At 36.3% G+C, this 49,273-nt stretch carries 52 protein-coding genes and 1 pseudogene; 28 read left to right on the top strand and 25 right to left on the bottom strand.

All coding sequences use genetic code 11. From position 1 onward, the window contains the following. A partial coding sequence (ruvX, locus tag WFK35_RS01315; RefSeq protein WP_336731019.1) for a Holliday junction resolvase RuvX occupies positions 1 to 304 on the bottom strand: 304 nt, incomplete at its 3' end. Between the two features lie 114 nt (positions 305 to 418). Between ruvX and WFK35_RS01310 the strand changes: the two genes are divergently transcribed. Then, positions 419 to 895 carry a SixA phosphatase family protein gene (locus WFK35_RS01310; protein WP_214588554.1) on the top strand — a complete coding sequence of 159 codons (477 nt, stop codon included), beginning with the start codon at positions 419 to 421 and terminating at the stop codon, positions 893 to 895. Positions 896 to 1,283: 388 nt separating this feature from the next. Here WFK35_RS01310 and WFK35_RS01305 read toward each other — a convergent pair whose 3' ends face one another. Then, positions 1,284 to 2,828: a serine hydrolase gene (locus tag WFK35_RS01305; protein ID WP_336731018.1), complete on the bottom strand. Its 1,545-nt coding sequence runs from the start codon at positions 2,826 to 2,828 to the stop codon at positions 1,284 to 1,286. A 533-nt stretch (positions 2,829 to 3,361) separates the two neighbouring features. Here WFK35_RS01305 and WFK35_RS01300 point away from each other — a divergent pair. From WFK35_RS01300 to WFK35_RS01285, 4 genes are all read left to right on the top strand, one after another. Then, positions 3,362 to 3,859: a metallophosphoesterase family protein gene (locus WFK35_RS01300; RefSeq protein WP_336731017.1), complete on the top strand. Its 498-nt coding sequence runs from the start codon at positions 3,362 to 3,364 to the stop codon at positions 3,857 to 3,859. An 81-nt stretch (positions 3,860 to 3,940) separates the two neighbouring features. Beyond that, entirely contained in the window at positions 3,941 to 4,435 is a 495-nt protein-coding gene (locus WFK35_RS01295; protein ID WP_076393067.1) for a Smr/MutS family protein, read from the top strand. A gap of 18 nt (positions 4,436 to 4,453) precedes the next feature. Further along, the gene (locus WFK35_RS01290; RefSeq protein WP_087705790.1) at positions 4,454 to 5,170 is read left to right on the top strand and encodes a DUF3822 family protein; all 717 of its coding nucleotides are present in this window, start codon (positions 4,454 to 4,456) and stop codon (positions 5,168 to 5,170) included. A 71-nt stretch (positions 5,171 to 5,241) separates the two neighbouring features. Further along, positions 5,242 to 5,805 carry an RsmD family RNA methyltransferase gene (locus WFK35_RS01285; RefSeq protein WP_268052865.1) on the top strand — a complete coding sequence of 188 codons (564 nt, stop codon included), beginning with the start codon at positions 5,242 to 5,244 and terminating at the stop codon, positions 5,803 to 5,805. A gap of 375 nt (positions 5,806 to 6,180) precedes the next feature. Here WFK35_RS01285 and WFK35_RS01280 read toward each other — a convergent pair whose 3' ends face one another. After that, entirely contained in the window at positions 6,181 to 6,531 is a 351-nt protein-coding gene (locus WFK35_RS01280; RefSeq protein ID WP_076393147.1) for a winged helix-turn-helix transcriptional regulator, read from the bottom strand. Positions 6,532 to 6,618: 87 nt separating this feature from the next. Between WFK35_RS01280 and WFK35_RS01275 the strand changes: the two genes are divergently transcribed. After that, positions 6,619 to 7,218, top strand: coding sequence for a nitroreductase family protein (locus tag WFK35_RS01275; protein ID WP_336731016.1), 600 nt, complete (start codon positions 6,619 to 6,621; stop codon positions 7,216 to 7,218). A 209-nt stretch (positions 7,219 to 7,427) separates the two neighbouring features. Here WFK35_RS01275 and murI read toward each other — a convergent pair whose 3' ends face one another. From murI to WFK35_RS01250, 5 genes are all read right to left on the bottom strand, one after another. Beyond that, positions 7,428 to 8,258 carry a glutamate racemase gene (murI, locus tag WFK35_RS01270; RefSeq protein WP_108411039.1) on the bottom strand — a complete coding sequence of 277 codons (831 nt, stop codon included), beginning with the start codon at positions 8,256 to 8,258 and terminating at the stop codon, positions 7,428 to 7,430. A gap of 109 nt (positions 8,259 to 8,367) precedes the next feature. Continuing rightward, positions 8,368 to 9,492: a radical SAM family heme chaperone HemW gene (gene hemW / locus WFK35_RS01265; RefSeq protein ID WP_336731014.1), complete on the bottom strand. Its 1,125-nt coding sequence runs from the start codon at positions 9,490 to 9,492 to the stop codon at positions 8,368 to 8,370. 51 nt (positions 9,493 to 9,543) lie between these two features. Next, positions 9,544 to 10,494 carry a PorP/SprF family type IX secretion system membrane protein gene (locus WFK35_RS01260; RefSeq protein WP_214588545.1) on the bottom strand — a complete coding sequence of 317 codons (951 nt, stop codon included), beginning with the start codon at positions 10,492 to 10,494 and terminating at the stop codon, positions 9,544 to 9,546. A 51-nt stretch (positions 10,495 to 10,545) separates the two neighbouring features. Continuing rightward, entirely contained in the window at positions 10,546 to 11,619 is a 1,074-nt protein-coding gene (locus WFK35_RS01255; RefSeq protein ID WP_336731012.1) for an RluA family pseudouridine synthase, read from the bottom strand. A gap of 72 nt (positions 11,620 to 11,691) precedes the next feature. Then, positions 11,692 to 12,801, bottom strand: coding sequence for a PASTA domain-containing protein (locus WFK35_RS01250; RefSeq protein ID WP_336731010.1), 1,110 nt, complete (start codon positions 12,799 to 12,801; stop codon positions 11,692 to 11,694). A gap of 155 nt (positions 12,802 to 12,956) precedes the next feature. Between WFK35_RS01250 and WFK35_RS01245 the strand changes: the two genes are divergently transcribed. The 5 genes from WFK35_RS01245 (at position 12,957) to WFK35_RS01225 (ending at position 16,097) form a co-directional block, all read left to right on the top strand. Then, a complete protein-coding gene (locus tag WFK35_RS01245) occupies positions 12,957 to 13,943 on the top strand; it encodes a D-alanine--D-alanine ligase (protein ID WP_336731008.1) in 987 nt (328 codons plus the stop codon). A gap of 91 nt (positions 13,944 to 14,034) precedes the next feature. Continuing rightward, entirely contained in the window at positions 14,035 to 14,499 is a 465-nt protein-coding gene (coaD, locus tag WFK35_RS01240; protein WP_076393087.1) for a pantetheine-phosphate adenylyltransferase, read from the top strand. Between the two features lie 29 nt (positions 14,500 to 14,528). Beyond that, a complete protein-coding gene (locus tag WFK35_RS01235; RefSeq protein WP_336731006.1) occupies positions 14,529 to 14,891 on the top strand; it encodes a four helix bundle protein in 363 nt (120 codons plus the stop codon). Between the two features lie 39 nt (positions 14,892 to 14,930). Next, complete coding sequence (locus WFK35_RS01230) at positions 14,931 to 15,563, top strand: trimeric intracellular cation channel family protein (protein WP_076393091.1); 633 nt, start codon at positions 14,931 to 14,933, stop codon at positions 15,561 to 15,563. 294 nt (positions 15,564 to 15,857) lie between these two features. Beyond that, a complete protein-coding gene (locus tag WFK35_RS01225; protein ID WP_336731004.1) occupies positions 15,858 to 16,097 on the top strand; it encodes a hypothetical protein in 240 nt (79 codons plus the stop codon). A gap of 49 nt (positions 16,098 to 16,146) precedes the next feature. Here WFK35_RS01225 and WFK35_RS01220 read toward each other — a convergent pair whose 3' ends face one another. Beyond that, a complete protein-coding gene (locus tag WFK35_RS01220) occupies positions 16,147 to 16,716 on the bottom strand; it encodes a DUF2892 domain-containing protein (RefSeq protein WP_336731003.1) in 570 nt (189 codons plus the stop codon). 101 nt (positions 16,717 to 16,817) lie between these two features. Next, complete coding sequence (locus WFK35_RS01215; protein WP_336731002.1) at positions 16,818 to 17,303, bottom strand: dihydrofolate reductase; 486 nt, start codon at positions 17,301 to 17,303, stop codon at positions 16,818 to 16,820. Between the two features lie 76 nt (positions 17,304 to 17,379). Here WFK35_RS01215 and WFK35_RS01210 point away from each other — a divergent pair, with 76 nt between their 5' ends. From WFK35_RS01210 to WFK35_RS01190, 5 genes are all read left to right on the top strand, one after another. Further along, positions 17,380 to 17,988, top strand: a complete 609-nt coding sequence (locus WFK35_RS01210; protein ID WP_235132858.1) for a LemA family protein — start codon at positions 17,380 to 17,382, stop codon at positions 17,986 to 17,988. Beyond that, positions 17,988 to 18,419 (top strand): TPM domain-containing protein, encoded by a 432-nt coding sequence (locus WFK35_RS01205; RefSeq protein WP_336731001.1) that lies wholly within the window; start codon positions 17,988 to 17,990, stop codon positions 18,417 to 18,419. The genes WFK35_RS01210 and WFK35_RS01205 overlap by 1 nt, the downstream gene beginning before the upstream one ends. Continuing rightward, positions 18,400 to 19,218, top strand: coding sequence for a TPM domain-containing protein (locus WFK35_RS01200; RefSeq protein WP_336731000.1), 819 nt, complete (start codon positions 18,400 to 18,402; stop codon positions 19,216 to 19,218). The genes WFK35_RS01205 and WFK35_RS01200 overlap by 20 nt, the downstream gene beginning before the upstream one ends. Before the next feature lie 246 nt (positions 19,219 to 19,464). Continuing rightward, complete coding sequence (locus WFK35_RS01195) at positions 19,465 to 19,986, top strand: NAD(P)H-dependent oxidoreductase (RefSeq protein ID WP_214588535.1); 522 nt, start codon at positions 19,465 to 19,467, stop codon at positions 19,984 to 19,986. Positions 19,987 to 19,992: 6 nt separating this feature from the next. Then, positions 19,993 to 21,870, top strand: coding sequence for a monovalent cation:proton antiporter-2 (CPA2) family protein (locus WFK35_RS01190; protein ID WP_336730998.1), 1,878 nt, complete (start codon positions 19,993 to 19,995; stop codon positions 21,868 to 21,870). Positions 21,871 to 21,987: 117 nt separating this feature from the next. Here the strand turns inward: WFK35_RS01190 and WFK35_RS01185 are convergent, their stop codons facing one another. Continuing rightward, positions 21,988 to 22,806: a head GIN domain-containing protein gene (locus tag WFK35_RS01185; RefSeq protein ID WP_336730996.1), complete on the bottom strand. Its 819-nt coding sequence runs from the start codon at positions 22,804 to 22,806 to the stop codon at positions 21,988 to 21,990. Positions 22,807 to 22,865: 59 nt separating this feature from the next. Between WFK35_RS01185 and WFK35_RS01180 the strand changes: the two genes are divergently transcribed. Further along, on the top strand, positions 22,866 to 25,007 hold the full coding sequence (locus tag WFK35_RS01180) for a M3 family metallopeptidase (protein WP_336730994.1): 2,142 nt from the start codon (positions 22,866 to 22,868) through the stop codon (positions 25,005 to 25,007). 184 nt (positions 25,008 to 25,191) lie between these two features. After that, positions 25,192 to 25,569, top strand: a complete 378-nt coding sequence (locus WFK35_RS01175) for a YchJ family protein (RefSeq protein ID WP_336689813.1) — start codon at positions 25,192 to 25,194, stop codon at positions 25,567 to 25,569. Between the two features lie 329 nt (positions 25,570 to 25,898). Here WFK35_RS01175 and WFK35_RS01170 read toward each other — a convergent pair whose 3' ends face one another. Continuing rightward, positions 25,899 to 26,399 (bottom strand): FKBP-type peptidyl-prolyl cis-trans isomerase, encoded by a 501-nt coding sequence (locus WFK35_RS01170; protein ID WP_087711621.1) that lies wholly within the window; start codon positions 26,397 to 26,399, stop codon positions 25,899 to 25,901. Positions 26,400 to 26,479: 80 nt separating this feature from the next. After that, positions 26,480 to 26,731 (bottom strand): VF530 family DNA-binding protein, encoded by a 252-nt coding sequence (locus tag WFK35_RS01165; RefSeq protein ID WP_235132865.1) that lies wholly within the window; start codon positions 26,729 to 26,731, stop codon positions 26,480 to 26,482. Between the two features lie 121 nt (positions 26,732 to 26,852). On the opposite strand from WFK35_RS01165, the gene WFK35_RS01160 reads away from it, so the two are divergent. From WFK35_RS01160 to WFK35_RS01135, 6 genes are all read left to right on the top strand, one after another. Continuing rightward, positions 26,853 to 27,947: a sensor histidine kinase gene (locus WFK35_RS01160; protein ID WP_336730993.1), complete on the top strand. Its 1,095-nt coding sequence runs from the start codon at positions 26,853 to 26,855 to the stop codon at positions 27,945 to 27,947. Between the two features lie 6 nt (positions 27,948 to 27,953). Further along, the gene (locus tag WFK35_RS01155; RefSeq protein WP_336730991.1) at positions 27,954 to 28,628 is read left to right on the top strand and encodes a LytR/AlgR family response regulator transcription factor; all 675 of its coding nucleotides are present in this window, start codon (positions 27,954 to 27,956) and stop codon (positions 28,626 to 28,628) included. A 260-nt stretch (positions 28,629 to 28,888) separates the two neighbouring features. Next, the gene (locus WFK35_RS01150; protein WP_336730990.1) at positions 28,889 to 29,641 is read left to right on the top strand and encodes a dioxygenase family protein; all 753 of its coding nucleotides are present in this window, start codon (positions 28,889 to 28,891) and stop codon (positions 29,639 to 29,641) included. A gap of 129 nt (positions 29,642 to 29,770) precedes the next feature. Beyond that, positions 29,771 to 30,412: a pirin family protein gene (locus WFK35_RS01145; RefSeq protein WP_235132869.1), complete on the top strand. Its 642-nt coding sequence runs from the start codon at positions 29,771 to 29,773 to the stop codon at positions 30,410 to 30,412. A gap of 21 nt (positions 30,413 to 30,433) precedes the next feature. Then, positions 30,434 to 31,468: a T9SS type A sorting domain-containing protein gene (locus WFK35_RS01140; protein ID WP_336730988.1), complete on the top strand. Its 1,035-nt coding sequence runs from the start codon at positions 30,434 to 30,436 to the stop codon at positions 31,466 to 31,468. A 93-nt stretch (positions 31,469 to 31,561) separates the two neighbouring features. Next, the gene (locus WFK35_RS01135) at positions 31,562 to 32,062 is read left to right on the top strand and encodes a hypothetical protein (protein WP_336730987.1); all 501 of its coding nucleotides are present in this window, start codon (positions 31,562 to 31,564) and stop codon (positions 32,060 to 32,062) included. A 101-nt stretch (positions 32,063 to 32,163) separates the two neighbouring features. On the opposite strand, the gene WFK35_RS01130 is transcribed toward WFK35_RS01135, so the two are convergent. The 3 genes from WFK35_RS01130 to WFK35_RS01120 all read right to left on the bottom strand — a co-directional run bounded on the left by WFK35_RS01130 (position 32,164) and on the right by WFK35_RS01120 (position 36,509). Continuing rightward, complete coding sequence (locus WFK35_RS01130; protein ID WP_336730985.1) at positions 32,164 to 33,189, bottom strand: LLM class flavin-dependent oxidoreductase; 1,026 nt, start codon at positions 33,187 to 33,189, stop codon at positions 32,164 to 32,166. A 79-nt stretch (positions 33,190 to 33,268) separates the two neighbouring features. Then, positions 33,269 to 34,351 carry an acyltransferase family protein gene (locus WFK35_RS01125; protein ID WP_336730984.1) on the bottom strand — a complete coding sequence of 361 codons (1,083 nt, stop codon included), beginning with the start codon at positions 34,349 to 34,351 and terminating at the stop codon, positions 33,269 to 33,271. Positions 34,352 to 34,367: 16 nt separating this feature from the next. Further along, entirely contained in the window at positions 34,368 to 36,509 is a 2,142-nt protein-coding gene (locus WFK35_RS01120) for a S9 family peptidase (RefSeq protein WP_336730983.1), read from the bottom strand. A 944-nt stretch (positions 36,510 to 37,453) separates the two neighbouring features. On the opposite strand from WFK35_RS01120, the gene WFK35_RS01115 reads away from it, so the two are divergent. Beyond that, a complete protein-coding gene (locus tag WFK35_RS01115; RefSeq protein ID WP_214588522.1) occupies positions 37,454 to 37,966 on the top strand; it encodes a YceI family protein in 513 nt (170 codons plus the stop codon). A gap of 77 nt (positions 37,967 to 38,043) precedes the next feature. After that, a complete protein-coding gene (ygiD, locus tag WFK35_RS01110; RefSeq protein ID WP_336730981.1) occupies positions 38,044 to 38,871 on the top strand; it encodes a 4,5-DOPA dioxygenase extradiol in 828 nt (275 codons plus the stop codon). A gap of 57 nt (positions 38,872 to 38,928) precedes the next feature. Here ygiD and WFK35_RS01105 read toward each other — a convergent pair whose 3' ends face one another. The 6 genes and pseudogenes from WFK35_RS01105 to hutH all read right to left on the bottom strand — a co-directional run bounded on the left by WFK35_RS01105 (position 38,929) and on the right by hutH (position 43,616). Next, positions 38,929 to 39,195, bottom strand: a complete 267-nt coding sequence (locus tag WFK35_RS01105) for a hypothetical protein (protein ID WP_336730979.1) — start codon at positions 39,193 to 39,195, stop codon at positions 38,929 to 38,931. A 257-nt stretch (positions 39,196 to 39,452) separates the two neighbouring features. Next, on the bottom strand, positions 39,453 to 40,949 hold the full coding sequence (locus WFK35_RS01100; RefSeq protein WP_336730978.1) for a S8 family peptidase: 1,497 nt from the start codon (positions 40,947 to 40,949) through the stop codon (positions 39,453 to 39,455). A 105-nt stretch (positions 40,950 to 41,054) separates the two neighbouring features. Then, a pseudogene (locus WFK35_RS01095) lies at positions 41,055 to 41,258 on the bottom strand (GNAT family N-acetyltransferase); the annotation flags it as partial. A 15-nt stretch (positions 41,259 to 41,273) separates the two neighbouring features. After that, positions 41,274 to 41,501, bottom strand: coding sequence for a hypothetical protein (locus tag WFK35_RS01090; RefSeq protein ID WP_336730977.1), 228 nt, complete (start codon positions 41,499 to 41,501; stop codon positions 41,274 to 41,276). A gap of 165 nt (positions 41,502 to 41,666) precedes the next feature. After that, positions 41,667 to 42,122, bottom strand: a complete 456-nt coding sequence (locus WFK35_RS01085; protein ID WP_336730976.1) for a DUF2059 domain-containing protein — start codon at positions 42,120 to 42,122, stop codon at positions 41,667 to 41,669. A gap of 6 nt (positions 42,123 to 42,128) precedes the next feature. Further along, positions 42,129 to 43,616, bottom strand: a complete 1,488-nt coding sequence (gene hutH, locus WFK35_RS01080; RefSeq protein ID WP_336730975.1) for a histidine ammonia-lyase — start codon at positions 43,614 to 43,616, stop codon at positions 42,129 to 42,131. A 133-nt stretch (positions 43,617 to 43,749) separates the two neighbouring features. Between hutH and WFK35_RS01075 the strand changes: the two genes are divergently transcribed. Next, complete coding sequence (locus WFK35_RS01075; RefSeq protein WP_336730974.1) at positions 43,750 to 44,478, top strand: hypothetical protein; 729 nt, start codon at positions 43,750 to 43,752, stop codon at positions 44,476 to 44,478. A gap of 161 nt (positions 44,479 to 44,639) precedes the next feature. Beyond that, positions 44,640 to 46,430, top strand: coding sequence for an excinuclease ABC subunit UvrC (uvrC, locus tag WFK35_RS01070; RefSeq protein WP_336730973.1), 1,791 nt, complete (start codon positions 44,640 to 44,642; stop codon positions 46,428 to 46,430). Positions 46,431 to 46,619: 189 nt separating this feature from the next. Here the strand turns inward: uvrC and WFK35_RS01065 are convergent, their stop codons facing one another. The 3 genes from WFK35_RS01065 to WFK35_RS01055 all read right to left on the bottom strand — a co-directional run. Further along, positions 46,620 to 47,372: a hypothetical protein gene (locus WFK35_RS01065; RefSeq protein ID WP_336730972.1), complete on the bottom strand. Its 753-nt coding sequence runs from the start codon at positions 47,370 to 47,372 to the stop codon at positions 46,620 to 46,622. Positions 47,373 to 47,384: 12 nt separating this feature from the next. Further along, the gene (locus WFK35_RS01060) at positions 47,385 to 48,467 is read right to left on the bottom strand and encodes a PorV/PorQ family protein (RefSeq protein WP_076396673.1); all 1,083 of its coding nucleotides are present in this window, start codon (positions 48,465 to 48,467) and stop codon (positions 47,385 to 47,387) included. Between the two features lie 12 nt (positions 48,468 to 48,479). Beyond that, positions 48,480 to 49,273: DMT family transporter (locus WFK35_RS01055; protein ID WP_442891976.1), on the bottom strand; the 794-nt coding region annotated here is incomplete at its 5' end.

The following is a 49,273-nucleotide window of genomic DNA, read 5'->3' as shown; positions in this document are numbered from 1 at the left end:
ACGAAGCCATTTTGGAGGTAAATCTCTCATCGAAGCGGTGTACTTTTATCATCGGAAATTCTTTCTGAAAAACTTCAATGAATTTTAAAATATCTGCTTCCACTTCGGATACATTCCCCTTTAAATCTGTCGGAAGACCGATTACCACTTCATCCACCCGATTTTCACCGAAATATTTCGTCAGAAAATCAATAATTAATGAAGTCTGCACCGTCTCCAGACCGCTCGCAATAATCTGCATATCATCCGTTGCAGCAATGCCGCAACGAGCTTTTCCGTAGTCTATTGCAAGGATTTGTCCCATAGGTTTGCAAATTTAGTAAATTTTAATGATTTTATTCCAAACACAGTTTTTTTTATAAATCAATGTTTTAATCCGCTAATTTTTTTATAATTTTAATTATTCAAAAACAAAATTATGAAGAAACTCATCCTCGTAAGACATGCGAAAAGCGACTGGCCGGAAGAAACGGAAGACTTTGACAGACCATTGGCAGACAAGGGTTTAGAAGAAGCAATGCATATGTCCCGATTCATGAAAAACAATAACGTAGCGATCGATTACTTTGTATCGAGCCCCGCAGTACGCGCACTGAATACGTGCAAAATTTTCAACCAGGCTTACCAGATCAGCATCAATACGAATGAGAAACTTTATAATCCTTCCGAAAGCAATTTCGAATCCGTAATCTACGATCTGGACGACAGCCACGAATCGGTTGCCTTTTTCTCTCACAACAACGGAATTTCCAATTTTGCGAATTCCATCTCAGAAGATATTTTCCATTTTCCGACCTGCGGTGTTGCCGGTTTCGAGATCGACTGCAATTCGTGGTCGGAATTCGACGGAGCCAAAAAGAAACTGCTGTTTTTCTATTCTCCCGGAAAAATTTAATTAATAGTCTGTAAAAATTCCCCTCCTTTGGAGGGGTGGCGAAAATTCGAAAGAATTTTTGACGGGGTGGTTTTAGAATATAGTGAATTTGTGAATGGTAATTTTAACCACAAAAGGTCGCAAAAGATTTTAAAGCGTTATTAGAATATGTAAAGTTCTCAAAAGAATAAAAAATCAAAGATTTTAAAAACTAATGTGTTCTAAAATATTCGCAAAGCTTGATTAATCTCATGTGACTTATGTGTTAAAAAACTTTCTTAACCTTTATAAAAAGCCTAAATAAACTTAATCAATAATTTTGGCTAAAGCCTTTTTGCTATCCTCCGAAACAAAAAGACGGGCTAAAGCCCGTCCCTATTGATAATCATATTGAATGATTTTTTCTGAATTATTTTCTTTTCAGATCCAGATCATCAAAATCAAAACTGAAATCTGTAACGTCTGAAATGGGTTTTAATCTTGCGGATTGAGCTTTTCCGGTTTCATCATAATCAAAAATGATATACGCATCGGCATCGTAGCTTCTGTCGTCCCATTTGATGATGAATGAATTATTGGAATACGGAAGAAGTTCCCCTTTTAAACGTGGAGAACTTTTGCATGAGATTCTGTAGATACTTCCCTGCTGCGCAATTTCCACATCACCAAACCATTGATCGTTGTACATTCCTACAAACTGCTCCGGTTTTGGCTGTAAATTTTTATCTTTTTTAAATGTTTCAGATTTTGCAAAAGCCTCTTTTTTCTGCTTATCAAAACTTTCTTCCATTTTTTTCATCCGGTCGCCGTAGGTTTTCAGCCAGTTGCGGTCTGCAATTCCCAGATAAGAATCTTTCACGGTATTGGTAATCGTGTTGAAAGCCGCTCCCGATTGCTGGTTCGTTAAAACAACAATTCCCAGCTTCATATCCGGAATCAGCGTAAACTGCGTTACCGTTCCGATCAGTCCTCCTGTATGCTGAACCTGTTTATGACCTTTCACATCACTTAAAAACCAACCCATTCCGTATCCGTAGAAACTGGTATCATAAGGGTTTTTCGCTGCCACTCCACTCGGAATCTGTAAACTCCACAACTGCTGAACGTTTTTATCTGAAACTAATTTTTTGCCGTCTTTCGTTGTGAAATTATTCAGCAAAAATTCTGCCCAGGTTGTCATGTCTTTAATATTACTCATAATTCCTCCGGCTGCGTTGGCTGTCTCGTTCCAGTCGTGAGGAACGGCAATGGCTTTTCCGTCTACCGGTGCATGAGCGTCAATTTTGTTGGCAACGGCTTTAGCTCTGTTATAGCTTCCGAAACTGGATGTCATTCCTACAGGTTTCATAATGCGCTGTTCGATAAATTCTGCCCAGCTTAATCCCGAAACTCTGTGGATTACTTCTCCGGCTACGATAAACATGATGTTATTGTAGTCTAAAGTTGTTCTGAAAGGATTTTCAGGCTTTAAATATCTTACGTTGTGAACGATATCGTTTACCGTTAAATTTCCGCCTTCCGGAAAGAACATCAAATCTCCCTGTCCCAAACCTAATCCTGCTCTGTGTGTTACCAGATCTTTAATGGTAACATTCTGCGAAACATACGGATCGTACATCTGAAATTCAGGAATGTATTTTGAAACTTTATCGTCCCAGTTCAGTTTTCCCTCGTCTGCTAAAATGGCAAGTGCAGTACAGGTAAAACCTTTGGAATTGGAGGCAATCCCAACCAATGTAGTATCATCCATCGGTTGTTTGGAAGTTAAAGAACGTACCCCAAAACCTTTGGAATAAATTACTTTCCCATCTTTGATTACACCAACCGACATTCCCGGAACGTCGAAAGTTTTTAAAGTATTCTGGACCAATTCATCCAGTTTTTTCTCTTCAACCTGCGCATTCGCAATCCCAACCGATAAAAGAAGAAGGAAAAAAGAAAGTTTCTGCTTCATTTTTAATTTTTTTCAAATGTAGTAAATAAAGCGGTTTAAACTTTTCATATTTTATCCGATAACAAAAAGTCTGTTTAAACTTTTATTTAACCGCAAAAGCTACAAAAGATGAACTAAACTTTGATTTAAAGCTTTAATTATTGCTTTGTATTGATTCTTCGAAACAAAATACTGAAATTAAAAAGAACTTATCTGCAAAAGATTCTTCATTTCATAATGCTTCGCAAAATTCCATTCTGAATGACAGTTCTGAAACTAAAATTATAAGTTGGTTTAAACTAATTTTAAAATCCAGCAAAGAGAAAAAATCTTTGATTTTTTTTAACTTATGTGCTCTCTTTTTCCATTTAAGTAGTAAACTTAAACAACTAAAGTGTTAAATCTTTTGCATCTTTTGTGGTAAAAAAGCTTAAACAAGTTTATATTAATGAATGTCATTACAAACCTCAAATAATAACAATTAACATTAAAGATGTTTGTAAATCTTAAGAAAAAATAATTTCAAATCTTATCTTTGCAGAGAATTTTAAATAATGACGAAAATCCTGCTTCTTTCCGACTCTCATTCATATATCGACGACCGTATTTTAGTATATGCAGGTCAGGCGGATGAAATCTGGCATGGCGGAGATTTCGGAAGTATGGATGTAATTGAGCAGCTTGAAAAGATAAAACCGCTGAAAGGAGTTTACGGAAATATCGACAATGCTAAAATCCGTTCTGAATTTCCGGAAGTGAGTCGTTTTATGTGCGAAAAAGTAGAAGTTCTGATGATCCACATCGGCGGTTATCCGGGAAAATACACACCGTTGGCAAAGCAGGAGATTGCTGAAAAAGCTCCGAAACTTTTTATTTCGGGACATTCGCATATTCTGAAGGCGATGTTTGATGAAAAAAACAATCTTCTCCACCTAAATCCCGGAGCGTGCGGAAAACAGGGATGGCATAAAATGCGAACGATGATGCGTTTTGTAATCGATGATACGGAAATAAAGGATTTGGAGGTTATTGAATTGGGACCAAAGTTTTAAAATAATTTTTAAACCATTAAGAAAAAAATTGAGGAGTTAAGAATAATAAGAGATTGCTTGGTTCCTCGCAATGACAGTACTATGAAAATTGGCGATAAAGTTTCTGTGGTAGATGAAGATTTGAGCGGGGTGGTTACTTCCGTGAAAGGAAATATCGTGGTTTTTAAAGATGAGTACGGTTTTACGCATCAATATCCGAAGGAGAAACTTGTTCCGAAAATTTCGGATTTTTATGAAAATACACCCATCATAAAAAAAGCGGAGCCGAAAAAGGTAATTTCCAAAGCACATCAGAAAAATCATTTGGTTCTTGATCTTCATTTTCATAATTTAGTTAAAAATCCAAATGATTATACCAGTTTTGAAAGACTTTTCATCCAAAAAGAAAGACTGGTGGAAACCATCAACTTTTGCAGAAAACACAATCTGAAAAGGCTGGAAATCGTACACGGAATCGGAGACGGAGTTTTGCAGAAAATGGTTTTCGATACATTGGAAAGCCAGACAAATGTGGATTTTTATAATAAGGAAATACTTCATCATCAATCGGGTGCGGTAATGGTAGAATTTCACTAAATTTGCAGGAATCAAATTATGAATATACTTAATTTACTTTTTACCAAAGACGGGTTAATCTACCAGATTGCTAAAAATAAAAGCATTGTGGAAGAGAAATCGTATTTCGTGGATGAAGAATCTCCGGAAAACTTTATTTCGGATATGCTGGATAAAGTTCTTCTTCTGCAGAGATTTGATGAGATCCATGTGATTTCCGCACTCAATCATTTCACGCTGATGCCGGAAGGTTTTTCGGAGCATGAAGCCGGATTCGATCTTATCGCTTTTAACGCTCCTGTGGATAAAGAAAAAGAAGAACTGATGCTTTCGATTAATGAAAAGTTTAAAATTCAGTTTTATTATACATTCCCAAAGCATTTTTACAAAAAGATTAAAGAACTCGCGCTGCCTGTTCAGTTTAATTTTTCCGGTGAAAAGTTTTTAAATTCTATCAATAACAAAAACAGCAAAGAAATTCACATCAACCTGTATCATAACCAATGTGAGTTTTTCGCGATAGACAACAAAAAAATTATTTTATACAACAATCTGGACGTTAATTCTGAAGTAGATTTTCTTTATTTCGTGATGTTTACGTTAAGCAAGATCGGTTTCGGAATCAATGAAACCAATTTCTACGCGTACGGAGAAACTACTGAGAATGAAACATTTATTTCAGAGCTTCAGAAATTCGTAAAGAATCTGAAAATTGTATTTGATAATATTCCTTCTAAAAATTTTATATTAAATTAGGTTGCAGAAGATCAGATAGCAGGTTTTAGTTTATCTGCAATCTTTTACCTCCAATCTAAAACCTATCAATTATGTACAGAATCATATCCGGCAAATGGAAAGCCAAAAAAATCGCCGCTCCGAAGAATTTTGATGTAAGACCGACCACGGATTTTGCCAAAGAAGCACTTTTCAGTATTCTGGAAAACACCTACGATATGCAGTCGGTTTCCGTACTGGATCTTTTTGCGGGAATCGGTTCTATTTCGTTTGAATTTGCATCAAGAGGATGTCAGGATATTACGTCCGTAGAAATGAATCCGAAACATACGTCTTTTCTTAATTCTACCGCTTCTGAACTTGGATTCAGTCTGCAGGTGAATGTTCAGCGGGGTGATGTTTTCGACTGGCTGAAGAAATTCAGAAACAAAAAATCTTTTGAAATTGTTTTCTCCGATGCTCCTTTCGAAATGGAAGAAAAAAAGTATCAGGAAATTATTTCTCTGGTTTTAAACAATAAATACCTGAAGGAAAACGGAATTCTAGTGATAGAACACCAAAGCCGAATGAAATTTGATCATCCGAATTTAATCGACACCCGAAAATACGGCAATGTAAGCTTCAGCTTTTTTGAACCGAATAAGGATGAAGCCTGATTCCGTGGCTTTTATAATTGGGCTTCTATTTATACCTTTTTTATTTTTATTTTTCAGAAGCCTTTTTTTCAAATTCACATCTTATAAGATAATCTTTAGAATTTGTATTGCTTTATCAATTTTAGGGATAATAGCTTTAGTAATAACAGATACACCGCAGAATAAGCCAAACTTTTATCTATTCTTATTCTGCCCTATATATCAATTTGCTCTTTTGCATTTTAGTTTAAATATTTTTAGAAAATACAACGAAAGAGATCCAATTGATGCTCCCAGATTTTCTTCATTTGATTATGATAATGACAGGCTTTTTTACTTTACCTATATAATGTTGAGCTTATGTTTGCCAATAGCTGTATTAGCTTATTTTTTTCATTAGTTCACAATTTCTACTTTGCTGGAATTTTGTACCGCACTTTCGCCCCATTTTGCAATTTCTTTTAAAAGAGGAAGCAACGTTTTCCCGAAATCCGTTAAGGTGTATTCTACCATTAAAGGCGGTTTCTCTGTGTATACTTTCCTGTCGATAATATGATCTTCTTCAAGCTGTTTTAGCTGTAAACTTAACGTTCTTTCTGTAATTGTGGGAATTAATTTTCTTAGTTCGTTGTATCTTTTTGCCCCATCAATCAGATAAAACAAAATCACCGCTTTCCATTTTCCGCCGATAAATCTCATGGTAACCGTTGTACAGCACGGATATTCTTTATTATCTATGGAATACATTTTTTTCATACTATCATTTTAGACCGTTATTGCAAATATATTAAACATACATTAATTTTGCAACTATAAAAAATATAGTATAAAATTATGAGCTTTTTAGAAAAAATGAAATCGAGATATACCGTAAAAAAGTATAATCCTCAAGGTATAATAAGTGAAGAGCAGATTCAGCAGCTTAAAGAAATTCTGCATTTAAGTCCATCTTCCATTAACAGTCAGCCGTGGAATTTTGTGTTTGTATCGGATCCTGAAACAAAAACACAACTTGCCGAAGCTTCTTATTTTAACAAAGAAAAAGTATTGGACGGAAGTCAGCTTATCGTTTTTCAGGCACTTAAAAACCCTGAAGATTTTGAAAAGCAGATTGAAGAAAATCTTCCGGAAGGTTCGGTAACTTATTATAAAACTTTTGTAAAACCGAAAGGAGAAGCGGAGATCAGATCGTGGCTGAAACATCAGGTTTATCTTTCATTGGGTGTTTTGCTTTCTGCGTGTGCAGATATGGGAATAGATTCTACTCCGATGGAAGGAATTGAAACCGAAAAATATGATGCGATTTTAAAAAACGAAAAATACGAAAGTGTTTTTGCCGTAGTGATTGGCGTAAAGTCTGAAGAAGACAAAAACCAGCCGGTTCATACCCCAAAAAGGAGACTGGAAAGACAGCACGTAATTTTGGAAATTTAATTTATTTAAATGCAAAGATTAATATAATCCCCGAAATTATTTAAGAGAGCAAAGAGTGGCGACAAAGTCGCTTATGAAGTATGCTTTATAAAATCAATTTTCAATTGATTAATTCTTAGCTCACTAAAAATAAACTTTGAAAAATAAATCTTTGCGTTAAAGAATCTTATATAGAAAAAGCTGTTTCAAATTGAGACAGCTTTTGTTTTTTATAATACTTTTAATTCTAAATCGATGGTTTTTCCGAAGAATTTCTTCGAGATTTTTTCGAAATTTTTCGTTAAATCCGAAAGATAGAAATGGTAATTCGGTTTTGGATTCTGCTCATTCAGCAGATGATACTTATCCAGAATAATTTTCAGATGGTTGGCGACAATATTCGGAGAATCAATTACGCGGACACGATTTCCGTAATATTGCTTGATTTCATCAATCAGCAACGGATAATGCGTACAACCCAGAATTAAAGTCTCAATATTCTTTAATTTACTGTTGCTTAAGTAATTGTAGATAATCGCATGCGTAATCGGGTGATTTTTAAAACCTTCCTCAATAGCAGGAACCAATAAAGGTGTTGCCAGTTCATCCACCTTGATCCATTTATTATGCTTTCTGATGCTTTTTTTATACAACCCTGAATTCACAGTAGCTTTCGTTGCAATGACACCCACATTATTATGGATTTCATAGGAAACTTTTTCTGCAACCGGATTAATTACGTCAATCACAGGAACTTTTCCTGCAACAGACTGCATCACTTCATTCAGCGCATTTGCCGTTGCCGTATTGCAGGCAATAACAATCGCTTTACAGTTTTGCTCCAACAGAAAATTGGTGATCTTTGTAGAATATTCGATAATCGCTTCCTTCGATTTTTCACCATACGGAAGATGTTTGGTGTCACCAAAATAGATCAGATCTTCGTTCGGAAGAAGTCTTTTTATTTCTTTGGCAACTGTAAGTCCGCCCACTCCGCTATCGAAAATTCCGATAGGCTGTTTTGGGGAAAGATGCGAATAATCCTGCTTTTTAGTTTTCAAAATTGAACTGAAATTTTATACAAAAATAGTGAAATTGTTGGATGTAGAAGATGGATGTTACAAGTTTTTCACAAACCATTCCTCCAACTTCAGGCTTTAGACTTCCACCTTAGACGATGAACAGATCCGAAGCAATTCCGTCTGCCATAAACCAGTGTTTTTCCGGAATTTTAAGGTGGTTATTTTCTTTTACCAAAATTCCTTCTTCCAGCTTTGGTTTGATTTCATTCTGAAAATGTTCTAAAATCCCGTCATTAAATTTTTCTTTTAAGCTTCCCAGATCAACGCCCCAAATTGTTCTTAAACCAATCATGATCATCTCATTAAACTGATCATTTTGAGAGAGAAATTCTTCTTCTTTAGCCAGAAGATCTGAGTTTAATTTTTTGATATATTGCTGATTGTTCGCGACATTCCAGCCTCTGACATCAAAACCGTTATAAGAATGTGCAGAAGGACCAATTCCCAGATATTCTTTATACTTCCAGTAGGAAGAATTGTGTCTTGAGTAAAATCCGGGTTTGGCAAAATTGGAAACTTCATAATGCTCAAAACCATTATCTTTCAGAAAATCCGATAAGTAGTAAAATTCTCTGTTCTGTTCTTCTTCCTTAGGGCTTTTTACTTTCCCTTTTGAGATCCAGTTTTCCAAAGCCGTTTTCGGCTCAACCGTTAAAGCATAAGAAGAAATGTGCGGAACTTCAAGTGCAATGGTTTTATTTAAATTTTCTTTCCAGATTTCCAGATTGGAAGTTGGCGAACCGTAAATTAAATCAATGCTTAAATTTTCAAAACCAAAATCCTGCGCTTTTTTGATGGAATCTTCGGCTTCGTTTGCAGTATGCGCCCGATTCATTAGTTTAAGATCTTCTTCAAAAAAACTTTGGGTTCCGATTGATAATCTATTTATCGGAGATTCCGAGAGTCCTTTCAGAAAGTTCTTATCCAGATCATCGGGATTCGCTTCTAAAGTAATTTCGATATCCTTTTCAAAAGTAAAATGTTTTAATACTTCATCAATTAAAGATTTGATTTCATCCGGTGAAAGAATGGAAGGCGTTCCGCCACCAAAATACAGTGATTGTAAGTTTTTGTTTTGCAATTCATCTTTGCGAAGAAAGATTTCTTTCTTCATCGCAGCCAGCATCTCATCCTTAAAATTTAAAGATGTAGAAAAGTGGAAATTGCAATAGCTGCACTTTTGCTTGCAAAACGGAATGTGAATGTAAATCATAAAAAAAGCCCTGAAAAAATTCAGAGCTCAAATTTATTTAAATTAAATCAATTAATATCTATAACCTCTGTGGTTAATGAAGTTATCGAAGTTATATCCTAACCCAATCATGAAGCTGTTTCCTCCATATTCCTGAATATCAGACAAACCTAAGTTGTAAGTAGCTCCAATCATAAATTTGTTGAATCTTACTTTTACAACCGGAGCAATTTGTAATTGCTGACTGTCGAATCTGTTCTGAACAGATCTGTAGCTTACCCCGAAAGAGAATGCATTGATATCGTTAAAGAACGTTGCCATTAAGTTATAATCAATCGTTCTTGTAGAGTTCGTGTTCAGGTTAATTAAAGCTGAAGGTGTGAAATAGATGTTATCACCTACATGCCAGTCATATCCTAAGTTTAAGAAAAACTTAATTGGAGAAGGCTCACGTCCGTTTACGATCGCTTCATCGTTGGTAAGTGCGATATCGTTAACTGAAACTCCTGCGAAAATATTTCTGTAGGTAGCCTGTGCTCCGAAGTTTGCATATGCCATGAAAATATTACTTTCACTTCCCTGCAATAACGGATCTGAAGCATCCTGCGTGTTAATTTTTGAATAATCAAAATTCATGTTGTAGAAGCTAACGCTTGTACCGAAAGAGAACTGATCTTTTCTGTCTCCGTCGCTGCTAAGAGGAATAAAATATGAAGCACCCGCTGTAATACCACCTGCAGAAATAGGACCGTTGCTGTCTCTAAATACAGATAAACCTGCTCCCACTCTATCAAAAATGTTCGCGTTAATCCCTACCGACTGAACGTTTGGAGACTCACTGAACTTCGAAAATTGCTGCTGATAGTTAAGATTAAGCTGCACATAGTCGGTCTTTCCGTATTGTGCCGGGTTGAACAAAAACTCACCGTCTAAAAGATACTGTTGATAGTACGGTAAAGTTTCTTGTGCTTTGTATGCATTTGACAAAAGAGCTAAACATACGATAGCATATAGTTTTCTCATAACAAATCTTGATTTCAATTCAACAAATATAAAAAAATTCTCAATATATTTTTAGTTTTCTAAATAATTTCTCCATTTTTTTACAGCATCCGCCATATCTTTCGGCATTGGGCTTTCAAAATATAATTCCTTCTTGGTAGTGGGATGTATAAATCCTAAAGTATGGGCATGAAGTGCATGTCTGGGTAAAATCTCAAAGACATTTTTTATAAACTGCTTATACTTAGGAAGATTCACTCCACGGAGAGGGGTATGCCCTTCATATCTTTCATCATTGAATAAAGTATGACCAATATGTTTGAAATGCGCTCTGATCTGGTGGGTTCTTCCGGTTTCAAGCTTACATTCTACCCAGGTCATGTATTTAAATCTTTCTAAAACCCTGTAATGGGTTACAGCATGCTTTCCCTGACTTCCGTCTTCATAGGTATGCATCTGCATCCTGTTTTTCGGATGACGACCGATATGGCCTCTTATTGTACCTTCATCATCCTGTACATTTCCCCAAACGAATGCCCAATACAATCTTTTGGTTTTTCTGTCGAAAAATTGTTTTGCCAGAAAGCTCAGTGCATATTCATTTTTTGCAATCACCAATAATCCGGAAGTGTCTTTATCAATTCTGTGCACCAGTCCAACCCTGTCAAGATCGGATTTTTCGCCATTCTGTTCAAAATGATACGCCAAAGCATTCACCAATGTGCCGTCCCAGTTTCCGAACCCCGGGTGTACTACCATTCCCGGATCTTTATCTACAACGATAAGATCATCATCTTCGTATACAATATTGATGGAAATATTTTGCGGAATGATAACATTTTCCCGTGGAGGATGCGCCAGAAGCACCGAAACCTGATCTCCCGGTTTTACGCGATAATTCTGTTTTACCGCAACACCGTTTACAATAACATTTCCTGCTCTGCAGGTCTGTGAAATTTTATTTCTGGAAGAATTCTGACGGAAAATCAATAAAAACTTGTCGATCCTCAACGGTTCCTGACTTTTGTCTACCGTGATGTTAAGGTGTTCATACAGTCCTTTATTTTCTTCATCAATATCAAGATTATCGATACTGTTCTGATCTAATAATTCTTCATCCAAAAAATCTTCGTTATCTTCTGCCATTGTTTTATCTTTTATACAAAAGGCTTCAACATAATGAAAGTTGAAGCCTGTATTTTTATAATTTTTACGATGTTATTCTACAACTACCTTTTTAGCTTTAGGCTTTTCTGCAGGTTTTGCAGGAGTTGTTGCAGATTTATTGCTGCTCGCTGACTGGTTATTACCAGAACTACTACCTGTATTAGAAGTAGTAGTCTTAGATTTATTTTCAGTTACCGGTTTCGTTGATTTTACCGTGGTTTTAGAAGCATCTGCTTTTGTTGCATCTGTAGACGGTTTAGGGATTTCCCTTTTCGGAGTTACCGGCGGAGGAGGAACTTCCTGTGACGGTTCCTGACGAACTGGCATTTCCTGATATTGGATTGGAGGCAGAGCGGTATCTACTTTCATTCTATAGGTAGAATTCAGCTGTTCTATTTTTGCACTCAGTTCAGCCAGTGTTTTCTTACTTGCCCAAAGATCAATCTGCATTCCCTGATCCCGGACATCTCCGGCTGCAGGATCCTGATAATAGATAACATCAGATTCATCTTTGCTTCCATCTTCATGATCCACAAGACCCACTTCAAACATACTTCTTGCAATAACCTGTCTCGCTTCCTTCACCGTTAATCCCACTACATTAGGAATCGCGATATTTCGTAATGGTCCTGAACCAATAACTACATCTACCACAGAGAATCTCGCCAGTTTAGTTTTGGGTTTTACTTCATTTCCGTTATATAAAATTCGGATAACCGCATCTTTCTGAATACTTGGCTCGAAGATGGTGTCTCCAACTTTCAGACCTACCTGTTCCAGACGTTGGAAAGCAAGACCTGAATATTTATTGATTACATCCGGAACTTCAACTTTAGCCCAGGTTCTTGGATTTACTCTTAACTGAATCGCTCTTCCGTCTTTTACACGGGAACCCGGAACCGGATACACCTGTAAAACCTGAAAAGGTCTGTATTTAGGATCATAATTAAAACTGTCCACTTCATATTCCAATCCCGAATCATCCAATATTTTGATGGCTTCCTGTACAGATTTATTAACGATATTTGGAACGGGAATTTCCTGACCATGATTGGTATGATATTCTAACCAACGAAACGTAAGCCAAACCAACCCCACAAAAACACCGATGGCTACGACTAAGTTCAGTAAAACTTTCCAATTGAAAAGTGATTTAAGCATACTTAAAATGACTATAATTAGACAGCAAATATAATTAATAATTTTAGAATGTGCTTTTAATTTAACACATTTCACTTTTGATTTTAAAATTTCAGGATTTACGTTTACGCGTTGTATAAAATCATTAAATTTGCCTTAACTGATACTAAACAAAAATGAGCAAAAAACAAGTTGCCGTAGTGATGGGAGGCTATTCAGACGAATATGTTGTATCATTGAAAAGCGGACAATTAATCTATGATTCCTTAGACAGAAATCTTTACGATGTATATAAAGTAGTTATCCTGAAAGATGAGTGGTATTTTTTAGGTGAAAATGAGCAGAAATTTCCCATAAACAGAGGAGATTTTTCTGTGACTTTACATGATAATGAAACATTGAAATTTGATGTCTGCTTCAATATCATCCACGGAACACCGGGCGAAAACGGAATTCTTCAGGCATACTGGGACGCGATCGGACAGAAATATACGGGATGTGATTTTTATCAGAGTGCTTTAACATTCAATAAAAAAGATACTTTAGCGGTACTTTCAAAATACGGAATTCCTTCTGCGAAAAGTGTTTATTTAAGAAAAGGAGAAGAAATCAAGGTTGATGAAATTATAGAATTTCTTGGCTTGCCTGTTTTCGTGAAACCCAATCAGTCGGGATCCTCTTTGGGGATTTCTAAAGTAAAAGAAAAAGCGGAATTCCTTGCTGCCACTGAAATTGCTTTCAAAGAAGATGACGAAATATTAATTGAAAGTTTCTTAGACGGAATGGAAGTTTCCGTAGGAGTGATCGATTATAAAGGAGAAACAATCGTTCTGGGAATTACAGAAATTGTTCCTACCAACGAATTTTTCGATTATGAAGCCAAATATGAAGGGGCTTCTGAGGAAATTACGCCTGCAAGAATTGACGATGAGACAAGAATCCGCGTAGAGGAAATTGCAAAAAGAGCCTACAATTCTCTTGGGATGAGTGGTTTCTCAAGAAGTGAATATATTCTGATGGACGGAATTCCTTATATGCTGGAAATGAATACGAATCCGGGATTTTCTCCTGCAAGTATTCTTCCGCAGCAGGCAAAAATCTACGGAATTTCTATTACAGACCTTTGTGGAAACGAGGTTGAAAAAGCTTTACAAAAAAATTAAAAAGATGAAAGATGAAGGATAGAAGCCGGCAGTTTATCTCTCTATATTTCTCACCTCATCATTCATAATTTATAACTATAATTTATCACGCATGAAAATTGCTGTTTTTCCGGGGTCATTCGATCCGATTACTTTAGGACATTACGATATCATTGAGAGAGCGGCGCCGCTTTTTGATAAACTGATTATTGCTATCGGGCAGAATTCCCAGAAAAAATATATGTTTCCGCTAGAGAAAAGAATGGAATTCATCCAAAACTCAGTTGCGGAATTCCCAAACGTGGAAGTAGATTATTTTGAAGGTTTAACCGTTGATTACTGTTTCGAAAAAAATGCACAGTACATCATCAGAGGTTTAAGAAATCCTGCCGATTTTGAGTTTGAAAAAGCGATTGCCCACACCAACAGAACTTTAGCACACAAAAAACTGGAAACGGTATTTTTATTGACCTCTTCAGGAAAGTCTTTCATCAGCAGCAGCATTGTAAGAGAAATCATCAATCACGGCGGAGAATATGAGTTGTTGGTTCCGGATTCGGTGAGAGTGCAACTATAAGTAATGGGTAATGAGTAATTTGTACAACTATGGATTTTAATCAGTTATTTAGAGATCGAACTAAAGATTTTTCGATTCCCATTATTAAATCGTTATCACCATTACCTTATTCTGATGATCTTTCAGTAATCAGAAAACAAATTATAAGATCAGCAACTTCTGTAGCTGCTAATTACAGAGCAGTCGCGAGAGCAAGATCCGAAAAGGAAAGATTTGCTAAAATCTGCATTGTTGTAGAAGAAATTGATGAAACTCAATTCTGGTTAGAAATAATTGATGAGCTGGAATATTTAGATTCCGGAAAAATCTCACATTTAAGATCAGAATGTGATGAATTAGTAAAAGTAATGACTGCTTATAAATTTAAATTATCTCAAAATACAACACTGTAATCATATTACTTATTACCGATTACTCATTACCTATAAAACATGCACGAACAGTTCAATTTTGCCATAGAAGTTTTGGGAACGATATCATTTTCGATGTCGGGAAGTTTTGCGGCAATGCAGAAACGGCTCGATCCTTTCGGTGTTCTGATTATTGCTTTTGTAACTTCTGTTGGCGGTGGAACTGTGAGAGATCTTCTGCTTGATATTCCGGTTTTTTGGATGCATGATCTTCTTACGTGTGCATTGATTATCCTGACCAGTATTTTCACCATGATTTTTAAATCTTTTGAAAAAAATTTCAGGGTAACTTTATTTATTTTTGACAGTTTCGGACTGGGATTGTTTACGATTATTGGCGTTCAGAAGGGTTTAAACGCGGATATTCATCCATTAATCTGTATCGGATTGGGAACAATTACAGGTTGTTTCGGTGGAATTATCCGGGATATACTACTCAACAGAATTCCTTTGATTTTCAGGAAAGAAATTTATGCAACCGCCTGTATTGTGGGAGGTTCAGCATTTTTACTATTGACAAAATTTACGACTTTAACGTATACCATCGTTCAGATTTTCACCATTCTATTAATTGTTTCCATAAGAACTTTAGCCGTTAAATATCATTGGCAGATCCCGAAATTTTACGGGTATGAGAATAATTCTGAGATGTAATGTATGAAAAAATGCCTTTCTTTTTTGATTTTCTCATTGTTTTTCTCTTGTCAGCATGAGAGTAATTTTGATTTAGAAAAAGATTTATATCAATTTTCAGACAAAATGGAAAATGGCGATACTGTTGAGGTAAATGTAAATCATTCAGCCTGTCTATTTTTATCTCATGAATTGTAAACTTTTATTAAACAAAAAGATACTGTATTTCTTCAGACCTACTCGGAAATAAGTTCATTTGAAAAAAGAGAACAGACATTACCCAAAATAGTTTACCAGACAAGCAATAAAAATCAATTGAGCTTTGAGAATTATTTTAAATATTTATACAAAGAAAATAAACCAAGAACAAAAACAAATTCTGCAATTGTAAGCATTCATTATAAAAACAAAGCTCAAGCAAAATCTTTTTACAGTGATGATCTGCGAGATAGATTTGAAAAATTAGATCGTTTTGGATTACTCCGTAAGAAAATTTATCCTAATGATACATTTTTCAAATCACCAGAACCTCCACCTCCTAAATTTGCAAAATAAAAAAGCACCTAAAAAAATTAGATGCTTTTATTTTTAATCAGGTTATTCATTAAAAGAATTTCCCTCTGTTTCTCATATTCGGGTTATGCATATGTTTCTGCATCGTTGGCATTTTCAGTTGCTCCTTAATCATTTTAATCTGGTCGGTCATCATTCCTGCGCTGTCTAATCGTTTTGCTTCGTCCAGAAGTTTTTGTCCTTCCTGTTTTCTTCCTTTAGAAATTGCTGCTGCAGCAAGATTTAAAGTTGCCATAGCTCTGTCATGCTTCATGTTAAGACCATATTCCAAAGCTTTTTTCATGAAAGGTTCCACTTTTGTAGGATGATCCTGAGCTTGAGTTAATCCCATTAAATAGTGAAAATATCCATACTGCGTTTTATGAAGCTGGTTTTTGTAATCTGTGATATTTTTAAGCCACTCTCCTGCTTTTTCCATATTCTGCTTTCTTAATTGCCAGAAAGCCAAAAGAATATATTCGTTTTTAAAGAAAAGCAGAATAGGAGCTCCTGCCAAAAGGAAAACTACAATTCCCCAGCCTTTCTCTCTTGTGAAAATAATCATCCATAGTCCTAAAAGAATAAGAACCGCCGCAACTGCAATTTTTATATATTTATTCATTATTAAATTTTAGAAGTGCAAAGATAAGAAATTTAAGATTCAAAGTTTAAGGTTCAGCGTCTAAAGTTTTGTATCGAATTCTGAGCTGAGAACTTTAAACATTAAACTCTTTCAAACGTTTGAAAACAGAAATCATACTGGTTTTTTTCGTCTTTTTCATGGCAGATTTCGTCTGTTTTTTTCCAGATTTTAGGATCGATCTTTGGAAAGAAAGTATCGGCTTGAAGATCGGCCCTTACTAAAGTTATTTCCAGTTTATCAACAATATCCATCGTCTGTTCATAAATTTTTCCGCCTCCGATAATGAAAACTTCTTCATCAATTTTTTTAGCGAATTTTACGGCTTCTTTAATGCTTCCGACGATTAAAATACCTTCTTCGAACCAGTCGGTTTTTCTGGACACAACAATATTGGTACGGTTGGGAAGCGGTTTCCCGATACTTTCATATGTCTTTCTTCCCATGATCACCGGATGCCCCGAAGTGATTTCTTTAAAGTGTTTCAGATCTTTAGGAAGATGCCAAAGCAACTGATTTTCAAAACCAATTTCGTTCTTCTCTCCCATTGCCACCACAATTGTTGTCATTCAAATAAATTTTTACAAAATTAGCACATAATTTGTATATTTGGTTAGCACAAAACATATTAAAAAAATTCAAACTATGAAAAATAAAGGTTGTCTGAGCGCAGGAACTATTGGTATCGCTCTACTTATTATTGTCGCAGTTATTTTCTTCTGGGGCAAAAGTGGCTACAACAGCTTTGTAGACAAGGAACAGACGGTTAATGCAAAATGGTCTAACGTAGAAACTGTTTATCAGAAAAGAGCAAATCTTATCCCGAATCTTGAAAGAACGGTAAAATCTTATTCCAAATTCGAGCAGGAAACCTTAACGAAAGTTGTTGAAGCACGTTCTAAAGCAACTTCCATCAACATTGATCCTACCAATATGACCGAGCAGGATGTTGCCAGATTTCAGGCTGCACAGGGAGAATTATCCGGAGCTTTAAGCAGATTGATGGCAGTGGTGGAATCTTATCCTAATTTAAAAGCAGATCAGCAATACATTAATTTCCAGAGAGAGTATATCGCGATAGAAAACAGCATCAGAACAGAAACTGTTTACTACAATGATGCAGCAAAAGATTATAATGTTTCTATAAAGCAATTCCCGAATAATATTCTGGCGAATTTCACCAACTTTAAAGAAAAACCTTTGTTCAAAGCGGAAGCAGGAGCAGAAAAGGCACCTGAAGTATTCTCAGAATAATGGCAACCAGTTTCTTAACAAATCAGCAGATAGCTTCCCTCGTGGAAGCTATTCAGTCAGCAGAAGAAAATTCTACCGGCGAGATCAGAGTGCATATCGATTCGAATACGGATGAAGACAATGCAAAAATTGCTTTCAAAGTTTTTGAAGAATTGTGCCTGAATAAAACCAAAGAAAGAAATGCGGTGCTTTTTCATGTCAATTTTGAACAGAAATATCTTACCATCATTGGAGATACCGGAATTCATGCAAAAGTAAGCCAGTCTTACTGGGATCATCTGCACGACTATATTACGTCTGAATTTGCCAAAGGAAATTATTATCAGGCTTTAAAAAGCGGAATTCTGGAAACCGGACTGGAACTAAAAAAATATTTTCCTGTAACGGGAGAAAACCACAACGAACTTCCTAATGAAATTACGTTCTCTTAAAATAGTTTTTTCATTTTTACTGGTATGCTTTTACACTTTTGTATCGGCACAATATACCATTCCTCCAAAACCAGACGTTCTGTATCCTGTTTATGACGATGCCAATCTTCTGAAGAAGGAGGAAAAAGATGCGCTTAATAAAAAACTGATCGCATTTGCAGATTCTACCTCAACAGAGATTGAGGTGGTTATTATTCCGTCCACAAAAGGAGAAGACATTAATTTTCTGGCAACGATGTTTGGCGAGAAATGGGGAATCGGGAAAAAAGATGTCGACAACGGAATTGTTTTCCTTATTGCAACCGAAGACCACACCATGTCTATCCAACAGGGAAGAGCGGTGGAACAATACCTTACCGCATCTGTTGCAGGACAGATATTGGACTACATTGTAACCCCTCACTTTAAACAGGGCGAATGGTACGAAGGTATCAACGGCGGTACATCGGCAATTATGGAAGCGGTTCAGGGGAAATTTAAACCTTTGAACAATCGTGAAAGCGGAAATGGAGACGGAAGTATTTTTAAAATTATCATCATTGCATTTGTTATCTTCATCATTATTGCCATCCTTTTCGGAAACAAAGGAGGAGGAAAAGGTGGCGGAAATTATGACGACGACGATGTGATCCTTTCCAGAAGAGGTCGCAGAAATTACTCTGGTGGATTTTTCCCTTTTCCGGGCAGCTTTGGCGGCGGTGGATTTGGTGGTGGAAGTTCCGGTGGCGGAGGCGGCGGATTTGGAGGCTTCGGCGGAGGCGGAAGTTTCGGAGGCGGCGGTGCTTCCGGGGGTTGGTAGAATTTTAGTTTCTGTTTTAAATTCCTCTGTTTTTAAATTGAAATGAACACATATAATAAATAATCGGTCATTTTGATCGATTTTTTTATTTATCAGCTTTATAAATTTTAATACGTTAAAAATCAAACTCCTTTATTCCATTTATATCATTAAAAACATCCTTTTTACTATTAAAAAATTATTAAACTACTACAAAACCCTCCTTTACTTCAAAAATTTTTCATTATATTTACGTAAAACAGGTTTATGAAGAAGACGTTGGTAGTTTTTGCGCATCCTTATTTAGAGCATTCCAACTCGAATGCAGAGCTCATTAATTTCTATGTCCGTCATCAGCATTTTACCCTGCGGGATATTTATGAAGAGTATCCTAATTTTCATATTGCCGCTTTCAGGGAAAGAAAAAGAATAAAAAATTACGATCGCTTTATTTTCCAGTTTCCACTCATCTGGTTCGGAATGCCGCCTTTGTTAAAACTCTGGATCGATGAAGTTTTCGACCGCGACTGGCTTAAAGAAGATCATCACAATCCTTTGGAGGGAAAAGAAGTTTACATTCTCGTAACCACCGGCGGAAAAGAAAGATCATTCAGCAAAGAAGGAACGTATAAGTTTACAGTAGAGGAGCTCATTAGCGGACTTATCGTATCGCTGAATGTTTTTAAAGCAAACATTAAGAATATCAAAATCGTTTACGAAGCCAACAAACTCTCAAAAAAAGAAATTATCGTACACAAACAACAGTTTGTAGAACTTCTCAACCAATAAAAATTTATGGAAACAAGCTTAGCAATGAACACTCTTATTTTCTTAGGCGTAGCCATCATTATGGTTCCGCTGGCAAGAAAATTCGGGCTGAGTTCTGTCATCGGGTATATTGCAGGCGGAATTATTATTGGCCCTTATGTTTTAAAATTAACCGGAAAAGATGTTAACGACATTATGCACGCCAGTGAATTTGGAGTTATCATGCTTTTGTTTTTAGTAGGTCTGGAGCTGGAACCCCGAAAATTCTGGGATATGCGGAAGAAGATTGTCGGACTCGGCTTAACGCAGATGCTTTTAACGATTTCCCTCCTATTTCTCGTATTTATCTGGGCAGGCTGGAAGATTGATAAAGCCATTGCTATCGCCATGTGTTTCGCTTTGTCTTCCACAGCAATTGTGTTGCAGACCTTACAGGAAAAAAACAATTTAAAAACCTTAGCCGGAGAAGCTTCTTTTTCCACTTTACTGTTTCAGGATATTGCGGTGATTCCTATTTTAGCAATCCTTCCGCTGATTGCCAATTACAAATCCAGACATCACGATAACGATATTCAGGTGCTTATACAGACTCTTCCGGAATGGATGCAGTTCGCGACCGTTATTTTGGGAGTGGTTATTTTAATTTTACTGGGGCGGTATGTTTTTGTTCCTTTTTTAAGATATGTCTCGAAATCCGGAATGTCAGAGCTTTTAACCGCTTCTTCCCTATTTCTGGTCATCGGAGTTTCAGAACTCATGGTTGCTATTGGTTTATCTCCCGCTTTAGGAGCTTTCCTTGCAGGAGTGATGTTAGCCAACAGCGAATTCCGCCACGAACTGGAAGCACAGATTGATCCATTCAAAGGATTATTGCTTGCCGTATTTTTTGTAAGTGTAGGTTCCACGATGAATTTTAACGTCATTCAGAAAGATCCTACTTTTATTTTCACCACCGTTTTTGCGGTTTTAGCCATAAAATTCCTTGTTTTATTTCTTATCGGAAAGTTTTTCAAAATAGATACCCCACAAAGCCTGTTTTATGCTTTTGCGCTTTCGCAGGTGGGAGAATTTGCTTTTGTCCTCATTAATTATGCTTCAAGTCTTTATCTTCTGCCTTCTGAACTCAATGCGCAGATGATGGCTGTAACGGCAATAACCATGTGCATCACGCCGTTTCTATTAATTATTAATGATAAACTTATTACTCCGAGATTCATAAAAGAAGTTCCTGATCCCGATAATGATTTTAATATTCTGGACGGTAATATTCAGCAAAAGAAAATCATCATCGTAGGATTCGGACATTTCGGAAGTACGGTCGGAAGACTTTTAAAAGCGAATAAAATTCCGGCAACGGTTTTAGACCGGGATTCTGACCGTGTAAAATTATTGAGAAGTTACGGTTTTAAGGTGTATTATGGCGATGCTACCAAAATCCCCACATTACGGGCAGCAGGAATTGAAGATTCCGAAATTCTGGTGCTGTGTCTTGATGATCCCGATGACAATAAATTTGTCGCCGATATTGTAAGAGAAAATTATCCACAGGTAAAAATCTTTGTGCGTGCCAAAAACAGAATAGATTCTTATGAATATTTAAACAGCGGAATTAATAATATCTACCGTGAAACTCTGGGAACCGCAGTAGATATGGCAGTCGACGTTCTTCATGCAACCGGAATGCGGAAATACGCAGCAAGACGTCTCGGACAGAGATTTATGACCATCGATAAAGCTTCGATCCGAAAATTGGCAAAATCGGATCATGATGATGAAATTCATCTTTTTACCACAAAAGAAATCCTCCTGCGAGAGGAGGAATTACTGGCGTATGATAATCTTAATTTTGATAATCAGCAATGGGAAGATTCTTCTAATGATGAAGAGGATGAAGATGAAAATTAATAGCTTACATTTGATTTAAATAAACTAATCAGTGATCATTTTAACGCTATCTCCACAAAGATTTTTATCTCAAACGTTTAATTTTCCGTTCGCAATGGCATTTCACTCAGCAAAGCATTACTGAATAGTCACGCTTCCGCCACTGCTTTCGTTTTTGGTAATATTGGTAACGTTTCCTTTTTTATACACATTCACGCTTCCGCCGGATGACGCTTCTGCATTAATGGAAGAAGAAGCACTGATGTCTACGCTCGCTCCGCTGGATGAATCTGTTTTCAGATTCTGAACTATAACATCTTTGGCAGAAACACTGCTTCCTGATGAAGCACTGATCTCCGCATTTTTAGCTTTACCTGAAAGATCCAGACTTGCAGCAGATGAAGCATCTACATCAAGATCTACCGCCCAGATTTTTCCGTCGAAACTTCCGCTGCTGTCTATGGAAATAGTAAATTTATTCGCCTCAAGATCTCCGGAAACAGCTCCTGAACTGGAAACCTCAATCTCCATTTTATCCTGTACAAATTTATCCTTCACTTTTATGCTTGCCGCAGAATTGGCATTTAATTTTGAAAAATCTTTTGTGTAAATTCTTGCAGAAACATTGTGAGAATCCATCACACGGATTCCTGATTTATAATGAATATGAAGTTCTCCTCCACTGTTGTCTACGAGAACCTCATCGATAATATTTTTCGGAGCAGAAATTACGACCTTTTCAAAATCTGCTTTTATTACTTCAGCTTCGATTGCCTGTGAAACTTCGATTTCTTCAAAATCGCCAGTAACTTCTTTATGGCTCATCGGTCCGTTGTCTTTCATTACTACTTTTTCCACCCAGTTTTTCTGTTCGTTACCGTTATGATGTCGGTCATTTTTATCGCAAGAAGCCAGAAGTGCAATCGCCGAAAAAAGAAAAATAGTCTGTGATTTCATGTTTATTATTTTATGAATTAAGTTTTAAGTATCTTTATACCTTTATTAACAACTAATTTATGAAAAATATTACATCGGTATTATTAATTTCTGCATTAGCATTCAATCAATCATGTACTACAATGAAAAACACCGATAGCCAACAGGAAGTTCCAGCTCCGGACGCATCGCTTTCATCGAATCCTTTCATGAAAAAAAGCAAACTTCAATATGAAGCTCCTGAATTTGATAAAATTAAGAATGAACATTTTAAACCCGCTTTTGATTTCGGTCTGAAACAGCATGACGCTGAAATTTTAAAAATCGCCAACAATTCTGAAGCACCCACTTTTGAAAACACCATCGTAGCTCTGGAAAAAAGCGGTGAAGTTCTGAAAAGAGCTCAAATCATATTTTCAAATCTTACGAGTGCCAATACAAATCCTACGTTACAGGCACTTGATGAAGAATATGCTCCAATCTTTGCAGCCCATTCTGATAAAATGTATCTGAATGAAAATCTTTACAAAAGAATAAAAGCGATTTCTGAGAATGGTTTAGACTCTGAAAGCAAAAGGTTATTACAATATTACAAACAGAATTTCGAAATTGCAGGAGCCAATCTTTCTTCTGCGGATAAAGAAAAACTAAAGCAGATCAATCAGGAACTGGCTTCACTGTCTACGCAATATTCCAACAAATTGCTTGAAGCGAGAAAGCAGGGCGGCGTTTTCTTTACAGATGTGAAGGAACTGGACGGACTTTCCGCCGATGAAATTGCTGCGGCAGCTTCTGATGCCAAAAATGCAGGAAAACCGGGACAGTATCTTTTAGCATTACAAAACACTACACAACAACCTCTTTTACAGAGTCTTAAAAACAGAGCAACGAGAGAAAAACTCTTCAAAGCATCATGGACAAGAGCTGAAAAAGAGGATGGAAACGATACAAGAGAAACCATTGAAAAATTAGCGAAATTAAGACTGAAAAAAGCTCAGGTTTTAGGTAAAAAAAACTTCGCAGAATGGAAATTGCAGGACCAGATGGCAAAAACACCGGAAGCTGCAACAAAATTAATGAACCAGATTGCGACTCCTGCGGTAGAAACAGCAAGACGTGAGGCAAAAGATATTCAGGATCTGATCGATCAGCAGAAAGGAGGCTTCAAAGTTGAACCATGGGACTGGAATTTTTATGCTGAACAGGTAAGAAAGGCAAAATTTGATCTTGATGAAAGTGAAATTAAGCCTTATTTTGAAATTACAACCGTTTTGGAAAAGGGAGTATTCTTCGCTGCGGAAAAATTCTACGGATTAACTTTCAAAAAGAGAACGGATCTTCCGGTTTATCATCCTGATGTCGTAACGTATGAAGTTTTCGATCATGACGGAAAATCCATTGCCATTTATTATCTGGATTTCTACACGAGGGATTCTAAAAACGGAGGAGCTTGGATGAGCAATTTCGTAGAACAGTCTTATTTATTGGGAACAAAACCTGTGATTGTAAACTGCTACAATTATCAGAAACCGGCTCCGGGAAAACCTTCTTTAATCAGTTATGATGATGTTTCCACTATTTTCCATGAATTCGGACATTCTATTCACGGGATGTTTGCCAGCCAGAAATATCCTTCGCTTTCCGGAACCAATGTACCAAGAGATTTCGTGGAATTCCCTTCACAGATCAACGAACACTGGGCTTTAGATCCTGTTATTTTAAAGAACTACGCTTTACATTACGAAACAAAACAGCCCATTCCGCAAACTTTGGTTGATAAAATTAAAAAAGCGGCAACTTTCAATCAGGGTTACATGACCACAGAACTGGTTTCTGCGGCAGAGCTTGATATGGATTGGCATACGGTTACCAATGAAAGCCAGTTAATTCCAGTTTTAGATTTTGAAAAAGAATCTTTATCGAAACACGGATTTACTTTGGCAACGGTTCCGCCGAGATATCATACGCCTTATTTTGCACACATTTGGGGCGGTGGTTATTCTGCAGGATATTATGCTTATTTATGGTCTGAAACTCTGGATAACGATGCCTGGGAATGGATTTCTAAAAATGGAGGATTGACAAGAGAAAACGGAGACCGTTTCAGAAAATACATTCTGTCTGTAGGAAATTCTGTTGACTTGAATCAGGCATTCAGAGATTTTACAGGACACGATCCGGATATTAAGCCTTTATTGAGAAACAGAGGTTTTATTAAATAAATTTTTTAAAGCATTCAATTTTTGGATGCTTTTTTTTGATTTAAACACTAATGGCATAAATATTTTTCACTAATAGCTCAATAAACATTTCGCAGGTGACACAGATTTTAAAATTATAAAAGATAAAAATTCTTGAATTCGTGGCTAGCAAAAAGTGTAAATTTGTTTCTTAAAATTTAAAACAATGAACTGTCCCTGCTGTTCCGGAAAGACGTACGAAGAATGCTGTAAACCTTATCATACAAAAGAAAAATTTGCTCCAACAGCAGAAGCATTGATGCGTTCAAGATTTTCGGCGTTTGCGATTCCGAACGGAAAATATTTGATGGAAACCACTTCGCCGAGTAAAAGGCAGTTTCACAATACAAAAGATTTACAGGAATGGGGAGAAATTAATAAGTGGACAAAACTGGAAATTGTAAATAAGCCTTCTATGAATAAAGTGGAATTCAAAGCTTTTTACACTGATGAAAACGGAGAAAACCATGTTCATCACGAATTATCTACTTTTAAAATGATCCAGAACCGTTGGTTTTATGTGAGCGGTGAATTTCTTGATTAGATTAAAAAATTTCCCACTAATTTCACAGATTATTGATTCTCAAAATGAAAAATTTTTATGATTACCCGCTATTAAACATACTGTTTTTTTAACGCAAAGGACTCGCAAAGATTCTTTATATACTAACTGTTTTTAAGTTCGCAAAGGCGTTTCACTCAGCAAAGAACTCAAAGCTTTTTCCAATTATGACAAATTACGGATAATCATAAAAATCTTTGATTTTCAGCTTAGGTTTTCTAAAATATTTCCAAAGATTTGAACTGAAAACTTATGTGTAAAAAAAATGTCCAGCATTTCTGCCGGACATTCATATTTTATTGGGAAAATTCTTAGTGAGCTTCGTTTCCGTCTACTCCGTGAGCGTGGCCGTGAGACAACTCTTCTTCTGTCGCAGGACGTGTGTTTAAGATTTCAACCTGAAAATCTAACGTTTTCCCAGCCATCGGGTGATTAAGATCTGCTACTACAGCTTCCGGAGTTACCTCAACCACAATTGCCTGAAAGTTATTTCCCTGATTGTCGGACAATGGTAAAATTGCTCCTACAGGTGGAATTCCTGCTTCTTGAAACATATCGATCGGCAACTGAGCAATTGCATCAGGCTGTCTTTCGCCATACGCTTCTTCAGGCTTAATCGTAAAATCAGCTTTATCACCAGCCTGTAAGCCGTGGATATTCTGTTCAAATTTTGGAATCATCATTCCTACTCCATACAAAAATGTAAGTGGATTTTCTGCTGTTGTTTCTTCTACAAGAATTTTACTTCCATCCGGCTCAATAGTATGTAGGATATACTTTACAGCTACAACGTGATTGTTTTCGATTGTCATATTTTATTCTTTTTTCGTGATTGTTTTCACGATTAACGGCACAAAGATACTGTTTTTGAAATCATTGACCGAAGAAATATCTATTTGTCTTTTTTTCTTTCGCTGCGTTTTTTTTCTCTCTGTACAAAAAGGTATAAACTTTCCACTTTGGCTCTTGCCCAGTCGGTTTTTCTTAAAAATTTCAGAGAAGAATTAATACTGGGATTGTCTGTAAAACATCGGATATTGATCTGTTCACCAAGTTTTTCAAAACCGTTATAATATTCTACCAGTTCTTCAAGAATGGCATCTAGTCTTTTTCCGTGAAGGGGATCTTTAGATTGTTGTTCCATGCTGTAAAAGTAGAGAATTTGTATCGGATGACAAACAGATGACTTTTAGACAAAATAAAAAAACGCCCACTGTTTTAATAATTTTCGACAAATTCTAAATCGAATTTAATAATTTAGTTCAATGAAAAAGCTTTTACCACACATTATCCTCATTCCTCTACTTCTCACCATCCCGATTGTTTCTTCTCCGGATTTTGACGGGACACTGTCTGTCTTCAGGGTTCCTCCTTTTCAAAGGGAGTTTATTCGTTTCGTGCTGGTGATTATCTTTTTTTATGTAAATCTTAACATTTTTCTTCCGAAATTTTACCGGCAGAAAAAACATATTGCTTTTCTAATCTATAGTTCAATATCTTTCGGTGTAATGGTGTTTTTACCTTATTATTTATCATCAGGAAATAATTTTACGAGTGTTCCCTCTCAAATGCATAAGGAACCACAAGAAATGCCACCTCAAAATAATTTATTTCCGCAGCCACCTATGGATGGAAGATCTCCTTTTGATAATTCCGGTCCCAAACGAAATGACAGTTCTTACCCTCAGATAATTTTTGCTTCACTGCTGCCATTTCTTTTTTCGTTCTTATCCTCATTCTTTATTTATAGAAGTAATGAGAAAGAGGAACTGGAAAAATTAAAGGCAAAAGCTGAACTGTTGAATTTAAAATACCAGCTACAGCCTCATTTTCTGTTCAATATTTTGAATTCTATCTATTCTCTGGCTTTGTTAAAATCTGACGATACACCTGAAGGAATTTTAAAACTTTCTAATGTAATGCGTTATGTGGTGCAGGAAAGCAGTAAAGATTTTGTTGAATTAAGTCAGGAAATCGAATACATAAAAGATTATATTTCGCTTCAGCTGATAAGAACAGACAGCAGTTTAGATTTTTCCTATACGGATATCGGAGAAACGCAGGGATTGAAAATTGCGCCTTTTATTTTGGTTAATTTTATCGAAAATGCATTTAAATACGGTTTTAATGCAGAAAAAAATTCTAAAATTTCTGTAAAAGCCGTTGTTCAGGAAGGTATTTTAAATTTTAATGTATTCAATAATATTGTGAACGAAAACATAACGGATGAAAGCAGCCTGAAAGTGGGACTGAAAAATACGATTGAACATCTGCAGCAGATTTATGGAGAAAAACAGACTCTCGTAATAAATAATGACAGAAAAACGTACGAAGTAGATTTAAAAATTAATTTAATCTGATACCTGATGATAAAAGCGATTGCACTGGATGATGAGATTCTCGCTCTTAAAATTATTGAAAATTATGCCGGAAAAATTGAAAATCTTTCTCTGGAAAAAACTTTCAATATACAAAGCGATGCACAGAAGCACCTCAACAAATATCCTGTTGATCTGATTTTTCTGGATATCGAAATGCCTTCCAGAAACGGAATGGATTTTTATAAAAGTATTTCTCAGAATACAAAAGTCATTTTCACCACTGCTTATTCTGAATATGCGGTGGATGCTTTCAGTATCAATGCGATAGATTATTTATTAAAACCTTTTTCTTTTGATCGATTTAAAGCGGCTGTGGATAAAGTAAAAGTGAATAATGAATCTGCTGATGTAAAATATCTTTCCATCCGTGCAGATTATAAACTTCACAAAATTAACTTTGATGATATTATTTTGATCGAAGGTTTAGACGATTACATTCAGATTCATCTTACAGATCATTCCAAGATTACCGCACGTTCTTCTATGAAAAATATTCTGGAAAAACTTTCAGAAAAAGATTTTGTAAGAGTACACCGTTCTTATATTGTTCCCGTAAACCTGATTAAAATGATTGTAAACCGGAATATCCATATTGGGGAATTTATCATTCCGATTGGAGAAACGTATAAAGATGCAGTGATGAAATTGGTAAATAAATGATTTTATTCATCTTAAACCACCCCGTCAAAAATTCTTCGAATTTTTGCCACCCCTTCAAAGGAGGGGAATTTCTATTCGGTAAATTTCCGTCATTTCTATCACATTATTCTTAATATTTCTTAAAAAAAAATTCATTTGCCGACACATTTTTACTGTTTACCTCATAAATTTCATAAGCTGTTTTTTTCAAAATATATTTGATACAGAAATTGATAATTGAATCAATACCATTCAAATAGTAACCTTTAAAAAAACATATTATGAAAACAATAGACAGAAAAGGGTTTTTAAAAACTCTTGGTTTGGCAGGTGTTACTGCGGTAGCAGCTCCTATTTTGATACATTGCGGAAGTGATGACGATATCGCGGATACCACAACGGGCTCATCTTCAGGTTCAGGTTCTTCTTCCGGATCATCTTCAACAGGATGTTCTGTTACCAATTCCGAGACTGAAGGTCCTTTTCCTACAAAATCACCTTCTACACTTGTACAGACTAATATTGTAGGAGACAGAACTGGTGTTCCGTTCACGATTACAATTACCGTTCAGAATACCAATGCAAGCTGTGCCAATCTTCAGGGAGCTATTGTTGATATCTGGCATTGTGATAAAGAAGGAAATTATTCTGAATATGGAGGAACAGCGATGCAGTCTGCCAATTATACGTCTTACCATTTCCTTAGAGGAAGGCAGACAACCGATGCGAACGGAAAAGTTTCTTTCACAAGTATATTTCCGGGATGGTACAGCGGAAGAGCCACTCACATTCATGTTCACATTTATAATTCTGTAGGGCAGTCTCTTTTGGTAACGCAGATTGCATTTCCTGAAGGCAGTGACAGCGCAGTGGTTCAGGTAGCCTCAAGTACAGGATATAAAGGAATGAGCGGATATACTTATAATGCAAGTGATAATGTATTCAGCGACGGAACGTCTAACGAGATGTCTACAATTACCGGAAGTGTAAGCGCAGGTTACGCTCTTACTCATACAATAAAAGTTTCGGCTTAAAAATAAAACAGAGGTTGTTTACTATTAGTTTATTAGTTTTCCACAAAAAGCACAGATTTACACAGGTGTGAAGCGATTAGATGTGTTTATCTGTGCAGTGTGGAATTCCTCAAAAAAAATCCAATCAAAATGTTAGTTCAAAGTCCATCACGTATTTTTAAATCGGATCTTTCTGTCTGGAAGAAAGAAAATTCATGTGTTCTGAACGAGATGATTCCTGATGAAAATTCAGGATTGCGTACAATAACTGAAGTTGTTTTTGGAGAAAACGGAACATTTGATTTTAACTATCAAAAAAATTCTACTGTTCTCATCATTGTTCTTTATGGGGAAATCGCCATTAATGATTTTGAAAAACCCGTTTCTGCGGAATATATTTTTACTTTAAAATCTGAAGAAGAAAATATACTGAACCTCAGAAATAACAGACAGGATGAAAAAGCCGATATTTTAATTTTTGAACTGAAAAGCATAAAAACCGATACTTTTTTCTCTGTTGAAGATCTCAAGATCAACAAAAGAAATCATTTGATCCAGATTTCTGAGAAAGTGGAATATCCCAATTTCATAGGATTGTATGAAGGAAGAAAAGAAGAGGAATATGCTCTTCATCACAAAGGAAAATCAATTTTCGGAATGGTGATTAACGGCGCTTTTGAATTTCAGAACAGACTTTTAGAAACCAGAGACGCGATTATCATTTCTGAAATCGAAACTCTGGAATTTGAAGCATTAAGTGAAAATGCACTTTTACTTTTCCTTGAAGTTTAATTTAAAATAAAAACTAAATACATGGACAGAAAAAAATTTTTAAAAAACTCATTCGGACTGGCAGGAATAGCTGTTGCTGCACCTGTTCTTCTCCGATCGGAAATTTTTCATGAGGAAATGCTGCCGGAAAAGTCTTCTCAAAATGTTTTAACCTGCAGTGTAACCAATTCAGAAACAGAGGGTCCTTTTCCTACACATACTCCGTCGAGTCTGGTACAAACCAATATTGTGGGAGACAGAACCGGAGTTGCCTTTACGATGAATATTTATATAAAAAATACCAACGGAAACTGCGCTGCCTATCAAGGAGTTCTGGTAGACGTTTGGCACTGTGATAAAGACGGCAACTATTCCGAGTACGGAGGTACGGCAATGCAGGCTGCAAATTACACCAACAATCATTTTCTTCGCGGAAGACAGACCACGGATGCAAACGGACTTGTAAGTTTCACGAGCATATTTCCGGGATGGTATCAGAGCAGAGCCACCCACATTCATGTTCATATTTACAAAGCAGACGGAACTTCTCTTCTGGTAACGCAGATTGCTTTTCCGGAGGGAACAAGCAGTGCTGTTTATAATGTGAATGTCAACGGAACTTCATACGGCTATACCAAAGGAATGACAGGATATACTTATAATGCCAGTGACAATGTATTTTCAGACGGAACCAGCAATGAGATGAGTACGATAACAGGATCTTTATCAGCAGGATATATTTTAACTCATACCATTTATGTAGCAGGAGCCGTTTTAGGAACTCAGGAAGCCGCAAACACCAAAAATTTTAATGTGGGACAGAATTATCCAAATCCTTTCAGAGAAGAGACGGTTTTTCCAATTACCCTCAACGAAAAATCAACAGTAAGTATTGAACTGTTTGATGTAAGCGGAAAAAAACTTTTCAGTGTCATCGACAAGCAAAAACTTGCATCCGGAAGTCAGCAGATCAAAATGACCAAAAACCAATTAAAATCCGGAATGTATATCGCAAAAATTACGATTGATAATACGAAAGGAACGTTTACAGAGAATCTTAAAGTTCTTGTAAACTGATCCACTTATTGAGTATTAGATATTTTTCATATCAATTTTGTTTAGGATCAGGGCAGAATTATTAAAAGCTGCCCTGTTTTATTAAAATTTAAAATGATGAAGGCTAAAATAAAACTTGCATTCAGGATTGTAATTGATGAGAATTCTGAAATTGTCTGGGATAGATACATCTTTGAAGACACGTATTTTGAATATAAAATTCAGCATCAGGTTTTCGATGATAAAGAAAACCCGGTAAAGAATTACTGGGAATTGCTGAGAAAAAATCCTCATGCAGAAAGAATTCCGTTTTTACTGAGTTCAGCGGTGGTAAACTATGTTGCGCAGCTTAACGGTGAGATCAAAAGCCTTCCTGATGTTTTGGGAAATACTTTTTTCCCGATTGAAAATTTCAAACTGGATCTTATCAGCTCCAACGTGGAAGATCCTTCAAAGCATAAAATAGGTTTAACTTTTTACACGCCTGAATTGTTGCTGATTGATATTATCGACAATAAGTATCTTTTAAGCAAAAACACTTCAGGAGACTCTTTTGAAACGTTTATGTTTGCCTTTCATCCACAGGTTGCAATAGCTTCTTATACAGCTTTATAATTTATATTGATTAATTTCTAAACAACAGGACGTTGTTTCATTTTTACAGATGATTTTTATTAAAGAGAAACCTCCGCTGAAATTCAACGGAGGTTTTGTTTTTAAAGATCTTGGATGAGTGGTTTTACTTCTTTGCCAAACAGCTCGATAGATTTCATCATAAGATCATGCTCCGGAGCTCCCACATCCATGTGTCCGATAAATCTTGTAATACCGAAAATTTCTTTCAGGTAGGCAATTTTATCTGCCACTTCTTTCGGAGTACCGATGAACAAAGCTCCTTCTTTGCTTCTTCCGCCGTCATACTGCATTTTGGTATAAGGAGCCCAACCTCTGGAAGAACCGATTCTGTCCATCTGCGATTTATAATTGTGGAAATATCCTTCAATCACTTCCGGATCATCACTTACAAAAGTGTGCGAATGAACGGCAATCTGCATTTTGGAAACATCATGACCTGCTTTTTTATATTCCTGTTTATAGAATTCAATTAAATTTCTGAATTGTACAGGCATTCCTCCGATGATTGCCACTACTAAAGGCATTCCCAATTCTGCCGCACTTAAAACCGACTGCGGAGTTCCGCCGACAGCTCTCCAGATGGGCAGCTTTCCGTCATTTTTAGCTCTCGGATAAACGGTTTGGTTTTGCATCGGTGCGCGAAGTTTCCCTTTCCAGGTTACATTTTCCTGAGAATTGATTTTAAGCAATAAGTCTAATTTTTCATCAAAAAGTTCCTCGTAATCGTTTAAAGAATACCCATACAAAGGAAATGATTCAATGAAACTTCCTCTACCCACAAAAATTTCAGCACGACCGTCTGAGATTAAATCCAGAGTCGAGAAATCTTCATATACTTTTACAGGTTCTGATGAACTTAAAACCGTAACACCACTCGCTAATTTTATATTTTTTGTAATACTTGCCGCTGCAGCCAGAACGATTTCCGGAGAAGAAACCGCATAATCGGGACGGTGATGTTCTCCCATGGCAAAAACATCAATTCCCACCTCATCCATGAATTTTATCTGCTCCAGAATTTCACGAATCTTTACTCCCGCATCTTTATATTTTCCTGTTGTCTGGTCGAAAGCAAGATCGCCAAACATTCCTATTCCTAATTCCATATTGTTGATTTTATAGTACAAATTTACGGCAACCGAAAATCAGATGCATTGATGTTTGATAAGAAAGGAAAGCTGTAGATTACACTTGGACTTTATCTTTAAGTTTTAAAAACTGTTTTTCGAAAAGATGATAAGAAAGTACGGCACATACAACAGAAGAAATAAATGATAGAAGTACCACTGAAACCCAATTTAAATTAAACATGCTTCCCATTCTTATAAAAAACATGAGCAATATGGTGTGAAAAAGATACAGTCCGTACGTGTACTTTCCAAGTTTTGCCAAAATACTTTCATCTGAAATTTTAAAAACATTTTTTGTTCCTAAAGTAGATAAAATTAACCCTGAAAATAAAACACTCAAAAGAAATGAAATCAGTACAGGATTTGAAATTATTTTTGAATTCCCTATAAAAATAACAAATGCCAATACCAAAAAAGCATAACTGTATTTGTAAACAGCAGAAATTGTTTCAAGCCTTTTAATTAGATCTTCTCTAAAGACAAAAATATATGCAGGAATTGCTCCAAAAGCAAAATAGTGAATATTGGTAAAGAGGTCTAAAGTCGGAATTTTTAATTTTCCATACACGATCTGCATGATGAATGAAAAGAAAATACTTCCCAGAATAAGTTTCGGAATATTTTTAAGAGAAATGAAATAAAACGCCAGTCCCCAGAAAATGTAAAAATGCTCCTCGATACACAAAGACCAGATCACCGTAATCGGCGAAACATTAGGTAGCTGATGTGTATACATTACCATATAATTCTCCAAAAACGTAAGTGTGAAAAGCCAATTTGGCTGATATCCTTCATCAGAATAAGGAATATTAAAAAAATTGAGAATTAAAGGCGTACATATCGCAAAAAGTACCATGGCATAATAAAGCGGCCATATTCTTAAAATTCTTCTCGTAAAGAACTTTTTCAGCGGAATTGTTCCGTTATTGTTTATTTTTTCGAGAATAAGAATATAAGTGATGAGGAAACCGCTCAGTACGAAGAAAAAAGAAACACCAATCCCCCCTTCCTTTGAAAAATAGTATAGAAAACTATCTTCGGGAACGGGGGAATGGCGCAAAAAAACCAATAAAAAAGACAGAAACCTCAACGAATCGAACGTATGAAAGTGTACTCTGCCTTTTTTGGTGAAGTTCATTATCAATATTTCAGGATTATTTTTTCAGATTTTGGTCAAAATAATCCGTTACTTTCTGCATGAGATGCACTCTGTCTTTTCCGATCACGTTGTGCGGATGTCCCGGATATACAAAATAGTCCAACTGGACACCATTATCAACCGCAGATTTGATGAATTTAACCGAATGCTGCCAAACCACAACATCATCCTGCGCTCCGTGAATCATCAGTAATTTTCCTTTCAGATTCTGAACTTTATCCAGAAGATTGGCTGTTGCATATCCTTGCGGATTTTCCTGCGGTGTATCCATGTATCTTTCGCCATACATAATTTCGTACATACTCCAGTCGATTACGGGTCCTCCTGCAACGCCCACTTTGAAAACATCCGGCTTACGAAGCATGAAACTCGTTGTCATAAACCCTCCGAAGCTCCATCCGTGGATTCCCATTCTTTCGGAATCTACGTAAGGAAGAGATTTTAAATACTCTACTCCTTTCATCTGGTCGTTCATTTCTGTAGTTCCCAGATTTCTGAAAACTGCCTGCTCGAATTTTAAACCACGGTTAGAAGAACCTCTTCCGTCCATCGTGAAAATGATGTATCCGTTTTGCGCCATGTATTCGTACCAAAGATTTCCGGATGCCGGGAAAGAATTGGTTACTAATTGTAAATGCGGACCGTTGTATAAATAAACAATCACCGGATATTTTTTGTTCTGATCAAAATTAGTCGGAAGAATCATTTTTCCGTACAAAATTGTTCCGTCGTCGGCTTTTAAGTTGATATTTTTAATTTCCGGACGCTGATAATTTTTCAGTGTATTTTCAGCGGTCAGAAGATTGTTTGTCTTTAAAGTATTCGTATTAATAATGTTGGCAACTCTTGGCGTTTCTGCGTTACTGTACAGGTCATAAAGGAAATTCCCGTCACTGCTTAACACTCCGGAGTGAACTCCTTCTGCGTTATCCATTCTCTGCATCTTAAAATTTGTCCAGTTGATTCTGTACAAATGCTTTTCCAGAGGAGTTTCTTTGGTGGAGGTGAAATAGATTTCTTTTTTCTTTTCATTGAAACCTAAAATATCCGTTACCAGCCAATCTCCTTTTGTAATCTGTGCAACAAGTCCTTTTTCCAGATTGTAGTGAAATAAATGATTATATCCTGTTCTCTGGCTCTGCCAGATGAAATCTGTATTGGAATTTGGAAAGAACGTTAAAGGATGTTGAGGTTCCACATATTTATCGCTGGTTTCTTCGAATAAAGTTTTCACTAAATTTCCTGTCGAAGCATCATATTGATTCATTTTCAGATAATTCTGTCCTCTGTTCAGAACGCCTACAAAAATATACTTTGAATCCGGACTCCAGGTAACAGCCGTTAAGTACTGATCTTTTTCGCCTTCGATATTTAAGAAGGTTGTGTTCTGAGTTTTAATGTTGAAAACTCCCAGACTTACCTGATGAGACGTTTTCCCCGCCATCGGATATTTAATGTTATGATTTACTGCAGGAGTTACAGACCAGTCGATAATCGGATAATCTGCAACCATCGTCTGATCCATTCTGTAGAACGCCACGCTCTCTGAATTTGGTGCCGGGAAAATTCCGGTATCAATTCCGAATTCGTTACGGTGAACATTGGAAGCTCCATTCAGGATATTTTCATCGGTATCATTGGTTACTGCAATGGTTTTTCCGTTTTTGTTGACAAATAAATTATTCTTTACGGTAAAGGCAAAAGTCTGGTTGTCCCCAAAAATCTTCATATTTTCAGCGTTATTATCCAAAGCAACGGAATTTTTTGTTTTCCAGTCGCTGCCGGATTTTTCTACCCATACCATTTTTCCGCCGGAATTAAAATATCCCTGAGAATTGCTGATGAATTTAATTTGTGGAACTGCTTTGAATTTATTGTCTGTTAAATTCTTATTCAACTGAGATAAAGAAACCAGCGTATCCTGTTTGTTGGTTTTCAGATCGGTGATTAAATATCCGCCTTTTACCGCCTGAATATAAGATTTTCCATCTGCAGACCATGAAAATTGCGAGATATTTTTAACGGCTAAATTGGTTCTCATCCCATTAACTGCCTCCGCCATTGTGTATTTTTGGGTCTGCGCAAATGTACTACCTCCAAAAACCAGCATCCATAAAGATAATTTATATAATTTCATTGTATAAAATTGAATCCTTCAAAAATAAGAAATAAATATCAATGGTTAAGAAGTGTTAAAGCAAAATGGGAGTTTGGTTTTTTGTTGGTTGGTGATGGCTGTTTGCTGTTGTTTATTTTGAATTTATTTGAAGTAATTTCAAATCTTATTAAATGACAAAGTGAGACTTCTGTTTTTATTGGAGTTTGCTTTGTTATAAGCATTGGTTAGAATTTTAACGCAAAATACGCAAAGGGTTTTGTTTTAATGATTAGGCGGATTTTTCGGTCGCAACGGCACTTCGACAAGCTCAGCATAAAATAAACTTGTCTAAACTTTTTTACCGCAAAAGATGCAAAAGATTGTAACACTTTAGTAGTTTAAGTTTAATACTTAAATGGAAAAAAGAGCACATAAGTTTTAAAAAAATCAAGATTTTTTCTCTTTGCAGACTTTTGAAATACTTTGAATAAATCCAATAAAGACTTTTGTGTACGATTTTTGAGACTGCTTCGTCGCTTCAGAACTACGTTCACAGACCTTCTGCTCGTAATGACGGGTAATGAATAACCTGCTTCAATCCTAGCCGTGATTGCAGCATTTGTCTGAGCTCATTTCTTTAGTTTCGGCGCGGCGGAGCCGCGCCGAAACTAAAGAAATAGCGAGTGCGGAAAGCGCGATAAAGCTCCTGATTAGGTTGGAGAGTTTTTAAGTTGGGGAGTTGGAGGGTTTGAGCGTGTGAGCGTGTGAGCGTGTGAGTGTTTAAGAGTTTGAGTGTATGAGCGTACTAGAATTTAAAGTTGTTTTGCTTTTTCCTTAAAATTTTTTTTTTAAGATTTCTCATTCATTGAAATGACAGGATTGTAAAAATATAGCGAAAATCATTTCTTATCCTACGTCAATGATTTGTACCTCTTCTCTGATCTAAATTTGCAGTATAATTAACAACAAAAAATATTAATACAATGGCAACAAAATGGAACCTAGACCCTGCTCACAGTGAAATTACTTTTAAAGTAAAACACATGATGATCTCTAATATTAAAGGAAACTTTACAGATTTTACGGCTGAAATTGATGCGGAAGACGATACTTTTGCAAACGCTAAAACAACAGCGACTATTCAGACAGCATCCATCTCTACCCACAATACAGACAGAGACAACCATTTAAGATCGGCTGAATTCTTTAACGCTGAAGCCAATCCAACAATTACTTTCGAATCTTCTGCTTTGAACAATGAAGTAACAGGAAATTTAACGATTAACGGAATTACGAAGCCTGTAACACTTGATGTTGATTTCAACGGAATTAATGTTGACCCATGGGGAAATACAAAGGCTGGTTTCTCTTTCGAAGGGAAAATCAACAGAAAAGATTTCGGCCTGAACTGGAATGCTGCTCTTGAAGCGGGAGGTGTAATGGTAAGCGAAGAAGTAAAAATCGCCGGAGAATTACAGTTTGTAAAACAAGCATAAAACATAAAAAATCAAGGTAAAAGAGCAAAGGAAAGTTATATTACCTTTGCTCTTTTCTGTTTTCGAGAATAAAAGAAATGAACCTCAACGATTTACAAAACATCAGCGAAAATTTTAATAATACAGAGAAAATGCCTGTTCTTTTTCTGGGACACGGTTCGCCGATGAATGCTATTGAAGAAAACCAGTTTGTACAAGGTTTCCGAAAAGCTGCCGTTGAAATTCCGAAACCGAACGCTATTCTCTGTATTTCGGCACACTGGTTTACACAGGGAACGAAAGTAACGGCAATGGAAATGCCGAGAACGATTCATGATTTTGGAGGCTTTCCGCAGGCTTTGTTTGATGTACAGTATCCGGCTCCGGGAAATCCTGAACTGGCAAAAGAAACTGTAAAATTACTGGCTCCGGTTGTGGTGGAAGAAGATCATAATTGGGGACTGGACCACGGAGCATGGTCGGTGATTAAACATATGTATCCGAATGCAGATATTCCTGTTATTCAGATGAGTATTGATTATACAAAATCTCCGCAATATCATTTTGATTTAGCTAAGAGACTCAATAAGCTCCGCGAAAAAGGAATTTTAATTATCGGAAGCGGAAACATAGTTCATAATTTGAGACTGATCGACTGGAGAAACATCAATACCGTCGGAGCCGGCTGGGACTGGGCGATTGAAGCCAGAGAGAAAACCAACAACTGGCTTTTGGACGGAAATTTCCGGAACATCATCGATTACCAGAAACAGGGAACTTCGCTGCAATATGCAGTTCCTTCTCCGGATCATTATCTTCCACTGATCTATACTTTAGGACTGAAGGAGAAATCTGAAAGCCTCAGTTTATTTAATGATGAATTAATTGGAGGATCTCTGAGTATGACGAGCGTGAGAATAGGATAAAAAAAACGGAAGATAATTTTTCTTCCGCTTTCTTTTTTATTAAGGGTAATGCTGTTATTACAATCTTTGGATACCAACAACATGAGGTTGTCCGTTAATCGGAGCATAAATTTCTACAATAGCTTCCCAAACTACCTCAGAAGGCGGCATTGAAGCAAGACATTTGTAACGGTAGTTTGTTCCGTTTACCAATTGTGTAGATACCGATTGCGGATTATAGTTTACGCCCACAAATCCTTGCATTGCTTCGTTAAATACTTTTTTATCTTCCGGTGTTAAAGGATGATACGCTGTCCAGCCTCCTACTAATTCTTTTGTTTCCATGATTAATTATATTTTGTGTTCCTACTCTTTTGGCTTTTCGGATTTCGCCCCGTTTGAATGGTTTCTGGTCTCCAGGATTATTAAGTTTTGTTTGTGATCACATTTCAAAGTTACCACGCTTAAAATAAATATGTTAGCGTAGATTTACTCATTTTTTCATCTAAGTAGAAATACTTAATAGAATGATTCAGGAGAAATAAAAAAGGAATATTGCTAATTAACAATAATCCTTTTTCTCTATTTTTTCGTTTAATTTTTTACTGAACTGCCTGTAAAACATTGATATTTCCGTATCCGTAATCTGAGTTCGGAGTCGGATAATAGGTTGCAGACTGTCTCATTTTATTAATAACCTGATCTCTCGTCCATGAAGGATTTTTAGCCCAGACCAACGCCGCAATTCCTGCGGTGGAAGCCGTTGCTACAGAAGATCCTCCCACATAATCTGTTTGTCCGTTATAATAACTCAGTACCGGAATATTGCTTCCCGAAGCTCTTTCCATCTGATAAGTAAAATCAATTTCGCTTCCTGAATGGCAGACATCGCATTTCTGATTGGACGTATTTTCTTTTACTCCTGTTATCGCTTGTGTTTCAGGCATCCATGCAGGAAAAATTACACCTACAAAATTGGTAAAACTGGTAGAAGTTCCGCCTGCGCAGAAAATTAGTTTTCCTTTTGAGTACGCATATTTTACCCCATCTTCAATTTTTCCGACAGAAAAGATATGTCCCATCGACATCGAAATAATTTTTACAGTGTTATTATTTCCCAGCTCTGTAAAGGCTATTTTCACTCCGTTTTGCTCATGATATCCGTCTAAAACCACATTAGAAGCCGCTCTGTAAGTTACCAGATTGGCATTATAAGCTACTCCAACCGGTTGTCCCTGATTGTTTCTAGGCGCTGCTGCTGCAGAAGCCATGCTTGTTCCGTGACCGCATTTGTCGGCAGAACCGTCGTATCCTGTACTCCACGGCCAGACTGAATCTACATATACTCCATTTTTGCTGATGCTTCGTCCTGTAGAAAGTCCGTTATTAAAGCTGCTTCCCAATAAAGACTGCTCGGGAGAAACACCGCTGTCTATCACTCCTATCGTTACTCCAGCTCCTGTACTGTAACTCCATGCATTAATGATATTGTGTTTCGTAAATGACCACGGTGCTTTTGCATTGGGAGAAACGGTTGTGTAATCTACAGCATTCAAAGCGGTAGATTCAAATCCGCAGCCTGAAGAGCTGCTGCTGGATTTTGCAGTTGCCCCAAATTGTTTTTCGTTTTCAAAATAACGGTAATCTGCAGGTTCCAGATAACGGATGTTTTTCATTTTTCTGAGTGCAATCACCGTCTCCTGCTTTTCGATGGCAACATCGATCTGATTCAGATATTGGTCTGAAGACAGTAAAATTCTGTCGGTCTTTCCTTCATATTTTTTAATCAGATCTAAAATTTCGTTTTCAATAGCTTTGTTGTTCGCATCCAGACTTCTGTCGAAAGAAGAGCCAAATCCGATGGAAGCAATTTTATTTCCCTGAAAAATTCCGCTCCACAGAAAATGATCGGAAGATTCATTCCATGAAAATCTGCCTTTTGTTTTGATGGTTTCGTTGATTTTTTCATTGATCTGTTTTGCCGTTAAAGGATCTTTCTGAGTGATTTCTGTACCGGCAACATTGTTTTGAAGGTCGTCTCTGTTACATGAAGTAAAAACAAAGAACAAGAGTAAAAGGTAAAAAACATTTTTTCTCATATAAATACTATTTGATTGGTAAAACCAAGATATTAATTTACAATGAATTACCGAACAACAGAATTTAAAAATTTATTATGCTTGAAATAGTACTATAAAATTAAGTTACAAAACTTTTTCATAACAGACACTTTTATCAATTCCGATGTACTGTCCGTAATTCGGAATTCTGGTGTAACCGCTCTTTTCATAAACGGATAGTGCCTCATTCTGCTCGCGTGAGCTTTCCAGCACTGTTTTCGTATAATTAAATTCTTTTGCCCAGATTTCCAGTTCTTTAACGATGGCTGTTGCTAAACCTCTCTTTCTGAAATCAGGATTGGTTTACATTCTTTTAATTTCAACCGTTTCTTCGTTAAATTTTTTGAATGCTCCACAAGCTGCAGGAATTTCATCCACATAAATGACAATACAGTTTTTGATCATATCAATTTTGTTAAACTGATCGTAAAAACCATGATGTTCCCCATTACGAATGGCTAAATCCGCATCTAAAAGCTTTACTAAATTTTGAAAATCTTTATTGGAAGAATCTGTTCTTTTAATTGTCATGGCAATGGTTTTAGGCTAAATTAAAGATTTTGTTTTTAACTTTTAGTACTTTTCAAGTGGTGATGTTTTTTGAACACAAATGACATTAATATTTCACAATTCAAGACAAATATTTTTTTAAATCTTAAAAAATAAAAAAGACTTCCATTTCCGGAAGTCTTTGCATTATTTACTTTTTGGTGGCGGTGGAGATTGATACCCTTTTTGTGTGTTAATTTTATCAATCAGCTTTTTTGCTAAATTCTGCCCCCATTCTCTGCCAACTTCCATACTTTCATTCATGATTAAAGGCATGTTAGAAATTGTTTTTTGTCCGATAGGAGTTTTGTAGAATTTTATCAGCTCATCAAGATCCGATTCTGTATAATATTTTGCATAAATAGGAATATAGAGTTTAGAAAATTCTTCTGAGGAAACTTCCTTTAAAAATCCATTCCAAAATTCATCAGGAATATCTTTATAATTTTCTTTGTAAGCATTCACAAATTGCTGAGCTCCCTGTACCGCCATTTTACTGACTCCGGTAACTTCAATTAATTCTTTAATTTTTGCTTCTTTTGATGTTTGGGCAAAGCCTGTAATACCTATAAAAAGAACAAACGCTACTAAAATTTTTTTCATCTTGTTTTAATTAACTATAAATTTTCTTTCATTTATCAATTCTGCGATTGCAAGCATGTCCTGTCCGATCAATCTGTCATCTTCAAGCTTGGTAACTTTTGAACGGAGAATTGCAAAGTTTTCTTCAATAATTTTTGAACATTTTGCAGGTCTTCGGAATTCTAAACCTTGTGCTGCAAACATAAGTTCAACCGCTAAAATATTGACCAGATTTCCAAGAACCTGATTGAATTTCCTTCCGGAAATACTTCCCATCGAAACATGATCTTCCTGTCCTAAACTCGTCGGAATAGAATCCGCAGAAGCCGGAAAACACAATGTTTTATTTTCTGTAACCAACGCAGCAGAAGTATACTGAGGAATCATAAATCCGGAATTTAAACCTGAACTTTCCGTTAGCAATCTTGGTAAGCCGTATTTTCCTTCCAGTAACAAGTAACTTCTTCTATCTGAAATATTTCCCAGTTCGGCAGCAGCCAAAGTTGCATAATCCAAAGGTAAAGCCATCAATTGTCCGTGGAAATTTCCTCCGGAAATAGATTCTTCCGCGCTTAAAACGATTGGATTATCCGTTACCGAATTCAGTTCAGTTTCTGCCATCATTTTCAGATGTTCGAATGCATTTCTGCTTGCACCGTGAACCTGCGGAACGCATCTCATGGAATACGGATCCTGAACACGGTCGCAGTATTCGTGTGCTTTAAGATTTTCAGAACTTTTTAAAAATTTAAGCATTCTTGCCGCTACTTTTTTACTTCCTTCAAACGGACGGATCTCATGCAGTTCTTTTTTAAACGGACTTGCTGAACCTCTGTATGCTTCAATACTCATTGCCGCTGTCATGTCTGCAAGATCAAGTAAATATTCAAATTTTTCTAATCCTTTAATTGCATGAGCAAGAATAAACTGCGTTCCGTTGATTAATCCCAATCCTTCTTTCGGTCCTAAAACCAAAGATTCGAGATTATTTTTTTCTAAAATTTCGGCTGTTTCAAAAATTTCATTCCCAACCCAAACTTTTCCCAGCCCCAAAAGCGGTAAAACAAGATGCGCCAAAGGTGCCAAGTCTCCCGAAGCTCCTACAGAACCCTGCTCCGGAACAACAGGAATGATGTCTTTTTCCAGCATTAAGATCAATCTTTCGATCACTTCCAGAGAAACTCCGGAAAAACCTTTTGACAGTGCATGAACTTTTGCAATCATCATAATTTTAGAAAGTTCTTTATCAATTGGTTTTCCTACACCTACCGCATGGGAAATAATTAAATTATATTGCAACTGCGCAGTTTCATCCGCCGATATTTTTGTATCGCAAAGAGGTCCGAAACCTGTATTGATCCCATAAACACATCGGTCTGATTCTACAATCTGCTGCACATTTTTCTGGGATTTTAAAATCTGTTCTTTAGCGGTTTTGTTTAATTTAGCTTTATTTGGAGTTTTGCAGATCTCCAAAACATCATGGAAACTGAAAACATCTACACCGTATATCATTCTCAAAATTTTGTCTTAAAATTACGCATTTGGCAACGATTGGAAAAACTAAATTTCAACAGCATATATTTTTCTGAAAATAAGTGAATTAATTTGCTATTTTTACCGCAGAAATATAAAAATTAACATCCCCATGAAACTTAAAACTTTAGTGTTTGCGCTGTTTTTGGTAAGCACAGCATCTTTCGCACAGAAAGTAAAATACTCCAAAGAAGAAATTAAAAAAATGGAACAGTACCTTTTTAACGAAGGTTTTAACGCTCCCTCTGTAAAAAAAACTTCTACCGTAATATTAAAGGACGGAACGACTCATAAATGTTTCTGCAGCAAAACAGATACGAAAAAAGGTCAGATTTTCGAGGTTACCCTGAAAGATAGCATTTCTAAAAAGCCATCAGTATTTGTTGCCGATAACATCAGCGAAATGTATCTGTATCCGAATGAGGCGGAAAAAGTGGGGAAAGTTTTTAAGTACATGGGCAACATCAGAAACTATCAGACAAAAAAATTAAAAAATTCTACGACCAAAGACCGCATTCATTTTGTAAACCAGACGGTTTCCCTGAAAAATAAGAAAGACGACAAAGAATTCTTAATGCAGGTTATCAATCCGGAATTTGATGATATCATTTCTGTATATCATGATCCTCGAGCAAAAGAAACCGGCGGATTTTCGGTGATGGGTTCTCCGCAGTTGGGAGGCGGCGTTACAAAATCCTACTACGTAAAAAAAGGAGACAAAGTAATGTGGCTTCATAAAGATGATTTCGAAGACAATTATGATTTTCTTTTTGGCGACAATCCTGAGTTTATGAAAAATATCCTAAGAATTCTGTGGAATGGGATTATTTCAGCTTTTTAGTGTATCAGTATACAGAAATGAGCCAAAGCTAAATTTTTAAGCAGAAAAGAATAAACCGTATATAAAGAAACTGTTTAATTACAATCAATTTTAACAAACATTATAAAGCTGTAGTATTTCTGCGGCTTTTTTTGTGCTTCTAAATTCCGTAGTTTTGTTATATGAATCCTTCTTTAGAATTACAACTCAAAACTTTACCTTCCGAGCCCGGTGTTTATCGTTATTATGACAAAAATGATCAGCTTTTGTATGTAGGAAAGGCTAAAAATCTGAAAAAAAGGGTTCTCTCGTATTTCAACAAAAATCTTTCAGGGTACCGCATCAAAATCATGGTGGGTAAAATCCAGCGGCTGGAAACAACGATCGTTAACAGTGAATATGATGCACTTTTACTGGAAAATAATTTAATTAAGGAACATCAGCCGTTTTATAATGTTATGCTGAAGGATGACAAAACGTATCCGTGGATCTGTATTAAAAATGAAGATTTTCCGAGAATTTTTCTTACCCGTACCAAAATTAAAGACGGTTCCGAATATTACGGACCTTACGCAAAAGTGCGTCCTGCAAAGATTCTTCTTGATACGATAAAGCATATTTACAAATTAAGAACCTGCAATCTCAATTTAGCTCCGAGTAAAATTGATGAAGGAAAATACAAAGTCTGTCTGGAATATCACATCAAAAACTGTGAAGGACCCTGCGAAGGACTGGAAAGCAAGGAAGATTATGATGAAAAAATAGATGCCATCCGCGGAATCATCAAAGGAGATTTCCGTAAAGCGAAAGAATATCTGGTGAACCAGATGATGAAATATGCAACGAATCTTCAGTTTGAAAATGCTCAGATCATCAAAGAAAGAATTGATGCGCTTGAAGATTATCAGACTAAAAATACAGTGGTGAATCCGAGTATTGATGATGTAGACGTTTTTGGAATGACAAGCGACGAAACGGCTGCTTACGTTAATTTCTTTAAAATAAGGAACGGAAATATTATTCAGAGTTATACCACTGAGATTAAAAAAATCCTTGAGGAAAGCGACGAAGACATTATGGAGCAGGCTTTGGTGGAAATCCGTCAGAAATTCGATTCTCATTCAAAAGAAGTGCTTCTGCCTTTTCATCTGTCTATTGAAATTCCGAATGTAAAACTGATCGTTCCGAAAGTGGGGGATAAAAAAAGAATCGTTGAGCTTTCTGAAAAGAATGCGAAAGAATACCGTTTAGAAAAATTAAAACAGGTTCAGATTGTTGATCCGGAAAGGCATACGAACCGAATTATGTCTGAAATGCAGAAATTGCTGAGAATGCCTGTTGAACCAAGACATATTGAAGGTTTTGATAACTCCAATATTCAGGGGACAAATCCTGTTTCTGCGTGTGTTGTTTTTAAAGACGGAAAACCAAGCAAAGCCGATTACAGAATTTTTCATCCGAAAACGGTGGAAGGTCCCAACGATTTTGCTACAATGGAAGAAGTGATCTACCGCCGCTACAAAAGAATGCTGGATGAAGGCGAAGATCTGCCACAGTTGATTTTGATTGACGGTGGAAAAGGTCAGTTATCTTCTGCGGTAAAAAGTCTGAGACTTTTAGGATTGTACGGCAAAATTACCGTTGTAGGCATAGCAAAACGTCTGGAAGAGATTTTCTTTCCGGAAGATCCTATTCCTTTATATCTTGATAAAAAGTCTGAAACGCTGAAGATTTTGCAGCGTGTAAGAGACGAAGCGCACCGTTTCGGGGTGAAACATCACAGAACCCGAAGAAAAAATTCTACGATAAAATCTGAACTGGAAGAAATTCCGGGAGTTGGGGAAAAAACAATTGAATTATTGCTTTCAAAATTAAAATCGGTAAAGAGAATCAAGGAATCTAATCTTGAGACATTGGAGGAGATTTTAGGGAAAAGCAAAGCTAAAATCATTTATGATTTTTTCAACGAATAGAGATAAACATAAAATAAATTATAATTAATAAATAATTTTATGAAAATAATTTTTATAATATTTGTTAATTTAAATATTTTTCATAAATTAGATCAGGTTAACGATCACTTAACTCAAAAACTTCTTCATATTTAAATTTACAAAAAAAGTCCTCGTTATGAGGACTTTTGATTTTATGTATTATTGCTTTTACTTCTTATAAAATATTTCTTTGCTATAATCTCCGCCGGAAACAGGCATTTCAATTACGATATTTCCATTTTCGTAATAACCTAAAGTGGATTCTCCGTTTTGAAGTTTTACTCTGAAAACATCGCTTTTCGTTGTAGCTTTGAAAGTCGCAAACGGCGAAGAGCTGTTAGAATTCACCAGAATGAACTGAGAATTGTCGATCTGAATCTTCTGAAGGTCTGTTTTTCCATTGCTGAATTTCAACGCCGTATTGTCTACAGATGGAGATGAGTTATTGGCAACAGTCTGTGCAGAAGTTGTGGTTACGGCTTCCTGAACTTTTGCCGGAGAAGTTTGCGCTACAGGATTAGCAGGAGAAATAGACACAAAAGTCTGTTTCAGTGCATCCTGATAACCTTCTTTGTATTCCTTAATGTTGGAAGCTCCTTTTGCAGATGAAACCACCTTATCGTTACAGTCTTTAAACTGAACCAAAACTTTGTTTCGTAAAAAACCACTGTCGTTGATGATATCTGCCATCAGAACATTGCACGGATTACTTTGCGCTTCAGCTGGCCATTGTAACTTATCCGAAGGAATTACTGTATAATTTTTACCTCTTAAAGTTTTTGTAAGCATTTCTCCCAAACCAAAATCTTCTTTAAATGTTGTAAATTTTGAAGGAAGGGAAATATATTTATAATCTGAAACTTTTTGTCCGAAAGCAAACATCGAACTGGCTGTTAATACGATAAGCGATATTTTTTTCATTTAATTTTAATTTTAATCGTTTCTGAACTGCCCGATATCCAGTTTCAGGGAAAAGAAATTGGAATAGAAATTAGATCCTCCGATTCCGGAATTGGTAATTGCATAATCCAGCGTAAGACCTCGGTATCTGATCCCGATTCCTGCACTTGGCTGGAAAGAAACTTTTCTTCTGAGATCTTCAATATCTGTAATCGACTGGAATCTGTTAACTCCCAATCTCACGAAAATCATTTTCTGGTAACCTAATTCTGCTCCGGCATAAGGCGTTAAACTGGCAAAATCAGTAGAAACCAATGCTGCCGTTTTTGCGAAATCTACGTTAATTCCCGCTTCTGGCAAAACGTAAACACTGCTGTTGATTTCAAACATTTTGCTTACGCCTGCATTTAATTTAGGCATCGTAAGTTCCATTTTATCTTTTGGCGCAGGGTTGAATTCTTCTCCGTTAACCACTGTGGAAAGTTCTTTCTGGTTTACGCTCCAGAAGTTCACGGTAGTGGTTGCATCTCTCAGCATCCCTCCCAGTTTCCAGCCGTTGTCCATTTTATAAATAGCTCCCACATCGAAACCGAAACCATATCCGTTGGCGAATTTCCCTACATTTCTGTAAACGATTTTAGCGTTAATCCCCACATCAAGCTTCTGATTTCCTCCCGGATTGAATGCATAGGAAAGAATTGCTGCGTAATCGGACTGAGAGAATTTAGTGATTTTATCATAATCAATATTTCCTTCGGTGTCGATTAACTGTGTGGTATTTAATATATTATCTACTCCTAATCTTACAACAGAAACTCCGAAAACCCCGGTTTCCAGCACTTTGGCATAGGCAAGATAATCGTATTTTGCGATAGATTCGAAATATTCGGCGTGCATTGCAGCTCCCTGCCAGTCTTTTTCCACACCCATTAATCCTGCAGGATTCCACATCGGAGAATAGACATCATCCTGATTGGAGATTACTGCGCCTCCCATCGCAAGACCTCTTGCTCCGGCTCCGATGTTCAGAAATTCGTTGGAATATTTTCTGATGATCTGGGATTGCGATATCCCGAAAACCAGAGAGAATGCAAGTAAAAAATATTTTTTCATCATATCAATTGATGCTTAATTTAAAGTTTTTTGTTTTTTAGCTTTTATCAATCCGTTAGCAATGATTGCCAGTATCATAACTCCTGAAGCGATGTAAAAAATCGGGCTCATGTGTTCTGATTCCCCAAAGATAAAAAAAGCTAGTATAATTCCGTAAACCGGTTCTAAATTAACTGTTAAAATTAATGTAAAAGGCGAAATATATTTCATGAGATTCACCGATTCCAACATCGGAAAAGCTGTGAAAACACTTGCCAGTACACCTATTAACGCAATATCGCGGTAACTTATTTCATTTATCGAAAAAAATTGTCCTGAGAAGAGATAGAATATTAATAAAATAAACCATCCTGAGAATATTTCATAAAAAATAATGTTTCCTGAGCTTGTTTTCCCAAACATCTTTCCGTTGAAAACCGAAAAAATGGTTCCGAAAATGGCACACAACACTCCGTAAAATATTCCTTCTTTGTACTGAAATTCTGTTTTGAAGATCAATAAAATACAGGCGACAATTACCACTCCCATCACGACTTCCGAAATATCAATCTTTCTTTTGAAAATCAAAGGTTCCAGAATGGATGCAAATAAAGTGGATAAAGACAAACAGCTTAATGCAATGGAAACATTGGAAATTTTAATGGAGTAAAAAAAGCAGTACCAGTGAAGCGCCATCGAAAAACCGATTGCAGCCAGTTGGAAAAATATTTTTTTTGAAACTTTAATGCTGTCTTTTTTAAAAACACGGATGTATACGAAAAGGCAGATCGCCGCAAACAGCATTCTGTAAAAAACCAGAATATCTGCAT

The sequence above is a fragment of the Chryseobacterium sp. VD8 genome (assembly GCF_037149975.1).
Taxonomy (GTDB): Bacteria; Bacteroidota; Bacteroidia; order Flavobacteriales; family Weeksellaceae; genus Chryseobacterium; species Chryseobacterium indicum.
Note: the sequence above shows the minus strand (reverse complement) of the source record. Positions and strands in the feature narration are given on the sequence as shown.

Excerpts from the sequence above, each read along its gene's own strand:
- WFK35_RS01310 (WP_214588554.1), top strand. The coding sequence starts at position 419 with ATGAAGAAACTCATCCTCGTAAGACATGCGAAAAGCGACTGGCCGGAA.
- WFK35_RS01305 (WP_336731018.1), bottom strand. The coding sequence starts at position 2,828 with ATGAAGCAGAAACTTTCTTTTTTCCTTCTTCTTTTATCGGTTGGGATT.
- WFK35_RS01300 (WP_336731017.1), top strand. The coding sequence starts at position 3,362 with ATGACGAAAATCCTGCTTCTTTCCGACTCTCATTCATATATCGACGAC.
- WFK35_RS01295 (WP_076393067.1), top strand. The coding sequence starts at position 3,941 with ATGAAAATTGGCGATAAAGTTTCTGTGGTAGATGAAGATTTGAGCGGG.
- WFK35_RS01290 (WP_087705790.1), top strand. The coding sequence starts at position 4,454 with ATGAATATACTTAATTTACTTTTTACCAAAGACGGGTTAATCTACCAG.
- WFK35_RS01285 (WP_268052865.1), top strand. The coding sequence starts at position 5,242 with ATGTACAGAATCATATCCGGCAAATGGAAAGCCAAAAAAATCGCCGCT.
- WFK35_RS01280 (WP_076393147.1), bottom strand. The coding sequence starts at position 6,531 with ATGTATTCCATAGATAATAAAGAATATCCGTGCTGTACAACGGTTACC.
- WFK35_RS01275 (WP_336731016.1), top strand. The coding sequence starts at position 6,619 with ATGAGCTTTTTAGAAAAAATGAAATCGAGATATACCGTAAAAAAGTAT.
- hemW (WP_336731014.1), bottom strand. The coding sequence starts at position 9,492 with ATGATTTACATTCACATTCCGTTTTGCAAGCAAAAGTGCAGCTATTGC.
- WFK35_RS01260 (WP_214588545.1), bottom strand. The coding sequence starts at position 10,494 with ATGAGAAAACTATATGCTATCGTATGTTTAGCTCTTTTGTCAAATGCA.
- WFK35_RS01255 (WP_336731012.1), bottom strand. The coding sequence starts at position 11,619 with ATGGCAGAAGATAACGAAGATTTTTTGGATGAAGAATTATTAGATCAG.
- WFK35_RS01250 (WP_336731010.1), bottom strand. The coding sequence starts at position 12,801 with ATGCTTAAATCACTTTTCAATTGGAAAGTTTTACTGAACTTAGTCGTA.
- WFK35_RS01245 (WP_336731008.1), top strand. The coding sequence starts at position 12,957 with ATGAGCAAAAAACAAGTTGCCGTAGTGATGGGAGGCTATTCAGACGAA.
- coaD (WP_076393087.1), top strand. The coding sequence starts at position 14,035 with ATGAAAATTGCTGTTTTTCCGGGGTCATTCGATCCGATTACTTTAGGA.
- WFK35_RS01235 (WP_336731006.1), top strand. The coding sequence starts at position 14,529 with ATGGATTTTAATCAGTTATTTAGAGATCGAACTAAAGATTTTTCGATT.
- WFK35_RS01230 (WP_076393091.1), top strand. The coding sequence starts at position 14,931 with ATGCACGAACAGTTCAATTTTGCCATAGAAGTTTTGGGAACGATATCA.
- WFK35_RS01220 (WP_336731003.1), bottom strand. The coding sequence starts at position 16,716 with ATGAATAAATATATAAAAATTGCAGTTGCGGCGGTTCTTATTCTTTTA.
- WFK35_RS01215 (WP_336731002.1), bottom strand. The coding sequence starts at position 17,303 with ATGACAACAATTGTGGTGGCAATGGGAGAGAAGAACGAAATTGGTTTT.
- WFK35_RS01210 (WP_235132858.1), top strand. The coding sequence starts at position 17,380 with ATGAAAAATAAAGGTTGTCTGAGCGCAGGAACTATTGGTATCGCTCTA.
- WFK35_RS01205 (WP_336731001.1), top strand. The coding sequence starts at position 17,988 with ATGGCAACCAGTTTCTTAACAAATCAGCAGATAGCTTCCCTCGTGGAA.
- WFK35_RS01200 (WP_336731000.1), top strand. The coding sequence starts at position 18,400 with ATGAAATTACGTTCTCTTAAAATAGTTTTTTCATTTTTACTGGTATGC.
- WFK35_RS01195 (WP_214588535.1), top strand. The coding sequence starts at position 19,465 with ATGAAGAAGACGTTGGTAGTTTTTGCGCATCCTTATTTAGAGCATTCC.
- WFK35_RS01190 (WP_336730998.1), top strand. The coding sequence starts at position 19,993 with ATGGAAACAAGCTTAGCAATGAACACTCTTATTTTCTTAGGCGTAGCC.
- WFK35_RS01185 (WP_336730996.1), bottom strand. The coding sequence starts at position 22,806 with ATGAAATCACAGACTATTTTTCTTTTTTCGGCGATTGCACTTCTGGCT.
- WFK35_RS01180 (WP_336730994.1), top strand. The coding sequence starts at position 22,866 with ATGAAAAATATTACATCGGTATTATTAATTTCTGCATTAGCATTCAAT.
- WFK35_RS01175 (WP_336689813.1), top strand. The coding sequence starts at position 25,192 with ATGAACTGTCCCTGCTGTTCCGGAAAGACGTACGAAGAATGCTGTAAA.
- WFK35_RS01170 (WP_087711621.1), bottom strand. The coding sequence starts at position 26,399 with ATGACAATCGAAAACAATCACGTTGTAGCTGTAAAGTATATCCTACAT.
- WFK35_RS01165 (WP_235132865.1), bottom strand. The coding sequence starts at position 26,731 with ATGGAACAACAATCTAAAGATCCCCTTCACGGAAAAAGACTAGATGCC.
- WFK35_RS01160 (WP_336730993.1), top strand. The coding sequence starts at position 26,853 with ATGAAAAAGCTTTTACCACACATTATCCTCATTCCTCTACTTCTCACC.
- WFK35_RS01155 (WP_336730991.1), top strand. The coding sequence starts at position 27,954 with ATGATAAAAGCGATTGCACTGGATGATGAGATTCTCGCTCTTAAAATT.
- WFK35_RS01150 (WP_336730990.1), top strand. The coding sequence starts at position 28,889 with ATGAAAACAATAGACAGAAAAGGGTTTTTAAAAACTCTTGGTTTGGCA.
- WFK35_RS01145 (WP_235132869.1), top strand. The coding sequence starts at position 29,771 with ATGTTAGTTCAAAGTCCATCACGTATTTTTAAATCGGATCTTTCTGTC.
- WFK35_RS01140 (WP_336730988.1), top strand. The coding sequence starts at position 30,434 with ATGGACAGAAAAAAATTTTTAAAAAACTCATTCGGACTGGCAGGAATA.
- WFK35_RS01135 (WP_336730987.1), top strand. The coding sequence starts at position 31,562 with ATGATGAAGGCTAAAATAAAACTTGCATTCAGGATTGTAATTGATGAG.
- WFK35_RS01130 (WP_336730985.1), bottom strand. The coding sequence starts at position 33,189 with ATGGAATTAGGAATAGGAATGTTTGGCGATCTTGCTTTCGACCAGACA.
- WFK35_RS01125 (WP_336730984.1), bottom strand. The coding sequence starts at position 34,351 with ATGAACTTCACCAAAAAAGGCAGAGTACACTTTCATACGTTCGATTCG.
- WFK35_RS01120 (WP_336730983.1), bottom strand. The coding sequence starts at position 36,509 with ATGAAATTATATAAATTATCTTTATGGATGCTGGTTTTTGGAGGTAGT.
- WFK35_RS01115 (WP_214588522.1), top strand. The coding sequence starts at position 37,454 with ATGGCAACAAAATGGAACCTAGACCCTGCTCACAGTGAAATTACTTTT.
- ygiD (WP_336730981.1), top strand. The coding sequence starts at position 38,044 with ATGAACCTCAACGATTTACAAAACATCAGCGAAAATTTTAATAATACA.
- WFK35_RS01105 (WP_336730979.1), bottom strand. The coding sequence starts at position 39,195 with ATGGAAACAAAAGAATTAGTAGGAGGCTGGACAGCGTATCATCCTTTA.
- WFK35_RS01100 (WP_336730978.1), bottom strand. The coding sequence starts at position 40,949 with ATGAGAAAAAATGTTTTTTACCTTTTACTCTTGTTCTTTGTTTTTACT.
- WFK35_RS01090 (WP_336730977.1), bottom strand. The coding sequence starts at position 41,501 with ATGACAATTAAAAGAACAGATTCTTCCAATAAAGATTTTCAAAATTTA.
- WFK35_RS01085 (WP_336730976.1), bottom strand. The coding sequence starts at position 42,122 with ATGAAAAAAATTTTAGTAGCGTTTGTTCTTTTTATAGGTATTACAGGC.
- hutH (WP_336730975.1), bottom strand. The coding sequence starts at position 43,616 with ATGATATACGGTGTAGATGTTTTCAGTTTCCATGATGTTTTGGAGATC.
- WFK35_RS01075 (WP_336730974.1), top strand. The coding sequence starts at position 43,750 with ATGAAACTTAAAACTTTAGTGTTTGCGCTGTTTTTGGTAAGCACAGCA.
- uvrC (WP_336730973.1), top strand. The coding sequence starts at position 44,640 with ATGAATCCTTCTTTAGAATTACAACTCAAAACTTTACCTTCCGAGCCC.
- WFK35_RS01065 (WP_336730972.1), bottom strand. The coding sequence starts at position 47,372 with ATGAAAAAAATATCGCTTATCGTATTAACAGCCAGTTCGATGTTTGCT.
- WFK35_RS01060 (WP_076396673.1), bottom strand. The coding sequence starts at position 48,467 with ATGATGAAAAAATATTTTTTACTTGCATTCTCTCTGGTTTTCGGGATA.